The organism is Marinobacter guineae (genome assembly GCF_002744735.1).
Lineage (GTDB): Bacteria > Pseudomonadota > Gammaproteobacteria > Pseudomonadales > Oleiphilaceae > Marinobacter > Marinobacter guineae.
Window position 1 is genome coordinate 57,672 of record NZ_KZ319345.1, and the last position, 43,625, is coordinate 101,296.

At 50.1% G+C, this 43,625-nt stretch carries 41 protein-coding genes (1 of these 41 only partly in view); 22 read left to right on the forward strand and 19 right to left on the reverse strand.

Translation table 11 applies throughout. The annotated features are described in order from the left end of the window. On the reverse strand, window positions 1-192 hold the beginning of the coding sequence (locus tag CLH62_RS20395; RefSeq protein WP_099620009.1) for a hypothetical protein. Its footprint begins 447 nt before the window's first position; only the first 192 of its 639 coding nucleotides appear in the window; its start codon is at window positions 190-192; its stop codon lies beyond the left edge, outside the window. 529 nt (window positions 193-721) lie between these two features. Between CLH62_RS20395 and CLH62_RS20400 the strand changes: the two genes are divergently transcribed. The 4 genes from CLH62_RS20400 to CLH62_RS20415 all read left to right on the forward strand — a co-directional run bounded on the left by CLH62_RS20400 (window position 722) and on the right by CLH62_RS20415 (window position 2,496). Further along, window positions 722-1,285: a hypothetical protein gene (locus CLH62_RS20400; RefSeq protein ID WP_143752395.1), complete on the forward strand. Its 564-nt coding sequence runs from the start codon at window positions 722-724 to the stop codon at window positions 1,283-1,285. Continuing rightward, window positions 1,285-1,653: a hypothetical protein gene (locus CLH62_RS20405; RefSeq protein WP_099620011.1), complete on the forward strand. Its 369-nt coding sequence runs from the start codon at window positions 1,285-1,287 to the stop codon at window positions 1,651-1,653. The genes CLH62_RS20400 and CLH62_RS20405 overlap by 1 nt, the downstream gene beginning before the upstream one ends. Before the next feature lie 20 nt (window positions 1,654-1,673). Continuing rightward, window positions 1,674-1,922: a hypothetical protein gene (locus tag CLH62_RS20410; RefSeq protein ID WP_143752396.1), complete on the forward strand. Its 249-nt coding sequence runs from the start codon at window positions 1,674-1,676 to the stop codon at window positions 1,920-1,922. Between the two features lie 112 nt (window positions 1,923-2,034). Beyond that, window positions 2,035-2,496, forward strand: a complete 462-nt coding sequence (locus CLH62_RS20415; protein ID WP_099620013.1) for a hypothetical protein — start codon at window positions 2,035-2,037, stop codon at window positions 2,494-2,496. A gap of 130 nt (window positions 2,497-2,626) precedes the next feature. Here the strand turns inward: CLH62_RS20415 and CLH62_RS20420 are convergent, their stop codons facing one another. The 6 genes from CLH62_RS20420 to CLH62_RS20440 form a co-directional block, all read right to left on the reverse strand. Beyond that, the gene (locus CLH62_RS20420) at window positions 2,627-3,037 is read right to left on the reverse strand and encodes a PilZ domain-containing protein (protein ID WP_099620014.1); all 411 of its coding nucleotides are present in this window, start codon (window positions 3,035-3,037) and stop codon (window positions 2,627-2,629) included. Window positions 3,038-3,084: 47 nt separating this feature from the next. Further along, window positions 3,085-4,284, reverse strand: a complete 1,200-nt coding sequence (locus tag CLH62_RS20425) for a sensor domain-containing phosphodiesterase (RefSeq protein WP_170005837.1) — start codon at window positions 4,282-4,284, stop codon at window positions 3,085-3,087. A gap of 142 nt (window positions 4,285-4,426) precedes the next feature. Beyond that, complete coding sequence (locus CLH62_RS20430) at window positions 4,427-5,803, reverse strand: diguanylate cyclase domain-containing protein (protein ID WP_170005838.1); 1,377 nt, start codon at window positions 5,801-5,803, stop codon at window positions 4,427-4,429. A gap of 255 nt (window positions 5,804-6,058) precedes the next feature. Next, window positions 6,059-8,353, reverse strand: a complete 2,295-nt coding sequence (locus tag CLH62_RS20435; RefSeq protein WP_170005839.1) for a putative bifunctional diguanylate cyclase/phosphodiesterase — start codon at window positions 8,351-8,353, stop codon at window positions 6,059-6,061. A gap of 455 nt (window positions 8,354-8,808) precedes the next feature. Then, a complete protein-coding gene (locus CLH62_RS21605) occupies window positions 8,809-9,255 on the reverse strand; it encodes an ABC transporter substrate-binding protein (protein ID WP_322868742.1) in 447 nt (148 codons plus the stop codon). Continuing rightward, window positions 9,216-10,058 carry an ABC transporter substrate-binding protein gene (locus CLH62_RS20440; RefSeq protein WP_322868743.1) on the reverse strand — a complete coding sequence of 281 codons (843 nt, stop codon included), beginning with the start codon at window positions 10,056-10,058 and terminating at the stop codon, window positions 9,216-9,218. The genes CLH62_RS21605 and CLH62_RS20440 overlap by 40 nt, the downstream gene beginning before the upstream one ends. Window positions 10,059-10,814: 756 nt before the next feature. On the opposite strand from CLH62_RS20440, the gene CLH62_RS20445 reads away from it, so the two are divergent. From CLH62_RS20445 to CLH62_RS20485, 9 genes are all read left to right on the forward strand, one after another. Continuing rightward, window positions 10,815-11,360, forward strand: coding sequence for a DUF4145 domain-containing protein (locus CLH62_RS20445; protein ID WP_170005840.1), 546 nt, complete (start codon window positions 10,815-10,817; stop codon window positions 11,358-11,360). 99 nt (window positions 11,361-11,459) lie between these two features. Then, complete coding sequence (locus tag CLH62_RS20450; RefSeq protein ID WP_099620019.1) at window positions 11,460-11,663, forward strand: hypothetical protein; 204 nt, start codon at window positions 11,460-11,462, stop codon at window positions 11,661-11,663. Next, complete coding sequence (locus CLH62_RS20455) at window positions 11,660-12,601, forward strand: MvdC/MvdD family ATP grasp protein (RefSeq protein ID WP_099620020.1); 942 nt, start codon at window positions 11,660-11,662, stop codon at window positions 12,599-12,601. The genes CLH62_RS20450 and CLH62_RS20455 overlap by 4 nt, the downstream gene beginning before the upstream one ends. Then, window positions 12,598-13,239, forward strand: a complete 642-nt coding sequence (locus tag CLH62_RS20460; protein ID WP_099620021.1) for a hypothetical protein — start codon at window positions 12,598-12,600, stop codon at window positions 13,237-13,239. The genes CLH62_RS20455 and CLH62_RS20460 overlap by 4 nt, the downstream gene beginning before the upstream one ends. A gap of 148 nt (window positions 13,240-13,387) precedes the next feature. Next, window positions 13,388-13,915, forward strand: a complete 528-nt coding sequence (locus CLH62_RS20465) for a toll/interleukin-1 receptor domain-containing protein (RefSeq protein WP_099620022.1) — start codon at window positions 13,388-13,390, stop codon at window positions 13,913-13,915. Further along, window positions 13,827-14,627, forward strand: coding sequence for a TIR domain-containing protein (locus tag CLH62_RS20470; RefSeq protein WP_228152914.1), 801 nt, complete (start codon window positions 13,827-13,829; stop codon window positions 14,625-14,627). The genes CLH62_RS20465 and CLH62_RS20470 overlap by 89 nt, the downstream gene beginning before the upstream one ends. 2 nt (window positions 14,628-14,629) lie before the next feature. Beyond that, the gene (locus tag CLH62_RS20475) at window positions 14,630-15,073 is read left to right on the forward strand and encodes a hypothetical protein (protein ID WP_099620023.1); all 444 of its coding nucleotides are present in this window, start codon (window positions 14,630-14,632) and stop codon (window positions 15,071-15,073) included. Window positions 15,074-15,142: 69 nt separating this feature from the next. After that, window positions 15,143-15,817: a hypothetical protein gene (locus CLH62_RS20480; RefSeq protein WP_099620024.1), complete on the forward strand. Its 675-nt coding sequence runs from the start codon at window positions 15,143-15,145 to the stop codon at window positions 15,815-15,817. Between the two features lie 440 nt (window positions 15,818-16,257). After that, window positions 16,258-18,975, forward strand: a complete 2,718-nt coding sequence (locus tag CLH62_RS20485; protein WP_099620025.1) for an Hsp70 family protein — start codon at window positions 16,258-16,260, stop codon at window positions 18,973-18,975. Window positions 18,976-19,514: 539 nt separating this feature from the next. Here CLH62_RS20485 and CLH62_RS20490 read toward each other — a convergent pair. From CLH62_RS20490 to CLH62_RS21180, 5 genes are all read right to left on the reverse strand, one after another. Next, window positions 19,515-22,490 (reverse strand): TrlF family AAA-like ATPase, encoded by a 2,976-nt coding sequence (locus CLH62_RS20490; RefSeq protein ID WP_099620026.1) that lies wholly within the window; start codon window positions 22,488-22,490, stop codon window positions 19,515-19,517. Between the two features lie 26 nt (window positions 22,491-22,516). Further along, a complete protein-coding gene (locus CLH62_RS20495; protein WP_099620027.1) occupies window positions 22,517-25,990 on the reverse strand; it encodes a class I SAM-dependent DNA methyltransferase in 3,474 nt (1,157 codons plus the stop codon). Window positions 25,991-26,172: 182 nt separating this feature from the next. Then, complete coding sequence (locus CLH62_RS20500; RefSeq protein WP_099620028.1) at window positions 26,173-26,457, reverse strand: hypothetical protein; 285 nt, start codon at window positions 26,455-26,457, stop codon at window positions 26,173-26,175. Window positions 26,458-26,547: 90 nt separating this feature from the next. Further along, the gene (locus CLH62_RS20505) at window positions 26,548-27,861 is read right to left on the reverse strand and encodes a replication initiation protein (RefSeq protein WP_228152915.1); all 1,314 of its coding nucleotides are present in this window, start codon (window positions 27,859-27,861) and stop codon (window positions 26,548-26,550) included. Between the two features lie 83 nt (window positions 27,862-27,944). Further along, a complete protein-coding gene (locus tag CLH62_RS21180; RefSeq protein WP_170005841.1) occupies window positions 27,945-28,115 on the reverse strand; it encodes a hypothetical protein in 171 nt (56 codons plus the stop codon). A gap of 959 nt (window positions 28,116-29,074) precedes the next feature. Between CLH62_RS21180 and CLH62_RS20510 the strand changes: the two genes are divergently transcribed. Further along, window positions 29,075-30,040: a DNA-binding protein gene (locus tag CLH62_RS20510; RefSeq protein WP_099620029.1), complete on the forward strand. Its 966-nt coding sequence runs from the start codon at window positions 29,075-29,077 to the stop codon at window positions 30,038-30,040. A 167-nt stretch (window positions 30,041-30,207) separates the two neighbouring features. Continuing rightward, entirely contained in the window at window positions 30,208-30,672 is a 465-nt protein-coding gene (locus CLH62_RS20515) for an HNH endonuclease family protein (RefSeq protein ID WP_228152916.1), read from the forward strand. A gap of 120 nt (window positions 30,673-30,792) precedes the next feature. Here CLH62_RS20515 and CLH62_RS20520 read toward each other — a convergent pair whose 3' ends face one another. The 5 genes from CLH62_RS20520 to CLH62_RS20540 are packed head-to-tail and all read right to left on the reverse strand — an operon-like array spanning window position 30,793 to window position 33,859. After that, entirely contained in the window at window positions 30,793-31,188 is a 396-nt protein-coding gene (locus CLH62_RS20520; RefSeq protein WP_143752397.1) for a hypothetical protein, read from the reverse strand. After that, on the reverse strand, window positions 31,181-31,786 hold the full coding sequence (locus tag CLH62_RS20525) for a hypothetical protein (RefSeq protein ID WP_099620031.1): 606 nt from the start codon (window positions 31,784-31,786) through the stop codon (window positions 31,181-31,183). Before CLH62_RS20525 ends, CLH62_RS20520 begins: the two co-directional genes overlap by 8 nt. Further along, a complete protein-coding gene (locus CLH62_RS20530) occupies window positions 31,783-32,196 on the reverse strand; it encodes a hypothetical protein (protein WP_091643549.1) in 414 nt (137 codons plus the stop codon). The genes CLH62_RS20525 and CLH62_RS20530 overlap by 4 nt, the downstream gene beginning before the upstream one ends. After that, the gene (locus CLH62_RS20535) at window positions 32,193-33,146 is read right to left on the reverse strand and encodes a ParB/RepB/Spo0J family partition protein (protein WP_099620032.1); all 954 of its coding nucleotides are present in this window, start codon (window positions 33,144-33,146) and stop codon (window positions 32,193-32,195) included. Before CLH62_RS20535 ends, CLH62_RS20530 begins: the two co-directional genes overlap by 4 nt. Continuing rightward, window positions 33,143-33,859 (reverse strand): nucleotide-binding protein, encoded by a 717-nt coding sequence (locus tag CLH62_RS20540; protein WP_099620033.1) that lies wholly within the window; start codon window positions 33,857-33,859, stop codon window positions 33,143-33,145. The genes CLH62_RS20535 and CLH62_RS20540 overlap by 4 nt, the downstream gene beginning before the upstream one ends. A gap of 494 nt (window positions 33,860-34,353) precedes the next feature. On the opposite strand from CLH62_RS20540, the gene CLH62_RS21185 reads away from it, so the two are divergent. The 7 genes from CLH62_RS21185 to CLH62_RS20585 all read left to right on the forward strand — a co-directional run bounded on the left by CLH62_RS21185 (window position 34,354) and on the right by CLH62_RS20585 (window position 41,713). After that, the gene (locus tag CLH62_RS21185; protein WP_153634927.1) at window positions 34,354-34,503 is read left to right on the forward strand and encodes a hypothetical protein; all 150 of its coding nucleotides are present in this window, start codon (window positions 34,354-34,356) and stop codon (window positions 34,501-34,503) included. Window positions 34,504-34,508: 5 nt separating this feature from the next. Continuing rightward, window positions 34,509-34,868: a hypothetical protein gene (locus CLH62_RS20550; RefSeq protein WP_143752398.1), complete on the forward strand. Its 360-nt coding sequence runs from the start codon at window positions 34,509-34,511 to the stop codon at window positions 34,866-34,868. A gap of 26 nt (window positions 34,869-34,894) precedes the next feature. After that, window positions 34,895-35,305, forward strand: coding sequence for a hypothetical protein (locus CLH62_RS20555; protein ID WP_099620036.1), 411 nt, complete (start codon window positions 34,895-34,897; stop codon window positions 35,303-35,305). Window positions 35,306-35,404: 99 nt separating this feature from the next. Further along, complete coding sequence (locus tag CLH62_RS20560; RefSeq protein ID WP_091643533.1) at window positions 35,405-35,767, forward strand: hypothetical protein; 363 nt, start codon at window positions 35,405-35,407, stop codon at window positions 35,765-35,767. Between the two features lie 169 nt (window positions 35,768-35,936). Beyond that, window positions 35,937-37,100: a hypothetical protein gene (locus tag CLH62_RS20565; protein WP_099620037.1), complete on the forward strand. Its 1,164-nt coding sequence runs from the start codon at window positions 35,937-35,939 to the stop codon at window positions 37,098-37,100. A gap of 1,218 nt (window positions 37,101-38,318) precedes the next feature. Further along, window positions 38,319-39,998, forward strand: a complete 1,680-nt coding sequence (locus tag CLH62_RS20580; protein WP_099620039.1) for a DUF4942 domain-containing protein — start codon at window positions 38,319-38,321, stop codon at window positions 39,996-39,998. Window positions 39,999-40,150: 152 nt separating this feature from the next. After that, a complete protein-coding gene (locus CLH62_RS20585) occupies window positions 40,151-41,713 on the forward strand; it encodes a hypothetical protein (protein ID WP_099620040.1) in 1,563 nt (520 codons plus the stop codon). 568 nt (window positions 41,714-42,281) lie between these two features. Here CLH62_RS20585 and CLH62_RS20590 read toward each other — a convergent pair. After that, window positions 42,282-42,941: a hypothetical protein gene (locus CLH62_RS20590; RefSeq protein ID WP_143752399.1), complete on the reverse strand. Its 660-nt coding sequence runs from the start codon at window positions 42,939-42,941 to the stop codon at window positions 42,282-42,284. Further along, a complete protein-coding gene (locus tag CLH62_RS20595) occupies window positions 42,917-43,399 on the reverse strand; it encodes a hypothetical protein (protein ID WP_099620042.1) in 483 nt (160 codons plus the stop codon). Before CLH62_RS20595 ends, CLH62_RS20590 begins: the two co-directional genes overlap by 25 nt. Between the last annotated feature and the right edge of the window lie 226 nt (window positions 43,400-43,625).

Here is a 43,625-nt window from a genome sequence, read left to right on the forward strand (position 1 = left end):
ATCCGGCCCTTCAAAAAAATATTCTCCCCGGCTAGCAAGAAGGATCAGGTCTCCATGAGTTTCCGAAGAAAGGAGAATATTCTGTTTATTTGCGACTGCTCGTCGCAGGCTCGTGATCAGGTAATGATTGGGATCAAAAAAAACTGCGGTGCCGGCGATGGTCGTATTGTTGGAGAGTGTTCTGGTGTCCATTAAATCTCACAGGAAAACATAAGTTTTTTCAGTCGATGACTAGTTCAAGTATCCAGTTTGCCTGATGGACAGTTACGACTGTGTCTCGCCCTGTTTGCGGAGTATGTGTCGTCGAGGGACGGTGATCATGCTTCTGAATCCTTGTATATTATCTTTGGTTATATACATGACTAAGAGAATAGTAGATGTAGGGGGCGTGTTAAACAAGGGGAAAATGTGTGATTCCTGTACATATAGGGCTTGCTTGTGTAAAAGCTGCGTAACGGGATGTTGTTCGTCGGTGCAGTATTGTTGTTTTGGACTTGCCCCGGTGCAGTAGACACTCCTGGCCTATGAGCGAGGCGCGAAGGTGCCCATCCCATCACTTACGATTCATGCCCACACTGCCCCATCACTAGGTTTGTTAGCATTCGTGCGTTTGTATTTCTTTCGTTGGAATTCTGTAACACTTCACATCAGGCGGAGGCCTGCCAAGCCACTCTGATCTAAGCTTGCAGGAATACGCATTCCACGCCAGAAGCACCGAAAATTGAAAAAGACTCTCCTCGCAGTACGCTCCTTTGCTTGTCTTGCGGTGCTGGCGCTTTTGCTGACCGGTTGCGCCTTTTCCGGTGGCGGCAGGAGCATGGATGACCCAACCAATTCACTTGTTTTCGGATTTATTGATATGGACGACGCGCCAACGGATGTCAGTTACGCGAAGCTGCAGCAAGCTGCTCCCAAAACTGAATCCGGTTTCTGGACCATGTCTGCCGAGGACGGCATTCTTTACAATCAGTACCTGCCTTCCGGTAGTTTTCAAATGTCGCGATTTGGTGGCCACTCGTTTTGGTGGGGCGAACATGTCTATGATTTCCCCACTTACGGGCGTAACGAGACTGCGATCCAAATCGAGCAGCCCGGCATTTACTTTGTGGGAGCCTATGCCTACCGGGATGCAGAAAGTGGCTTTTTTGAGTTCGGAAAATTCTCGATTGAATTGTTGGACGACCCCACAGAAAAAGCGCTTCTGCTAAAGATACAGGAAATGGACTGGGTGCGCGCAACCCAATGGCAGGAGCGAATACGTGATCGTCTGCAGGAGCTCAACTGATGCCCGACAATCGTCGATTCGAGGCGCGTTTCGCTCTGCTGAATGTATTAATCGCTGTTTTGACCGGATGCGTTGTACCCTCGTCGTCGATCCAGCAAGTCACAAGCCTCGCCCAATTGAACGGCAACACCATCCTCGTGATCGGAGAAGTTCAGCTAGTGCCCGCTCTTGCATCGGATGAGCAGCTCTTGGACGACAATTATGAGGAATTTCGCAATACGGCCATCCTCATTGTCGATGAGGACTTACGCCAGCCAGAAGACGATCTGACACTCGGCGGATTGCGCCGGAGCATCAGGACCCCTTGGGCGAAACATTCTTCGTGGCTTACGAAAACAGGCCGTTCGTTAACACCAAATCTTGGCTAGTAATGGATGCCAGAATTCGAATGGTCGCCCCGGACGCCGTTATCCGGCCTGCAAATGCGCCGTTGCATGGCGTATTCGGCGTCAATGTGCAGCCAGAGGAGCGGGCCGTATATATCGGCACCATACGCTATCACCGCGACGCGTTCTTCAGTACGGTAAAGGTCGAAGTGATGGATCAGTTTGCCCAGGCTCAAGAAGCCTTTCAGCACAAGTTTGGCGGTCGATTGAGTTTGCGAAAAGAACTCGCGGTTCTCTTGCACCCCGAGTGAGTCTCTACCCTCCAGTCTCAGGCATCGAATGCTTCGTTGGTCCCGAGACTTTCCAGGCATACCGTTGCCGACCATAGCTAGGCAGCGAACGTGAAGCGTTGCATGCATCTGTATGAGAGAACTAATTGAGTTCGTCGTTAAAGTGTTTTCGGTCTATCTGATCTTTCGCACTCTAGGAACCTATATTCCCCATGCGTTGACGCCCGAGGTCTTTAACGCGTCGAATTCGTTGCACTTCGGTTACTTCGCGGCGAGTCTGAGCGTGCCCATCGTCGTCGGAATCGTTTTGTGGGTTAAAGCGCCACACATTTCCGAAACCGCTTTTCCCATCAAACGCTCGGGGACTCCAGCGGGTGAGTGCGCAATGATGGCCACCGGTTTGATGTTGCTAGGCGTGGATGTGGCGGTGCGCTCAGTCAGCGTTGTGCTTAACCAGCTCGGCTCTGGTACGCCGATAAACTATGGCTGGGTTTGCATCCTGTTTCTGTCCGTCGCGGTCGTTTTAGGCCACAAGGTTATCGTAGAGGGATTACGCAAGGTTTGCACCGAGAGCAACGGTACAAGACTCACGTGAGTATCCCGCAGTACCCTCCAACTCCCAGGCCTCATCTGATACGGAGGATCCTAAACTCGCTCTAGAGTACTGGTGACCACCACGATACTGCGGGCGGGCCTCCCCGGCTCCTCGAAGGGGGCTGACCAGCTCACGTTGAGTTATGGGTGTCGGCAAGCAGCTCGGAGATATACCGGTCGAGGTCATCAAAACCATTGCCTTCAAACCCCGTGAACTGAATGCCGATCTGAAATTCATCCCGGGCGATGCGGCGAACATACACCATCGTACCGTGTGCAACGATAGAAACCGGCTGTGCGGCACCATCCGGCACGGCAAACCGCATCGTCACGGTATTGCAGTTGCCCGTAGCAGGCGCCTTTTTATCCGGCATGAGTTGTTCAGCGCTCTGCTGGTTACAAGAGATCATCGCGCCGGTGCGTGAGAGGTTGGAGAGGGAACAGGTCAGGTCGCAGCCGCGCGGCATCTCAATGACCGTGTCCGCGCGAACTTCCACCCGTTGCTGGTTGCGCAGATTTCGTTTGGCGGCCACTGATTTCATGTTTAACACTCTTACGTCCTTGATAGCATTTAAGGCGTCGTTCCGTATCAAGCCAACTCTGCAGGTTTGCCGATGTAGTAGCCCTGTACCTTGTCCACTCCCAGCTCCTTAAGCACATCAAACTCTTCTTGTGTTTCGACGCCCTCGGCAACGACTTGCGCCCTTACGCGCTGAGCGTAGGAAACAAGCGCCGCTGCCAGCGCCTGTTTCTTCCGATCGCAGTGTATGTTCCGGATCAGATTAAGATCCAGCTTGATAATATCCGCGTCCAGTTCCAGAACATGCTGCAACGATGCGTATCCGGACCCCGCATCGTCGATGGCAAGTCGGGCCCCCATTTTACGAATGGACTGAACGGAATCTCGAAATTCCGGATAGTCCAGTATCTGAGAGTGCTCGGTAACCTCCAGTACGATCCTGTGAGCATCCTTGCGATTCAGAAGATTGCCGACCGCACCCGATAAAATGGCGGCGGGAGAGGCATTGATACTCAAAAAACAGGACTCAGGAATCTTGGGCAATTGCGTGAGCGCCAGGTCAATCGCCAACGTCTCCAAAAAATCACCCAAACCCACCTGTTCGGCCTCGCTGAACCAAATGTCGGGTGAGCGATAGGGCTCGGTGTTGAATCGGGCCAGCGCCTCATACCCACAAATCGCAGCGCCCGTGATCGACCAGATCGGCTGAAAATGCATGGTTAACTCCTGGCTTGAGCTCAGGCCCTCGATTCGCGACCGTATCTGGTTGTCATGCCGTTGCCGATGTCGATGAAACTCGATCCGATCTGCAATGACGTCGGCCACAAACGCCAATAATGAAGGGTCTCGGGTCTCTAACGACGGATCGCTGGAATGCTTCAGGCAACACAGTGTGCCGTAAATTTCGCCATCGGAAAGATAAATGGGCACGCCCAGATACGCACCAATGGACAGCTCGTTCGTGACGTCCATCGCACGTGTTATTGCATTCGATCGGGCATCGGGAATGATTGAGGGGAGCTCGCCGTCTGCAATCTTTCGGCAGTAGGTTTGGCTCTGAGGGTGGGAAAAACAGAAGCCTTCGGACGACAAGTCTGCGTTGTTATCCGACTCCACGAACACCATGGTTCGGGTGCCATGCTCAAACTTTCCAATGAATGCCATGTCCATTGAAAAACTACGTCTCAACATGCCTAAGAGCTTGGCTATTGAAACGCCGAACGCTTCGTCGAAATAATCGGGCCCTGATCGTACCGTGCCAACCGCCATCGTAAGAACTCCCTTTGTACCTGTCTTAAAGCTATTGCTCATCTGCGGCCGTAACCCAGTCGATTGCCGGTTTCTGGCGTTTGATGGCCCCTGGCCCCCATCCATCCGGTGTTCTGGGCTGTGCTTTGATTGAACGGGAAAGCTATCTAGACTTTATACGTTCCTTTTTGGCATACATCGCTTCGTCCGCTCGCTGCAAAAGCTCGTCCGCCTCCAGACCCTCGTCAGGAAACAACGCAACGCCAATGCTCGCTTTCACCGATAAACAGAGAGTCCCATTGTTCAAGCGGAAAGGATCTTTCAGCGATTCCAACAGTTTGACAACAACCGCATCGGCGTCCTTCCCACTCTCAAGCCCCGGCAGGAGGACGGTGAATTCGTCACCGCCGTAACGGGCGAGGGTATCCCCCTCGCGCAAACACCCCTTCAAGCGCACGGCGACACTCTTTAACAACTGATCGCCCATGTTGTGCCCGAACGTGTCATTGACGGCCTTGAAGTCATTCAGATCAATAAACAGCGAGGCCAGTTTCTGCTCCGTTCGGCTGGCTTGGCTGATGGCCAGCGCCAGTCGATCCAGGAACAGGGTCCGGTTCGGCAAACCCGTTAACGCATCGTGCGATGCCTGAAACTCCACCAGCGCCTGTTTTTTCTTTCGTTCAGTGATGTCTCTTGCCACCGCTAAAAGCTCTGCGTGTATTGACAGGTGCCCCTCGTTGTCCGGGAGCCAAAGCTCCTGATCCCGCGTAGGGACCACCGTGAGCTCAAAAAACGGGCTCGACGCCTGGTCCCGTTTGCGAAGCCTTATTTCGAGGGTTGCGGGATCCCCAAGCGAATGCTTATCCAGGAGTGACGACACTTTGGCCACATCGCCCTCGTCAATCAATAAGCTGAACGGCTTGCCTAACAATTCCTGCTGTTCGAAGCCGAGGAGGGGTTCTACCCGACGATTAACAAAGTTGATACGGCCACGATCATCGAGCGAAAAAACGATGTCCGGAAGCTGGTTGAGCATTTTCGGAAAAAAGTGGGCCGTGGGGTTCCGCGACTGCTCGGCTTTGTTCCCGGTGCTCTCCCTTGTTCGGACACGTACCCCCTCACGAACGACCCGGATAAGTTCGTCGACGTCGTAGGGCTTGCGCAAATAATCGAACGCGCCATATTGTAGGGCGCGCCGAAGGGTCCGGAAGTCGGCGATGCCGCTGATCATCACGACGGGGATATCCATTTTGTTGGCGTTGAGCCACGAGAGAACATCAAGCCCTCCCATTCCGGGCATGCAAATGTTCAATAGAATCAGGTCGTAATGATTTAACCCGACCTGCCTGCACAGGGCATCTCCGTTGCTAACGCCGTCCACGTCGAAACCTTGTTCACGCAATATTGAGCAAAGGCTTGCAAGCAATCGGGGTTCATCGTCGCCCACCAGCAACCGTCCCGGTTTCTCACCAGCCTGGGTCGTGTGTGCGGCGGGTTGTGTCACCTTTGACCGGGGCGGATTGTCACTGCGTTGAGGCACGGCTGACCCCCTATCCTTCGGCAAACCACGGTACCTGACTGATTTTGGGGTCGTGATCTCGTCGAGAACCAGCGATGCCAGCCAGATGCATCTTGCCTTCACACTCAAGTGCTAAGTATAGAACTCATAGAACACACGTGCCGAATACATTTTCAAAAAACACCATGGGTTTCCTGGGTGACACCGACGCCGGTTCAGACTCAGTGGCCGTGAGCTCGACAGGAAAAGGACTGGTTTGGCGGACGTGTTCCTGTTTCAACGACGGTTCGAGAACTCGTCAGCCCAGGCCAGAGCCTCGTCAAGTGGTAGGGGGACACTGAAATAGTACCCCTGGCCAAAATCGCACTTCAGTTTGCGCAACGCCTGGGCCAGGGCTTTCGTCTCAACACCTTCGGCCACGACGCGACGATTAAAACGCTTCGATAAGCTGACGATGGATTCAACAATAGCCCGGTCACTGGGATTACCCAGCATCCCCATCACAAACGATTTATCAATTTTTATCTCATCGACGGGCAGGTCCCGAAAATACGTGAGCGACGAAAAGCCTGTGCCAAAATCATCCAGGGAGACCGTTACCCCCAGTGCCTGGCAGGCTTCGACCGTGTGTGTGGCAGTACTCACATCTTCTATCGCCGTACTCTCCAGGACTTCGAGCACAAGACGCCGGCGCAACTGGGTACTAACGCCTCTGAGGTGAGCTTGCAAAGCAGGAATGAAATCGTCGGCCAGGAAATGATGAGGGCTGATGTTGATACTGATGGTGTAGCGTTGATCATCGGCTTCGAATTGACGAAGGGTCGTTAGTGCCGTTCGGATGACGAAGTTTCCCAAAACAGACTCGTACTTCGTCGACTCTGTCGCCCCAAGAAAATCGTAGGGCAACAGCAGCCCGCGCTCGGGATGATTCCAGCGTATGAGCCCTTCGAATCCATCAACAGCCCCGGTCCGGAAATTGATTCTCGGTTGATAGAAAAGCTGAAACTCCGAGCGCTTGAAGCCTGTCTCGATGCTTTCGAGAATCCGCCGCTGCTCCCTTCGCGCCTCATGATCGTCAATGTCAAACGTCACAAACTGACCCGCCCCCGACTCTTTCGCCCGATACAAGGCCAGACTGGCGTGACGAAGGAGAATGTCGGGATCACTCTGGTCAAGTGGGTAGACGGTCACCCCCATGCTGGCTGAGAGCGCAAACGTAGTGCTGGGACCCGCAATCGGTTCCGCGATCGCGCTCAGGAGTCTGCGATACGCCGATGGGCCTGCGTTCGCATCTCGCAGGGTTACGAGAAACTCATCGCCCCGGAGTTTCGCGACCAAGTCCCGTGGTCGAATGGCATTTTTCAGCCGCAGGGCGATTGTTTTGAGGACCTCGTCACCACAAGCCTGACCGAATCGATCATTGATGCGTTTAAAGCCGTCCACGTCAATAATGCACACTGAGAGGCTGGAGCCCGCCCTATCGGCTTCGTGAACCTCGCGCATTAACCGTTTGGTGAGCATCGGCCCACTCGGCAAGCAGGTCAAGGCATCGTAGTTCCGGGCCCTTTCCACTCTGCGCTCATTCCGGGCTGTCTCAATTTTCAGACGATGCCGGTCAATCAGCATGCCAACCGTTTGACTCAGTGGCTTGAGCTCATCTGCAAGTTCCTGTGTGTAGCCTTCAGGGCGATCGGCCAGGCCAATGAGGCCGATCACGGATTCACCAGAAAAGACGGGAATGCCCATGTAGGTCGACAGTGAGGGATGTCCCTTCGGAAAGCCTCGGATTCGGGTGTCGTTGGCGAGATCCTGGGAGATAACGACCCGGCCTTCTGAAATCGCAGCCCCGAGCAAATTGTCCAGTCGCCGAAACACCATGCCTTCGCGTTGAATACGCTTGAGTAAGGCTGCACCCTGGGGGCACTGAGGCTCGTCTGATAAAGCCAACAGTTTGATAAACGACCCGTCCATGGCATCGTGAGAGACGCTCCCAATGAACCCCATCGGACTGTGGGTCAACGACAGAATGCTCTTGAGGAGCGTGTCGTACGCGGATTGACAATCGGTGGGGTTCAGGAGGAGTTCCTGAGCCCGGCAAATGGACTGGACAAGCGTGGTGGGATCAATGGATGGTTGATCGGGTATAAGGCGGCCTTCCATGGCTTGTCTGATTAGAAGACTGAGTCGACGGAACATCGTTCGCTGGGTTACACCAAATTGCCGAGGTTGGGCGTCCATGATTCGCACCAGAGCAATCTGGTCGTTTCGCGCCCCTTGTACCGCGAGTTCTGCGTAAAAGCGGATGTCGGAATACCCGAGCGTCAGCAGGTACTCCGACGACTCTGCATTCGATGAAACATCTTCTTCGACGAACACGGGATCCGGCCGTCCATCGGGCGTCTCACTGCCCATAGTTGGATCGGCGAAGGACCCGATGGGAGCGTCACTGTCCGATACAACCGACGACAGCCCGTTAGCACCTGGTATTGACAGCAGTACCGAATCAACCTCCAACGAACGTTGAATGGACTCGCAAATCAGCGTGAGCTTTTCAGCGAGCTGCTGATCCATTGTCCCCTTGATCTCATGGTGCGGGCGTTCGGCCTCATGAGATCGCCATACGAAAATTCCGTTTTCCATCGTAGTTTAGCTAGCTGCATAAGAAGATGAATGAAGTGAATACGCTGGCTCGAACAGGAGCGTCAAGAGCCTCTTCCTTGGCGCTCGGTGCGCCTACGAGCGGCTGGTTATGAAACGAGCCCATGACGAACCGTTAATCGTTTATTAAAAAAAGAATATTGATTCACAGTTTGGAGAACGTCCAATTCACGAGCGTTAAAAAATGTAACCGCTTGAGCCCATCAAGCTGAGAAACGGTGCCGGCTACCCCAGTGATCGATGTCCAGCATCGGAAACAGAGAAGCGCCATGGATGCTTAACCCTCGAAAACGAGTCGATCCCGCGTCGGATTGAAAGACAGGAGCACCCCGCCAACCTCTGTTAGTTTGCGGGGGCTACCTCAATCATCACAAGTGGGGTGGCTTGTTGGCCGCTTCGCGTTCCGCGCGCCATTGTGCGAAGGTCTGGGCAGCCTCCTCACCACTGAGCGAGCCGATGACTTCAAAGAAATCGCTACGCAGCCGGTCACTGACCACCTCCTCTCGCTTTTTGCTCCGAACGACGTAGATGGTTTGCAGGTTCTGGTGATCAAAGGCGCGCCATTGTTGCCGGTCTTTCAGGAGCGTGTACTCATGGCCTTCCAGCGCTTTGATCAGCGCCTGCGTGTCGGTCGTCCCGGCGCGCTCGACCGCTTCTTTGTACGCATAGACAATGCCATAAGCCGTCGCCGCCGTGGAGGTCGGTCTTATGTCATAGGCTTCGGTAAATGCTTCCGAAAACTGCTGGCCGCGGAGGAACCCCAGTTGGTAGGGAATCATCCACTCCCAAGGCGTTGTGGAAATAACGTCCTCCATGATCGTTGCCCCCACATCTGGGCAATGCCGAGCGTGATGTTGGGCAGTACAATGCGCATCTTGTCTTTCAGGCCCATTTCATAGGCAACCTTGAGCGCTCTTACCAGGTCGTCGCCGTACAAGACCAGGATCAGGACATCGGCTTCACTGGCTTCTGCGGCTTCGAGTGCTTTTTTGAAATCCTTGATGAAGGCTCTTGGAAAAGGTGTTAACGCGTTCGGATGGGCGTTCTTGTCAGATGTGTTCGTGAACTCACGGATGGATTCTTCCGACGACCAACCCCATGTGTAGTCGGCTGTCACGTAGAAGTACTTTGCATCGCCAAACGTTGTCGTCAAATACCGGCCAAGCGCGTTGGCCGTCATCCAGGCATTCGGGTATTCGCGAAACATGTGGTCATGTCCCTCGCTGCCGGTCGTCGCATTGGCCGAGGTTGTCGTACCAAAGTAGAGTCGCCCGAGATCTCTCGCGACCTTGCCGGAAGTGATGGCCACGGCGCTGGACGCACCGCCAAAGACCATGTCGACCTTTTCCTGAGTGATCAGCTCCCTGGTGTTGGCGGCTCCACGCTCCGGAGATCCTGAGGTGTTGCGGATGACAAGCTCAACGTCTCGACCCAGAATTCCACCCGACTTATTGATTTCGTCCACGGCCAGGAAGGCGGCCAGTCTTTGCTGCAGGCCCAGGTCCTTATATCGTCCGGATTGCGGATAATTGAAGCCCAGTTTTATGGTGTCAGCCATAACTGAAACACTGCACAGCAGTAATAGAAATCCTGCAAACAGAGATGTTTTTTTATTCATTGCTGAAAGCCTCCGATGCTTTTTTAATCTTATTGTTGATCGAGTACTGTATCTCTGTTTCCTGATAAAAGTCAGGAATCGCAGAGTAAGGAAAAGCACGGTTATCGTTACGAAATGTAGCGTTTTAATTCCGTATCTTGCTCGCATTATGACAGGCCGCATTGCCGATGTAGTCCTTAACGTTCTATTGTAAACATCCCTGTTTTAGTTGCACTGCTGACTAGAGTTTTCCGCCCGTTGGTGTTTCGCCAAGTAAGTGTGGCGTCAGGTCTTCAAATGCATCCGAGCAGGCGTGACCCCACCCAAGCAGGCATCGGGTTAGCTGAGGGGGGCGGGTCATGGCGAAAAAGGTCCGCTTTGTGGTCAATCTGGACGTTCGCTTTGCGACCGCAGCCCTTACCAGGTTTAAACAAAAGCGAACATTCGATTGAGGGCTTGCCTCCACAGCCTCCAGGCTAATCACAGTAATTTCATCCAGTATGATTGACGGTGCAAATTGCAGACGCTGAATGATCACATGGCTGAGATGGTCATGCTAGGCTAAGCTATTGTTTTATCAATTTATGTGTAGCGCGATTGACGGTTCAAAGTCTGTGATAACGACGCAGTCAAATTTTTGCAATGATGAATCGCGCTGCCTAGCTGCTGGGCATTGAAGGTATGGCGATAGGAAGCACGATAAGGGTCTACTGCGGGGAGTGTAAGCGTCCCACAAATCACGCTGTGATAGCGGAACGGTCCGTGGATCCGCACCCAATGGAAGTCGAGAAGTGGGGTGAGAACCACTATTTTTGCCAATGTGCAGGCTGTGACAGTTACGCGTACGCGATTTCTGAATGGGATGAGGGCGACTGGAATCCTCACATCGGCGAGATGGACTTGAGGTGGCGAACTTACCCTAAGTCAAAAACTCAACGTCAGACCTTCAATGAAGATTATTTGCTGCCACCGAAGATTCGATCGATTTATCGTGAAATTGTTGGAGCAATGAATGCTCAGTTGCCTTTGTTAACTGCTATTGGGCTGCGCGCATTAATCGAAGCAATCTGCAAAGATCGGGGAGTCAAGGGGAGTAACCTTGAAAAGCTAATAGATGGCTTGGCCAGCAACGGGATACTTTCAAATAACCAAGCGGCTATACTGCATGGTCATCGCTTTCTCGGGAATGTCGCGGCTCATGAGATAGAGGTCGCGCGTCCGCCGGAGCTGGTAGCTGCCTTAGAAATTGCTGAGGCAATGCTAAGGACGATCTATGTATTGCCGGAGCTCTCGAACCAGATCACTACTGGGCGAAAGCCTTAACAATTCCAGGCACGGCGACGCATACTGCATTGCGGCTTTGCCTCCACTACAAAGCTGCTCGTACCGGCGGCGTTATCGAAACAAAGGAGGAGCCTATCAATGAATGATCATTTATTGCTTAAGCATGCGAAGAGAAAGCCATATTCGAAACATCCAGAAATGCCTGAAGATGCTGTGTTTAACGATCAGAGAGGCTACTGGGTGTCGGGATCTGCTCCCCTTGTATCCCCTGGGTCGAAATATGGCGCATTGGTATCCAAGAAATGTGATCAGGAAACGGGCGAGGACCAAAAAGGAGAATGATTGTTGATTGTCTAGTGGTTTCTAGTCTCTATGACTTCTCAGCGGACCTTGTCGTTCAGGAACTTGAGAGGCGAAAAGCCAAATACGTTCGTTTGAACCGAGAAAACTTTGAGAGCTACCGCTTAACTATGGATGTTCAAGAAGAGTCCCTAGAAGTGAGGATGAACGGAGCCAACTATCGAATAACAACTGATCTCAGGGCTGTGTATTATCGACAGCCAGTTTTCTTAAGGAATACACCGGGTGAGTCATTAAGTATCGATGAACAGTTGTCCCGGAGCCAGTGGATGGGGTTTCTAAGAAGTCTAGCTATCTTTGACCAAGCTAGGTGGATGAACCCGTTGAACGCTACGTATTTAGCAGAAACAAAAGCATATCAATTGTCAGTCGCCAGGAGAATAGGGTTCAAAGTACCCAAGACATTGATAGGAAATGATTATGCCAGGCTTCGAGAGATAGATAATAGGGCAATTATCAAGTCGTTGGACACCGTCTTGCTTCGGGATAATAACGAGACTCTATTTACCTACTCAACCATAGAATGCTCGTCAGAGTTCACTGATGAAAATATCTCTGCCGCTCCTCTGACCGTACAGGAGTACGTGTCACCCAAAATTGACCTCAGAGTGACGGTGATTGGAGGAGAAGTGACCGCAGTGAAAATAACTTCGGCCGGACGAGGGATAGACGGAGACTGGCGAGTTGTTGATCGTGACGCTATTGAATATACGGAAGTTGATCTGCCTCATGGTATAGAGAGGAAGTGCTTGAAGTTGCTCGAAGTGCTCGGCCTTAACTTTGGGGCCATCGACTTGATAGAAAGTAATGGCAGCTACTATTTTATCGAAATCAACCCGACAGGCGAGTGGGGCTGGCTTGTTAGCGATGAGCGTAGGTTCGACGTAGACATTGCCAACTGGTTGGTGGGTGACAAATGAAGCAGTACGCGTATAGGGCCTTTGAAGAAGCTCTTCCTTTATTTGCGTTCTTGAGGAACAAAAGAAAAATAATGAGGGATGTGAGTAATAAAGCGCTGGTCGCGGAAAAATCCACACCGTATGCAGAGCTTGACGAAGGAGTTTTAAAGGACCGAATCAAAGAAGAGCATGAGCGGGCAACGAAAATAGATGAAAAGACATCAAAGTTCACTTTAGGGCTAAGTGTAAGCTTGACCGTTTTGGCAGCGGCTAGCGGTGCTTTGGCGAAGTTTGTGCCCGAAAACCCATATGCAGGGCTCGTTTCGATAGCATGTGGATTCGCATCGATATATATGCTGCTTGCTGGAGTAACGGCTTTAGGTGCTCTAAAGACGTTGGCCGTTTACGGGTACGGGACTCAACATGCGCTCAGGCAGAAAAGTGGCGGCGTATTGTACTTGAGCCAAGCTCTATATGCACAAGAAAGGATGAATGTCGTTAGGCATCTTAGGAACGAAGCCGCATATCAGTCACTTCGGAACGGCTTCCTTGTTCTGCTTGTCGTGCTAATTGGTTCTGTGGTGGGATTAACCATCCAGCAATCTGATTCGGATACAATTCGAAATAATACAGCGCTAGAGAAAGCAGACGAGAGTTAAGATGCACTTGGCTGTGTGTCAGCCGATATAGGCGATACAAGGCCGGTCACGGCAACGGCTACTACATTGCGGCTTCGCCTACATTCCGTACCAGCGCATGCTGGCTGGCGTTCAGTGCTTGGCTTGAAAATTGGAACTGGAGTAAAAATTGGCGATTAAAACAAAACATCTAAGGTCCGCAGCGGGAAGATCAGGAAGTGTTGTCGTTGCTAAGTCTTTGAATGAAGCACTGTCTAAGAATAAACAAACAGCATTTCTTTGTCATAGCCATAAGGATCAAGAGCTGGCGAAAGGGCTTCAAGTCCTGCTGAAAGAGAACGGGTGGGATGTATACATAGACTGGGAAGACAATGAAATGCCGAGTTCGCCCAACAAGGAGACCGCAAGTAAGATTAAGTCAAAAATAACGACAACAGATTGGTTTCTGTTTTTGGCCACGAGCAACTCCACTCAATCACGTTGGTGTCCGTGGGAGATTGGGTATGCCGATTCCCAAAAGGGGTATGGAAAAATGCTAATTATTCCTACCGAAGATGACTCTGGGAATTGGTACGGGAACGAATATCTTCAGTTGTACAAGAAGATTGATGAAGGAACTGATAGACAAACCGGAAGGTCTGGCTACGCAGCTTTTGATGCTGGATCAAACTCAGGAGCTTGGATTAGCAATCTCTAGTGGCAATATCTGGATTTCCAATAGGTTTTTGATGGCACATAGCAGGAGCCCACGCCCAATAACATTGAAGGCGCCAAAAAAACGAGTTAGCCAATTCAGAGTGGAGCAAGTTTTCTGGCCGGCAGCCGGCGCACTTCTGGGCAATGTGTTGGTGCCCGGCATAGGTGGTTTACTGGCCGGTGGTGTAATTGGCGGTGCATTGACGCTGAATAGTAAGGAGAAAAAAGTGGCGAAAATTCCCGTTTTCTACAGCTTTCATTTCGCTAATGATGTTATGCGTGTTCAGCAAATACGAAACATTGGAGCAATTGAAGGGAACTCTGCAGTAAATGCAAATGAGTGGGAGCGGCTCAAAAGGAGTGGTAAGGCAGCTGTACAAAACTGGATCGATCAAAATATGAAGTATAAAAGGTGTGTGATTGTTCTTATTGGTTCAGAGACTGCCTCACGTCCTTGGGTGAGATACGAGATAGAGAGGGCTTGGAACCAAGGTAAAGCCATTATCGGAATCCACATACATAATATTAGATGCGCAAGAAATGGCACGTGCCGAAAGGGCGCCAACCCCTTTGATGAATTCACTTTTAATGACGGCCGAAAGCTGTCATCTGTGGTGCCGTGTTACGATCCTGATCCATCACAAGCCTATCGGGATATCGCTGCAAATATTTCTGGCTGGATTGACCACGCTATCAAGAACAAACGGAACTAAATATGAGTGAAGATCCGCTCCAAATCGACCCCGAAGCAGCCTCGATTCAGACGCACCTTGGAATAATCCAAAATGTCATTCAGCGAATGTCAGCAAATAGCACCAATTGCAAAGCATGGTGCGTGACCTTAGTAGCTGCTGTCCTTGTGATAATAGCTGATAAAGGTAAACCAGATTATGCTTGGATTGCACTTTTACCAACAGTGGTATTTTTGGCTCTTGACGCCTATTACTTAGCCCTAGAAAAGGGCTTTCGCAATTCGTATAACCAGTTTGTTTCCAAGCTACGAGCTGGAAGCCTTACCGAGCAAGACCTTTATTCCGTCATGCCCGTTGGTAATATGTCGAAACTACAGTTTGAAGCCGCCAAATCCTTTTCAGTTTGGGGGTTTTACATTTCTCTTGGTGTCTTAATTGGCGTCACTAAATGGATAGCATTGGAGTGAAATCACTTAACAAGCGCTGCTGTCGAAAAAATTTTCCGCAGAGCGCGCCGTTAATTGTACAGGGCGTTTATGAGTCAGACGCAGACAAGCTATGTAATAGCCTTTGATGGCAAGATTCCGCTGGAGCTAGCCGAATCTCCAAGTTCTTGGTGGGATATCCTGCTTCAAAACCTGCCATTTTTAATAACTATTCTCATAGTCGTTGCTGCAGCGACTGTAACGTATTTTTCGAATAGATCGGCCGTGGCGTCTCAGAATTCGTTAGCTGAAAAATCAAGGAAGGATGAACACGAGAACAAAGTTTCTGAATTTCGGCATCAATGGCTTCAAGAGGTTCGAGAAACCGGTTCTCAACTTTGCCAAGTGGTACATGAGCTCCATTTCCTATCGGTAAGGCGCAACATAGCTGTTGAGAACAAGAGTGACGCAGCCAATCACGGTGATGATCCGGCCTTTGAAAGGTTTGAGCAGGAAATTGAAAATGTCTTCGGGCCTCTGACCGAGAAGCGCTCTCAGTATTATCGGTTGGCATCAAAGCTGAAAATGCTCTTCAAGCAGAATGAGCCTGAAACGAAGCGACTCTTTGAAGTCCTTGATGGCGTGAAAAAGGACGTATACGACTTCAATACGATGACCCTTAAAGATGAAAAAATTGAGGTCATTGTCGAGGAGCTGCAGAAAATTCTGAAAACAGAGTGGGAGGTCACCAAGTCAAGGACTTGGAGTAAAGCACTTAACAAATAGTTGTAATACGTTCCAGGCCTCCGGCCTTCCAACGGACGCCCATTTCGCTGCTCGCATGGGCGCCGATAAACAAGCGCGTTACCCCCAAGTCTGAATTTTCGCTTTGCGACCTTGCCACGCTGGACCGCTTTGATCAGTCAAAGAGCGTAACTAGCAATTTAAGAAGCTGGCCTGTAGTTTCAGCTCTGATGCTCTGGAAAACGCTTCAAATGGTCGCAGTTCGCTGATCGGCCAAGTAATGAATATCTGGTGGCTTCATCAGGTATATCGAATCTTTCTCAGAGCCTGTATTGCAACAGGATCAGGTCGAAGATGTGGCGGCCAGAATTCGATCAGGCAGATTGGAGAGAGGCCTCAAAACCAACCGTGAACATGTCAGACATCTTAGCCCGGATTTCTCATGAGGGGCTAAAAATGGGGGATTACCGAAGGAATAAATAATGGCAAAAACAATAGAAAAAACTCTCTGGGTTGAAGCGGTTCAACCTGAAACAATAGATGGCCAAAAATACATTCCTACTGCTCTGTGTTATACAGAAAACAGCGGGCTAGTATTCGGTTCCAAAGCGATAGCTAGGCGTGACGGTGGCCATGTCGTAAATTCTGAATTCAAGGTCGCATTGGGAGAGGTTGTTTCTGGTGGATCAAGAGCAAACCGCCGAGAGTTTGAGGTTGATGTGGGTGAACCGAAGAATGCTTATAACCTCACGAAGGACTATTTTGATAATGTGCTAAAAAATGTAGAGGATAGATTTCCTAGATCTGAGAGCACCAATTTTAAACATCCTGCCAAGGTTATTGTTGCTGAACCTTTAAGCTTTCAGATAGAGGGTTATAGTTCAAAGTGGATTTTAAATTATAGAGATAATATCCGGCGTATACTGGACCGGTATGAAGAGGTGGAGTTCTTACCAGAACCTTTTGCAGTATTCCAATATTATCGTTACGGTTGCCGCATTCCAATCCTACAAGATGCAACAAAGCACGTAGCATTTATCGTTGATTTTGGTGGTGGAACTTTTGATGCCTGTGTTATCGAATCGACAAATAAAGGTGATATAAGCCTATCTGGAAAGAGCTCAAGGCCACTGGCCGCTGACTCAGTACCCATAGGTGGCTTCTTTATTAACCGAGAAATAGCAAGCTTCCTCATTAAGCTAAACCTAGAAGATGGAAAGAAAAAGGAGGCCGATCGATATATTTCACAATACAAACGGGTTTTAAACGGTGAGCTAAAGCTTGAAGACCTAGGAAAAAGAAATCAATGCTTCATTGAAAATTATAAAAAACTAGAAGCGGCGGCTGAGGACTTTAAAATCGATCTATCTTCAAAAGTCGGTAATTGGAGATTAGATTCTGATGCCTATGAAAAAGTAATTGTTGACGTACCTTCTGACCCTTTTTCTAACGCTGAGTTTGTGAAAGATGAATTCTATGCACATCAGCTGAGAACTGTTTTTGTCCATGAGGTATGGAACAAGAAGTTAAAGAAGACGGTTTCTAATGTCCTGGATCGCTCACACGAGGCTTTAAACGACCGAATAATTTCCGTTACGCTCATTTCTGGCGGTTCCTCTAATCTGAAGTGGTTGCAAGAGTTGCTTGTTAGAGATTTCGCGGACCAATTAGAGAGTGCAGAGCCAGTCCCTATAAGTCATTCTTTTCAGGAGGTAGTAGCTAACGGGTTGGCCATTGAATGTGCACGACGATATTATGATACGGATAGTGAATTTGTTGCCGTCACTTACAATCCAATTAAGTTATTTTTAAACCCAGATAATAGCGGTCTTGTTAAAGACAAGAGGTTCAAGTCTATTGGAGAGAAGATAGATATGGCGCAAGCTAAGCCAGCTGACCTCGTGCCCTCTGCGCAGTCTCTAAAACACTTTTTCGACTCAGAGCTTCAATGGAAGATTAAACTAAATAAGCCCCCCAAAAACCATTTGGACTATTATTTCAGTCGTCCAGATTCTGATGACGAATTTGATTCATATAATGTGGAAGAAACGAGAGTAATTACAAGGGATAGTAAGCATTTCGACAGTGCTGTGACGGTTCAAATTGTTATCAGGGAAGATGGTACGGTAACACCTAAGTTTATTTATAAAGTTGGTAATCCAGAGTTTGATACGGAAGAAAACTCAGTTACAGGTCGCGCTTTTCATATTGATATGACTGCGGATGCACATGAGATTACAGCAGGTGATCACTTTATAGGTTTCGATTTCGGCACGAGTAATTCCTCTTTGTGCGTGCTTGATAGTAATAAAATCAAGGTCACGACCCGTCGCCAACAATCACCTTCATGGTCGGGCCTTTCCGCGTGTATATCTAAATTACCTTTTCCTGTTGCTTTCTCTATTAGAAAGTTTCTTGGTACAACACACGAACGTGATATTCCTAGCACAGCGCGAGAGGCTTTTGAAAGCTGCTTGGCATTCATGGCTTATACGGCTGCTTCGGAGGCTTCCCTGAACAGTCCGATTGATAAATTGATGCGTGGATTTCAACACAGATCTATGGGCCCGTTGAAAGCATTGCTAGAATCTTCCTTAAAAATAATTGGTAATAATGCAAATTTTTCAAGCGGTTTTAGTGATTTATTTAATTCTGAAAATAAGATCAAGTTGAACAGAGCTATTGAGGATTTTACTGACCATAAGCATGAAAAACTCGGAGAGCAATGTGCTGATTGGCAAGGGCATGTGGAACTTGTGGTCAAAGTTCTTTCAAAATCTATAGAAAATAAATTATTCGGCTATAGTGCTGAATGTTGCGCCGCGCCATTTAGTCCCGATAGCTATGAAGGATTATTTAAGGTTGCCAATGATAACGCGCCCTTCATTAACTCATATACCTACACTTCAGAACAGAATATTAGCGATTCCTTTGCGCTGCTTTACGATATAGCTCGCGGTGAAGCTCTCTGTTTATCTCCGTTTATATTCTGGTTTGACAGGAGGCACACATCTGCACCTCACGGGTGTTTCTGGCTGGACAAGAGAGAAGGTGATCTTGCGATAGTAAAACCTTGCGATGAGAAGACTAGTATGGAGTCACGAGCGCTTCATAGTTCGCTTTCTCAAGTATTCGATACGCTCTACGAAGATGGTAAGTTGCTGAGCGGGCCGCTTGCTATTGATATGAGGTTGAAATGAGAATGCTAAACGCGAAGACTTAAAGTTGCCTGATATGTGATGGTGACTCCGAATGGAAGAAACCGGTATGGAAAGCATATCATTCCTTGCAGGAAATGGTGGAGGAAGAAGGAAGAACTGGATACAGACATGCCTAACAATCGGCAACACAGCGCCCCGATTTCCCCGCAGCTTCGTAGCCCCAAACTGGCGCGTAAGCCGGGCGTTATCCCAAAATCCGAATGTTCGCTTTGCGACCAAACCCAACTTCGCTCTTCAGTCACCAAAGCATCTCCAATTGCCAGGCAACCCACTTTGGGGATGCGAGAGTCGCGACCAGACTGCACTCTAAAGATCAAGTTTGCGCGTTGTTCGAAGTGCCCTGAATTAATTTATGGACTGCGCGTAAGAGCAGTAGACGTGTCTCGGTGATATTTACAGGAAACTTCACAGCCACTGGGCTACAGGCCAATCCAGCAAAAACTCATGAACTAAAAGATACAGTGCGTGACGTTTAACATAATGTTTATTATACGCATAAGTATTTGATTTATAAGGATTTATCTATTGATTTTCACCCTTAGGCGCCGAGCACGCTCTCTAAAAGCTTCTTCGCCGCCCTCCAAAATATCACAAACAGCTTTCCTGATTTCTTTGTTTTCCAATCCGCCTGCTTTATACGTAATTTGTGGGAGCCCGCTGCCATTTTGAGGGCCGGCTTCGGCAAGGATGATTTGATCTGCGTCTGTATTGATAACTAAGTTGGCGTTGTGGGTCACCATTATTACTTGACGCTTTTCTTTTGCTGCAATAAAAAGTTGGACTAGCTCTTCGAAAACAGACTTAGGGTCCAAGTTTTCTTCCGGCTGATCAATAATTAAGGGTCTATCATCGAAATCATCAAGCGCAAGATAAAGTAGTAAAAGAACTATTCCCCTGGTTCCAGGTGAAAGCCTTCGGATATCGACACCATCATATATGATTTCATATTTTACAGAGATGTGCTCACTACCATAAAGCCAGTGCGCAAATTGCTTCGACCATGATCGAAATTCGGCTTGCTGCGCCGGCGCATAAGGAGCATGCCTTAATAGATCACTCAAATAAGAAGAAATAAAACCCTTCATTGCAGCCTGAATATCAGATGCGCTTCCTGTCTCCCAAGCGGGTTTCAGCAGCTGTTCAGCCAGTGCGATTAAAGAGCCTCGGCCGTTAAATGGCCCTGCTTTGCGGCGATCAAGCAGTTTTTCTTCCGCGTAAGCTCCCCAATTCTCAACGTCTGCAATCCTTCTAACGCGGAATCCAAGCTTTTTTAGTGTTCCAGACGAAGCGGAAAGACGCTCCATAAGTGGAGAATAAAGTTCCGCTAAAGCCTCTTGCTGATTTATGACTGCCTCAAATAAATTCTTATACTCCTCGTCCCGTTCAGACTGCAGCTTCTTTCTTCGGTGGAATGCTCCTTTTGCATCTGCAAGCTTAGTCTCTAATACTTTTAACGCAGCATTCTCTTTTTCAATCCTTTTACTTAAGGCAGCATATTGATCTCGAATTACTTTATCGGCACTCAATAAATCCTCAAGTCTTTTCATTTCAGCATTTATTAACGATAGGCTGAGGCTTTCCAAATCCACACCCTGTGGAATCAGAGGTGTTTTGGCTTCTGGTGTTGGAATAGGTGAGCCAGTTAGCTTAGCGATCTGCTGGTCGGCCCATTGCTGGTAGGCCGTGAGATTTTCGTCAACGTTGCCTTTGTAAATAAGAAGGAAATTATCCCATTGTTCGTCAGTCAGCCCACTTTGGCGATGGCGCTCACGAACTTGGCGTAGCATTTCAGGTGCTTTCGCAGAGCGGGTACTTCGAACCTCGTCTTGCAATTCGATAAAGGAGCGCTTTTGGCTCGTGAAAGACTGGATCTTTTCCCGAATATTTTGTGCGGCCGCGCTAAGCTCCGAATGCCTGCGGGCCTGATCTTCTGATCCTTTGATAGTCAATTTAGAAAGGTCTTTCCGGTACCCGCCTATTAATTGTTGTTTTTGAGAAACTTGGTGGGTGAGCGTCTCCACCCAACTTTCCTTCTCTAACTCTCCGGCAATTCGCTCAGATAAATCGGCAATTGATCCGGAATCTCGAGATTGAGACAGCTTATAACGATTAGTTTTCTGTTCGCGGAGTTCAGAAAAATCGATTGCCCCTTCCCGGTCATCAACGGGAAAAGACTCAAAGATAACTCGCTCTATTTCGTCAATAAGGCCATCCGAGATTCCGGTAGAGGAACACAGTTCTTCGACAAATTGCTGGGACAAGTACCTCGCCCTGGGAAAAGAGAAATGGCCATTGGCGTCACTACCATCAAGAAATTTGGTGCCGCTGCTTCCTCCGGCCCACTTGACTTCAATCTTAGAATCGTTGAGATGTGGCCTGGCCCGGGAGAGGAATGATGGACTGATATGTTCATTGCTATTCCACGCGCTAGATGAAATCGCTTCACAGCCTGCGGCTATCATATCGACAAGTGCCGTTTTACCTGACCCGCGAGCACCAATTACGGCCACCAACCCAGGATTGAGAGGCAAATCTGGAGTATCTATCCAGCTCGCATCTTTTATCGAAATATCAGAAATAACCTGTGAAGGCATCGCCGTTTTGGGGGGTTCAGAGCCAACAAAGGCTCTCCCCTCTGGATCGATACAGGCTTGACGGAGAGAATCGAACTCCAGGCTTCCTTTTACCCAGGTAAACCGATCGTCAACGGGCTGACCAACAGAATTTTGATCGTGTGAATCACTGCCATGAAGACAAGGCTTACAACCGTTGTACCGTTCTTGCAACTGCTCTACCGAGACAGCTTTTCGCCCAAGCCAAAACTCTCTTTGGGCTGGATTGCTCGAAAATATTATGTGAGCGAATTTTTCGATTTCTTGGCGGACTGTTCTGTCGGCAGCTTCACGGACACCTGAAGTTCCATCGCCTGAAGCCCCAGCAACTGCTATGAGGATGTTTTCTTTGGCCCAAGAACTCTCATTAAAAACATCACGCAGGTCAGAGAAATCAACCTTGTATTGAGTTGCGCCAAGCTTAAGTGCGGAGAAATCGTCTGAGATGCTTGGATCCGCCCGTTTACCAAGGGCGATGAGGTCTTCTCGGGTACAGCCGAACCGGTCTTCATAAGCCTTGAAGTGCAGCCGAGCCAGGATTCGGCGCAATTGATTCAAGTGATCAGGGTCTTCAGGGCTGACTAACAAATGTATGTTGACGAACCCTGACTTTGCAGCAACTCCTAGTCGAAGCTCAACATTAGGGAAAATCAACTTAACGTCTGGCAGTCGACCCGATTCCTTAAACTTCAATACGGCTTCGTAAGTCTCAGTAGTGTAGTAATCGGTAACGGCAATAGCCTCGATCTTCGGAGATAAATTCTCAAGCGTCGAAAGATAATTCTCCCAAGCGTCCTCCCCGCCAAACTGGTTATTCAGTATCGTACCTGGTGCATGAATATGTGGTTCCCAGCGCCTCCATTCTGATCCTCGATTTATCATTGTGTCTCCATGCGCGATGATAACTTCTACATTGAATACCAAGTATGAGTATGGGCGTCGAATCCTGCCACACCAACAGCCACCAGGGATTGTAGGCCCTCCTCAACAGACTTCACGGGTTTTCTTTTGAACAAGTCCGCCAAGCTTTCGATAGTATGAGAGCGCTCGGTTAAAGCTTCTCGGAGGACCCGAAGCTGATCTGGAATGGCTTTCGGGAACGCAGCCTTGCCTTTGTTGGTGGTAGCTTCCGCTTTCGCAACAGTCGCCTTCGGCGCGATATCTACTTCTGTCTGCACAGCATCGGGTGCCTGGTACTCTGGGCGGAGCCAACGAACGATGCCCCGTGATTCCTCCTCGGCACGCTGCTTGTTGAGCTCGACCAGGCGCATTAACAGTTCTTCTTCTGCTTCCGCTTGGCCAGCCGGCTTATCTGGAAGCGGCGCTGTGGCGCCTGGGCGACCTACCAACTTTTCGGCCAGGTCCGACCAACCGTAGGCCCGAAAAACAGCATGGTCTAACTCGTCATGCAGTTCTTGGAGTACGGAAACTAAGCCCTGTTGGTGAATGGTTTTTTCTTTATCGGTGAGTTTTTCGCTCGCGCGCAGTTTTTCCAGCACGTTGTACATGCCTGTTAGTGTCAGTGAAGGATGCTCAGTTAGTTGCTCTTTTCGGTGCGCATCAACACGAGTTGCAAGCTTGCCAATTTGAGCCACTGCTGCTTCGTCCAGAGCAGGAAAGGAAAAAGCTTCGAAGCTTTTTGTTTTTACATACGTTGGATCATTGCCGACCCCAAGCGCACTTCCTGCAGCAGTGGCCCAGCAGGTATGAACCCGGGAGGAGAGAACCCCCAATATTTCTGGCTGATCTAAAGTGCAGGCAATTAGTTTGCTGTCGGGTAGCGTGTCAGAGCTCACATACTGAAAAGTTCGGTGTTTTGCAGTCTTCACCGTTGCAATGTATCTGCTCAGCGGCGGAAGAGCGGCCCTAAATTTTGGGCAGGGTTCGCCAAATATCCACCATTTGTCACGGCGGCTAGGCCGAGGGTTGTGATCGCGTTCCGGTTTTATTCTTTCCTTTACCCATTGATAGACTTCTGGAAATCGCAACTTCACGTCATCGATTTCTAAACCAAATAAGTCGATCACTAGAGCATTTCGAGGCTTACCAGTTAGATCTCTACCATTCAGATAGGGGCGAATATGGCTTTCCAGTCCAGAACGTTTTCCAAGGCCTAACTCTCGAGCTTCATCGGGGGAAACGACAAAAGCTTTCCCGTGTGGCTCAATTCCGGGGAATGTTAATCCTAAATTTGCAGTTAGTGGTAGCGCTGAAGCCACATCAGCGCCAATTGTGAGATCTGAGAAGATCTTTCCGGTAACTGACGCTATATCTACTTTTCGTGTTTCACTCTCAGATTTCATCTCACTAACAATTCGATTCAAGGAACCTGGTTGTGTTCCTTGAACGCCAACCGTCATTGCAATCCGAACGGCAGCACCATCATTCCCATCTACCCATGGATGATCCGGTACCGCAAAAGCCAGCGATAATGGCATCTTTGAATCATTTAAGTGCGGCTCTAATACGCGTCGGTTAAAGGTCTGCTTCAAACTGTTGGTGGTAATGAACCCAAATCGTTGAGCGTTACCCTTTCTTACGTTTTCGGCCGCTGTATGCCACCAATACATCACGAAGTCGGCAGAATCCGGAACCACGCCTTTGAAGACCTGGCGCACAGCGTCAACGTATCCATCACCCAAAGAGCGTCGCATCGTTGAAGCGCCAATGAACGGCGGGTTTCCGATGATATAGTCAGCTTTTGGCCACTCGGCTCGGCGTGGATTGTGATACCGGTACACAGTGGCGCGGCCTGTTTCATCGGGGATTAGCTCACCCGTAGTTGGGCTGGCCTTCATACTGATGCCATCCCAGATGGTTACTGGTTGTCCATTATCATCAAGCTCGGGTTCCCGGCTGTCGTACTCGATCAGAGCATCCCGACACTCAATGTTTTTAAAGTCCTTCAGAATTGGTTCGGGCAGATCCAGGCGGTCATTCAGCCGGTAGTGCCATTGCAGGTAGCCAATCCAAAGCACGAGTTCAGCGATCTGGGCCGCCCGGGGATTTAGCTCCAATCCGAGGAATTGGTGGGGATCAACGGTCAGCCCCTCGCTCTCCAAGACACCCTGGCCTCGTGTCAGCTCGGAAATAAAGCCCAGGACCTCCCCTTCGAGTCTCTTCATGTGTTCCAGGGCAACGTAGAGAAAGTTGGCACTGCCGCAGGCCGGATCCAGCACATGAGTTTGGCAAAGTTGATAATGGAAGGCCTGGACCTGCTGAAGCGCCTTAGCGTCTTTCCCCTGACGCAAAAGTGTTTCCGCAGCTCCTCGGATGTCGCCCCACTGCTCGCGAAGCGGCTCAATCAGGGTCGGCATTACCAGACGCTCAACATAGGCTCTGGGCGTGTAATGGGCGCCGAGTTTGTGGCGTTCTCGGGGATCCAGGGCTCGTTCCAGGAGCGTCCCAAAAATGGCTGGTTCCACAAAGCGCCAGTCCGCTCTCGATGCGTCAATGAGTAGCTGGATCTGGCTGGCGTTCAGCGGAATGGGATCGATGTTTTTGAACAAACCACCGTTGAAGCGTTTTACGGTCTGCATTAGACGTTCGCTGTAACCGCCGGCATTCATGGTATCCCACAAGGCTTTGACCGCCTGGGGGAATGCCTCGGGATTCCGGTCTTTAATGTCTACAAGCAAGTTCTGAAACGATTCTCTCGGCAGTAGCTCAACATCCTCTGCGAACATCGTGAACAGACATCGTTTAAGGAAGCTGGCCACCCTTTCAACGTCATACCCGCTGCGCTCCAGGGATCTTGCCAACTCTGCCAGTTTGGTACTGACCTCCCGAGTGACCTTGGCTGCGTGTTTGCTTGGATCAAGCTTGTCGGGATCGAGCCAAAGCTGGCGAAGACGATGTTGGATCTCTGGCTTGTGCAGGTCGTCCAGACGGATCTCAAAATGTCTGGGGTCTGGAAATGGCACATAGTTTCCGCCCGTCCGGGTGAATTCCGAATAGGTGTAGATGGCATTTCCGACGTCGACAATAACGATGAATGGAGGACGGCCGTGCTCCACTTCCTCGAAGGGCAGCCCCCTGATGTACCGTTCCGCCTGGGCTACCGCAGCGTTGATGGCATTCTGGTGGCTGCGAGAGGCTAGTTGTTTGCCCGTCTGCTTCCCTTCCAAAACGAAGCAGTCTCGACGGTATAAATCGATGTATCGGCTTTCAGTGTTGCCATCGACTCGCGGAGAGGCGATAAACCGCTCAAAAACGTAGGAGTTCTGACTGGTGTCCCCCTCCCCCGGGTCTGGCAGTGGAAGATCCAGGAGCGTGCAAAGATCGCGCATGAACGATTGGAAGTTTGAGCGTTCACTCCCCGAGTTGCCTTTCCAGCGTTCGAGAAAACTGCTTACAGCGGAAGAGGTTGCGATCGCATCCAAGCTTACTACTCCTTAAGACACAGGTTCAGAAAATATTACCCTTTCTGGGGAGGGTTACGCGAAGCGCTAGAGTCATTCCCACTCTCCAGCGTGTCAAACTTAATTTGGAATCGGGAACATTGATGAGAAACAGTTGGATTTCAAGATGGGTCGGCTCACACCAATGTCATGAACCACTTCGGTCAGTCACGAGCGAACCAGCTGGGTAGGGTGTCCCCTTGCTCGCGTAAGTTCTCGCAAACGAATCCAACGAATTCGCTCGCCGCCTCATGAGCAGTCATGTTATGTGGGATTCGCTCGGCAGCGTAAAAGGCGTCATCCATATTAATGAGCGTGCCCGTCGCAGAGAATATGTGTCGGCGCTCTTTCGCACTACTTTCCAGACTGAGGTTAATTGCATTGTTAATCAGCGCCGTTTGCACTTCGGTAATGAACTGGAATTTTTTCCAGTTGAACTCGTCAGTCATTTCTATCAATCCTTAGTCTTCGCGGCACGGCCCTGGAACTGCGCTGATTAAGTCAGCCCTAATCATCCCTCTGGCCTTATTTCCCGATGTTCACTCGGTGCTGGAGCCTTGGTATCTCTCGACTTGTTGATTGACCGAGTAGTTCAAAAATTCAGAGTAGCTGGAAAACTTCTCTCCCCTCTCCTTTTCTGCGGCAACCAAATTACGGAATTCTGCTGGAGTTGCGCAATCGTGAAACAGCGGATGCTCAGGCTTCGATTTTGTAGACTCGGTCTTTGGATCCTGGTCCTGAGCAATGGCGTCCAGAGGCAATTCCGGATCCGCGTAATTTTCTTTTACTGCAGTGACGAACCACCCTGCAGGATTGCTCAAGGTTTGAGACCGATGGTGAGCTTTGGCCAGGGCCAGGTTTCTCACAATGCGATCCTCATCGAACTTAGAGAAGATTTCTCTGCAGGTTGCGTCGGTGACGCCGAGTGCTCTCAGATCCGAATAAAGAGGGTGATTAGGCAGATCTTCCAGAGTGTCGATGGTCTTCCACTCGAACTCTAGGGCAACCGTTTTACGGCCGTGCTTGATTTTCTTTACGTAGACCTTTTTGAACTCAGTGAACTGCTCGATTTGGGCGATCGCCGGTTGAAGTACTTTCTGATTGAGATTGGCGAACCGCTCGTATGTCTCGTGGTTATAACCCATCAGCTTGGAAAAATTGTCCCAGCCGTTACGTGTCGCCAATTTGGGATCGAGTCCAACCACGCGGTTGCCGAACTTGCGATATTGCTGGAAGAGCTCGTAGAGTCGAATCGCGTAATTCGATTTCATCTTAAGAATTCGACCAAGTTCATAGAGAGTGAAGCGACCCACCAGGCCAATAAGGAAGGGTTTGAGCTCTTCGCTGAACTTGATGCCGAATGTCCCTCGCTCGCAGTAGGCTTTGGAAACCCACTGGTACATGCGCCACTCGCCGGTATCGTCGTTCCGAATGGTGACTTGCTTACTCATAATTCCTTTGGAAATCCGGCGAAGATCCCGGTAAGCATTTTTCGGATTCAGCTCCAGATGCTCGACCAGGTCCTGAACCTGAAAAACCTGTTCATGGAACTGGGTCTGATCCTTACGGATCTGCGCCATGGCAACCAAAAGAAGTTTGTGCTCTTGGCTGGTCAGCTCGAATTGCGCCTCAACGAGGGCGTTAGCCTTCGCAACCCGAAGTTTTGGGGTGTTCTCGTTCAGCGGAATTAAATCCAGCTGGTGACTGGCTTCAGCTGCTTGACCCACGATGAACCCCATATAGATAAAATGATGGTTTGAACAAATATCACCCAACTGGTTTAGCTTCAAGGGCTCAAGGCCAGAAGCAACCAAAGGAGGGTCAAAGGCAACCTGATGACGGTTTGAAGGCAACCAAATGAGGCTCTGAATAGTCGATGAAGCAAAAGCTGGCTGATTTTTGCGCGAACTGAGCTATGCCCAGGTGTCCATCGCACCTATTTTCCACTTTTGACCGTCATCAGGTTGCCTTTTAAGACATCAAAGTGCTTATCCGCGTTGAATGACTCAGGAATTTTTATTGTGAAGCCTGAAATCACCGTCTTTGGGTTGCCCCAGCGCGTGATTTGACCGTCATCGAGTTGCCGCTCGCGGCTGAAGTCTTCCACATACCGTCATCAGGTTGCCTTTAGAGCACTTATTCACTGGAGCAGTACGTTCGACCATCATTTGGTTGCCTTTAAAACGACCGGTGGTGGGGATTTTCACCGTCATCAGGTTGCTTTAATGAATCCAGACCGTCATCAGGTTGCCGAATATTCCTCCGAAAGTCGCCGGCGCCGTCATTTGGCGACCCCGGATGAGGCTCTTTGAAGTTGCCTCTGAATGCGCCCTACACTCCAAGCCGTCATTGAGTTGCCTTTTGCAGTCCGAGACTTCCGGAAGCGCGCTGCCGGCGAGATTCCAGGCCTGACATCATTTGGTTGTGGATCTCCGTCATTGAGTTGCCTCCAAACGTCAGGCAACGGAAAACTCCCCGTCATTGGGTTGCCTCAGACCGTCTCCAAGATGCCGAGTCTTCATTCTGGTTGCCTTTTTCTTTCTAGGGCCATGTTTTTTGGTGATTTTTTTGTCATGAAACAAACATAACTTCATAAATTAGAAATAATACAAACATGGCCTTTACAGTTGCCCCTGGAAAGGAGGTTAACCCCAATCGGCAACCTGAATGAAATCGCCAGCTACCCTTCCCTCGTGTGGCTTCCACAACACTGCAAACTAAGAAATCTCTCTACCGACATACGGCCTACAGCTATCAGTTCCTTTGACAGCCGCTTCAGCCCCCTCCTTATGTGAATTTGTATCCGCCTTTTGAGCGCTAAAGCCCAGATCTTTGTCTTACCAACGATCTGCGTGGCATTGCCTGCCAGATCGCCTTGACGGGGCTTTCAAAGACAGTCTCTGCGCCCTCTCCCATGCCTGGACCCTTGGGGAGCGTGAGTTAACCACCAATCATGATCTGCCCATTTCATTTATTAGTTAGTTTATTAGTTTGTTTGTTTATTGCTTTCTTTCTTCTGAGTTTGACGCTATACTTCCCCCTATATTCCACTGTCCCGAGGTGTCTATGCGCCCTGCTGAATTTGAAGACGAACAAATCATCGAGGCGGCCAAGCGGCTTTTGAGTGCCGGTCGGCGCGTTACAGGCTTTGCATTGAGAAAAGAAATTGGGGGTGGCAACCCGACGAGGCTGGTGAGGGTCTGGGAGGATTACCGTCAGAGTCAGGAAGTTGTTGAGAGCGAACCGGTGCAGGATCTGCCTGTTGAGGTTGAGGAAGCCTTATCCGAAATGACCAGCACCTTTCTGGAGCAAGTCAGAACGCTGGCGCTCAATCTGAACAACCGTGCTGTTAAGACGGCTGAGCGGCGAGTGGCTGACGTAATGAAATCGGCCAAAGAGCAACAACAAAGCGCAGAGGCGGAACTGATCGATGCAACAACCGCCTTTGATGAGATGGAAGAGCAGTTGCGGAGCCTTCAGGAATCACTAGAAGCCACCAGAAAAGAGCTTCAATCAACCAACGATGACCGAAAGGAACTCAGCAACAAACTGGTAAAGTTTGAGAAGGACCTGGCCATCGCGGAACAAAAACTGAACAAAGAACAAGAAAAGAATAGCGACCTGAAGGACGAAGTTGCAGGGCTCAAAAAATCCAATGAGAGCTTAGAGAGCGACAAATCAGACCTTCGGAAGCAGCGGGATGGATGGGCAACGCTTGTGGAAACCCGGGAGGCTGAAGTCTCGACGTTAAGCCAGAAGTTGTCAGAGGCGCAGGGATTGTTGCGAGAGCTTGAGACAGAAAAGAAGTCAATCACGGCGCAATCGGAAGAGCGAAAGAAAGAGCGTGATGAGGCTCGCTCCGCCCAGAGGAGTGCTGAAACAAAAGTCACGCAACTTGAAACCCAGTTGGAAGCGAGCCAACGACGGAATGACGAATTAAAGGCCGAAATCCGGGAACCTGAAACACCAAGGAAGGACTCTCAAGCCCAAGAAAAGAGCTCAGATTCAAGGAAAAGAGGAGGAAATTCGTGATTGGGCGCCGGCCGCTATGGTTACTGATCTTAGTTTTATCGGCTTTGCCCTTGATCGGGGCAGCCGATGTAATCAAAAGGTCCGGCTCTGGCATCTGTCATGGCCCGGAAAGTCCATGGTACGACGCGGTGAAAAACTACGTGGGGTTTACGGATCTCCAGTCGTGTATGCAGTCGGGAGGTCGACTGCCCAAGGGAACCAGAGCAAGTCAGGAGCAAATCAATGCTCGGGTTTACAGTCGTGGCCACTATGGAAGCGGATGGGCAGATGATGATGGGGATTGTCAAAATACACGGCACGAGGTGCTGGCAGAGCGATCCACAACTCCGGTTCGATACAAAGATGAATCTGAATGCATCGTCGTCTTCGGGCGCTGGATTAGCCCGTTCACGAACGAAGTCATCCAAGATGCCCGGCAACTGGACGCAGATCATATTGTGCCGCTTTCCTGGAGTTGGCAAAGGGGCGCTGATAAGTGGAGTGATCAGAAGCGAGAAAAATTCGCCAATGACCCCTCGAATGTCCTAATCGTAGAGTCGAGTCTGAATAGAAATCTGACAAAGGGCCTGACCAATGGCTGCCGCCAAAGGGTCGGTGTGGCTATACGGCGAGATTTACGAGGATCGTATTGAATTATCAGCTGCAGCCGAATCCCGCAGAATATGAGAAGATCAAAAATATACTTGAGAGGTGTAAGGGTTGACGATTTGAAGAGGGCGTATTGCACACTCTACTTCGCCTGTGCGTAATAATCAGAGTTTTGAGCAGGGCCCTTTTTCAACCATTACAATCGTCTGAAGGGTATCGGGGTTATACAGCGCGAAAACGTACTGAAACCATCCCGCTCCAGTGCGCTCAAAGATTCCGAAAGCAAGGTCGTTACCGCATCGACCTTTCGATTCACACTCAAGATACACGTCATCCTCGCCCAGAATTTTGACTACCCAAGTCCCGCTTTCATTGGTATGCACGTATTTATCATCAGTGACCAGGGCTTCAGATCCTTTGAACTCCCTTGGTCCCTGATTAGAGACGGTGGCTGCGGCCTCAGGAATACAGACGAAGGTATCGGCCGGTGCTAGAGATGGAACAGCTATCAGTGGCATGATCCAGGCAAGATAACTCCAGCATCTCGAATTCTTAGGCACTGGCTTTTACTCCCGTTAAATCGGCGATGAATCGCTCAACCTTTTCAGCATCCTCATTGTTGAGAATCGCGAAAACAGGACGCTTTTGGGCCCCCTCTTTCACGGTGGCGCTTGCAAATTCGTGCTCGTAATCTCTCACCTGCTTTGCGACAGTTTTCGGGATTTGCACCGTGATCGTCTCCAGATCCGGCGCGTCATCCAGGAGGCCAAGAAACAAAGCCTTTTCCTTGGCTTTGGTCACCCCGATGTTCACTTGTTGCCGTGACATTCCAAGCAAACGGCCGACTTGGGACATGCCATAGCCGTCAACCAGGACAAGCGACAACGCCATGAAAACCCAATACTTGATGTATCGAAACTCTGTGGTGATCGACACAAGCTGCAGTTGAGTGAACATCGGTTGTTCGGTCGGTGCCACAGCGTGCTTGAACAGATCTACAAGGACCTGATAATCCCTCTCTGCATTTGGAGCGTCTCGCTCAAACACTTCCAGAGTTGGTACGCCTTCAACTAGAACGCGGTAGGCGCGATCTTTCAGTTCCGGAGAAGGCTTTACAGTCCTTACTGCCTTGGCGAAGGATTGAGGATGAATATTCATTGACCTAACCCCGCGTATGTCTGAACAGCTGCCCGTTGTGTGTCGGATAAGGGGATAGAGCTCAGAAACTCCGTGAAGGCTTGCTCATCGGATAATTCCTGCCGTTCGGAACGCCAGGTCTTCCAGGTTGCGATGGCCTGGTCGTCATCGGTTGGCTCAAATCCGTTATCCAGGGCCAAATCGAGTGCGGCGGCGTATGCCCATTTCGGAACGATCCGGGTGCCGTCAGCCCAGGATCGGAGGTGTTTACCTCTCAAACTGTCCCTCTCAGCACCGTAACGGACTCTGCCGATATCGAGAATGCGTTGAGCGGTGACATCGTGGCTTTCCTGTGGCCCGAAGACCGCCAAAACGTGCGCAAAGAACACGCGGCCATCCCCTACCCTCTGTTTTTTGGTTTCATCGCTCATAATTTACCGCCAAACAGCGCTTCGCCGATTTTCTCCCAGTCTTTCTTCCAGCTCCTTGGGACTTTGAAGCGCATGGCGTTGCCTTTCCCATCTTCAATTTCCAACACGCCCTTTTCGGCCACATTCACTTTCTTGGCCGAGAACGTCATGGGTTTCGGCGTCTGGGGTTCTTGCTCTTTCTTTGCAGGTTTGGATCCTGGTACTTCCCTGCCCTCTTTAAGCGCTTTTACCCTGGCGGCGTACTTCTGTTCAGCCCCGGATGAAATTTGGCCAGCTTCAAGGATTTTCTGGGCTTCGGCCGCGGCGTATTCCTGATCGAGTTTCCATAACTCAACCAGGCTGCCAAGGGTGTTCAGGTTGGTCAGCGCTTCAGCGCGAACAAGCATCTGGATCTCTTCGGGACCGTTGAAAATCTTCAGGCGTTTGCTGAGATCGGTTTTCGAGAGATCCAAGTCTTCTGCGGCCTCGCCCTGCTTTTTCCCGGACAGTTCCACATACCGTGCACAGGCTTTGATGTCTTCCCAGGGTGTCAGGGGGCGTCGATCATCGTTGTCAGACTTCTGCTTCCGAAGAATTTCTGCCTGCTCTGGGGCGGTAAGTTCCGCCGGCTCATACTCATAAACAATGGCGTCGATATATTCCCAACCGGCTTTTTGGGCAGCTTTCCAGCGGTTTTCGCCATTGCGGATCTTGTATTGATTAGGTCCAGTCATCACTACGGTAATGGGTTGATGCTGACCGTCCTTTTGGAGCTTGCGCGCCAGAGAATCAATGAAATTAGGATCGAACGTTTCGCGCGGTTGGTTAGGATCCGGGGTGATCGATGAGATCAATAAACGGCAAAGTTCCCCAGTCGCGGCAATAACGACGGGTTTGCTAGTTTCCCTGGTCTCAGTGGATTCTTTTCTGCCGCCACCCAAAGCGGCTTTGAGGCCTGCCTTTTTGCTCATGCCTTGCCCTCATCCAGGTCCTTCAGAATTTCGTCGGCCAAGTCTCGGATGTCGTTTGCAGACTCCGATCGCTTGGCATAGTCAACGATGCCCTGGCCGTAGGCGTGGGCTTTCTTGAACTCTTCAGAGCGACGAATGGTTGTCTTGAAAACTGGGTAGGGGTAGTCCTCCCCGAATAATTCCAAGGCCATCCTGGTTAAATCTTCATTGGCGCGGGTACTGGTCAACAAAACCCGGAAAAACGGAGCTCCATCGCGAAACTCTTGAATCTTGCTGAGTGATTCCACGCAGATCTCTGTTGCGCGGAAGTCTGCGGGTGCGGGCTGCAGAGGAACAATGACGTAGTCTGCCATAGCCATGACAGCGCTATTGATCTTGCTGGCTTTTCCGTCTTCTTCATCGTCCATATCGACAATGATGCCTGCGGTGTCAATCAAGATGATGTCGTTGGAACCTTCATAGGCTTTGATGTTGACCTTGATCATCGGGTCATACATTCCAACCACCGGTACTTTGGCGTTATCACCCGCCAAACTTTGCCAGTGGACACAACCACCTTCCTTCTCGGTGTCAGCGATCACCGTTGAGTACCCGCGATTCACGAATTCACAGGCCAGGTTAATAGTGGTGTTGGTCTTGCCGACGCCACCTTTTCGGTTGATTACTGCAATTTTGATGGGGCGTTTGAGCTTAGGGGCAAAGGGCTTCGCCATTGGGTAGGTCCTTCTGTTAGGTCGCCACGAGTACCGGCGAACGTGAGTAATGGCTCATCCTACCGGTTTTTTTGTCAAACTTTCAACAAAAATACTTTGACTCGAATTAAATAGTGCCATCTAATATAGAACTATATGAAAATGGAGAGTTTCGAGATGGATCTGGTCACGCGAAACGGATTGTGGTGTGTTGTATTCGAAGGCGATTTGGGCGAACAGTTTCAGAAGGCTTTTGGCTCTAACGTGGTTCCCCTGCCCATTGAGTCGTCAGTTCCAAGGAGTCAGGCGCTTGAGCATCTGGAAAGACATAAAGATTCTTTGAGCATGGATCATCTGTTTCCGGCCGGAAACTCCAGGTGACGGCTATTGTTGTTCGGAAAGATAATCTACGCTTTTTAGACTTGAAATAGATACAAAAAGATTGACAAAAAAAGGCGATAAAGTTACGCTTAAATAGCATTCAAATTGGTTTACCGCAAAGCGAGGTAAGTTAGATGGAAAAGGTAAAAAGGGGGCAGACGGTCCGGTTGGGTCGAGTGCTGGCCAAGGTTAAGCGGGTCTATAAAAACACCCTGGTTATTGAGACACGAGGCGGTCGTCTGAGAGTGGCCAGGGAAGATGTCGATATGGCATGGGGGGCGTGAAAGTGATGGCCGAAAAATTCGTAAATCTACACCAGCGTCGGCTCGTGCTTATAGAGACGATGGGCAACCTCGATGAAGAAAAGCGGCGTCTGAAAGCGCGGATGGCGAGCGCAACAGACGAAGCAAAGCGGCGAATTGGGAATGAGATTGAAGAGCTTCAGCAACAACGAGAAGCGGCACGGCTAGAGCTGGCAGAGATAAATCAGGCCATAAAAGCCAGTAAAGCGGTGAAGCACCGTGGAGGCGCCGATGTCTCCGTTTCGCAAGTGTTTGTTGAGCTCGCTCGAAGACATCTTGAGAAAGAAGACTTCGACTATTTGTATCAGCAGTCCCTGCAAGCCGCCAACTGCGCGAACGATCTCTAATACCCTTCTGATTCGAAGAAAACCCTATGCCACAAGTAAATGCTATCGACCGCCCCACCCTGAAAAACGTCATTCGTCCAGCACTGGAAGCGAAATTGGCCGAGCGTTCAAAAGAGCTTGGGCTGCAAATTACTTCTGGAAGTGCCACCTATGGTGACACCACGGGCAGTTTTAAGCTGAATCTTGCGACCATCTGTGAAGACGGCGTCGTAATGACGCAAGAGCGACAGGCTTTCCTGGACCGCCATGAGCTTTATGGTCTGCCCGAGAGTGCACTGGACGCCGAGATCACTTTGTCAGGGCTTCGGCTCCGTATAGCCGGCATTTGGACTAAAGCGCCCAAAAATAACATCCTGTTGGCCAGTCTCGATGGCCGCGGGAATCGTGTTGCTCCACTGAGTCTTGTAAAGGCAGCGTTGAAGCGCTCACAGGGCTGAAAAGGAAGTTAGTAATGCGGGTCCGTGTTGACCCGCATTTTTGCACACCTGTTCCCCATGGGATCAGGGCGCCAGAAACCAAAGGAATGGGATTACACAATGCACACGATGAAGCGACTCGCCCGAGACCGATTTTTAAGGTTCGCTGCGCTAACTCTATCCAATCATGAAGAGGGCGCTATTTCGCTGAGTGATGCTGCGCGGTTGATTGAATCCCATGGGGACGGGATGGCCGAGGCGTTTGGCGCAGTGGAACAGTTCGAACTCGTGAAAGTGGTTGAGGAGACCAGAGCAGACGTAAAGCTTTTCCTCGAAACCCAACATGGCGTCTTCGACTATCAGTGGCTGATCATGAGCGAGCGGACGGTTGGCCGATTTCAGCAGCTCGTGAATGAGCTGCCAAAGTTTAGAAGCCTGCGGTACCGAAGGCTCCAGGAGCGCGTTGGAAGATCCCTGATCTGATCTTCGGGCTTCGTCTTCAGAGCACCTACCCTCCCCGCTTCCTTGCTGTTACTGGGCAAAGTTATTCGCCATTTTCGTGGATAAATCGGTGGAAATGGGACCTAAAGAGCTGTTTTTATTGCTGATAAAACGGCAGTCAAAAATTGATCAAGTCTAAGGATGGAATTGAATGAAGAACTTCAAACCTATCATTATTGCCCTTGTGGCTTTGGCAGTCTTCGGATGTACTAGTGAATCTGAGCCAGATCAGGTTTCTCAGGCTGCGTCTGACCGAGCCCCCGACGAAAAGAAAACCCAGGCATCCACGCGCACTGAGGATCCCGTATCTGGGAAAATTCGGGATGTTCAATTCTCCGTGGAACAGGCCATTCTGAAATCAGGTACGTTGGAGTTGCGGCAGGGCTCAGACTTTTTTGCTGATCTTTCTGCAGAAATCGTATTGTTTGACGATAATCCGGCGGGCAACGGGTTCAAAGTCCCATCGGACGGGCCAGGCCTAGTGCCGCACTTGCGCTTGAAGCAAAAGCTTGAAGATCAAGGCGTGCCTGACACCCAATCGCTTATGGGAAACTATCAGCTGGACCTGGTGTTCGGAGATTCTCAGCCACTCGGAGTGCCCTTCTCCATCGTGTTGACCGCCGAACAACATGGGACAGAGCTGCGAGGAAGTGGTTTTGCCACATATGGCGATATCAAGGTCATCCAGGGGAAGTTAGATACTACCTACCAAAGTCTGGACACGTTGAAGCTGCTGGCAAAACGATACACCCGCCGGAATTATGAACGTCTCACAGCATTGAATGACTTCGGTACGACACTCTATACCAACGGTTCCGCTAACCCGGCGACCGCATTTGTTGGTTTAGAGGCCCTGGACGGTAATGACGAGCGAAGGTTGGTCAAGCTTCAGTTCATCATGGGCCAGAATGGCTGGGAAGTGGCGAACGAGCTGGAAATCGACCAGATCCATGAGGCTCATCCTGTGTTGTCGGAGCTGAAAGGCAACCTCAGGACGGTTGAGGGTGCAAAGGTGCGGGGTGTTGCTGGGGATAGATTCGAGAAAGAGCTACAGGCGAAGGCTTTGGTGGGCAGAATTCGGGGTACTTCAGTAAATTGTTACTTATCTGAGGCTGCGAATAAAGCCAGTTGCAGGGCTGCCGGGAGCCTGGTGAACGAGGGTGGATATGACTGTTTCAGGAGCTTTTATCTAATGACGAACGACGGTCCCGGGTGGCGTTACGAAACTGACTTGGAAGAGACGCAGAAGGTGGATTACAAGACGGGACAAGTCGTGGAAGGTCGACCCCCTTCTCAGTATTCTTGCTCCGCCTGATCCAGTTCCCGCATCCCAGGACAGCGAGTTAAGTTATAGTAAGCACTTACTACGATTCTTGGCTCCCCGTTTCGTCCAGCTTTTTCATCTCGAAAGCCCTCCTGATAAACTGTATATTTATACAGTTTATCAGCGAGTGACATTGTGGAATTCCGCCGACGACATAACACCTATTTTGCCACCCTCAATGCTTACGCCTCTCACCAGCCAATTGGTGTGGTCACAGCCCACGAGATTGAAGTGAGATCATGGCTCGGCATTGCCGATCGGGATGTCATCCGCAGACTCCCATCGTTTTCAGCTGTGCTCCTGGATATAACATCGTGGCGGCGGATGATTCTGGAGCCTTATCAAAGGCTGGGACCAGGAATATATATGGTGGGTGCGGCGATCGATACAGGCGTGATCGGCGTAATGGACAAGGGGCGGCCAATGGTTCGGATGGTTCGGAACAAAAATGACCGGCTGGACAGATCAGGGTAGCCGCCCTGCCCTGCCCCTCCGAAAAAAGGAGGTTGGTGCCGGGTGCCCCCGGCCAGGCTCACCACTGAGCAGGTGACGCACCCGAGAGACCATACTGCGGTGAACGGGCATCCTTGCCTCATCTCGAACCAACGAGATAGCCAGAGTGTACCTGGAGTCGAGTTTATTGCCAGTAGCAGGTTTTGATCATGCCAAACGGTTCATGTTTCCGGGCGGAAACGGATCCCCCGAAAACTAGAAAGGGTTCGGGTTGCTTCTTTTTCTCTGCAAGAGCGATTGTTTGTTTTCTTCAAAAAACCGATTGATCGCCTGCTGGACATATTGGATCTGGGAGCTCAATCGATGATCAAGCGCCGAATACCGGTCATCGATCTGCACTTTTGGGTTATCGTCCGTAAACCAGAGCTTCGTTCGACAGGGCCCTACCCCTGCCGGCATGCTATAGAGGTTTATGTAGTAGCGAGGTTCTGAATTTAAAGAAGCAGACCATGCGTTGATCTTCACCCTGTAAGGCCTACAACTCCGCTCAATCTGCCCCATCTCTTCCCTGGAAATCATATCGCCGCTCTCTATGCGTTCACCCTTCTGACTCAGGATAGCAGCAGACGTTATGGGCGATACTAAAGATATACCCAAAGATTGACACAATGCGGTAGAAATGTGAGTATTTGAGGGTGCCAGTAGTTAGCTGGCAGCGCGTTCGCCGGCGTCGAGGCGAGTTAGGAGAATCCCATCATGAGTACACTTGCGCTTGTTTCCGCACTGAAAGACCATTCCGAAGATTTCGAGTTTTATCCCACTACCGATGAGATGTTGAGTGCTGTCCGAAAGGACATACAGGCAATTCTTTCGGATCCGTTCAGCGACAAATACCCTATCTTTTCGGCGCTTGATGTCGGTGCTGGGGACGGGCGCGCCCTAATGCGTCTGACTGACGGCGATCGATATGCCATTGAAAAGAGTCTGATGTTGGTTGAGCGCCAGGACCGAAGCATTGTCACTGTTGGAACTGACCTATTCGCCCAGGTGCTTTTAGATCTGCGATGCGATGTGATCTTTTCGAACCCGCCCTACTCTCACTTTGGAGCCTGGTCAGAAAAGATCGTTCGCGAAGCTAACGCAAAGCTTATCTACCTGATCATTCCGGTACGTTGGCAGAACGATAAATCTCTGCAGTCTGCCATTGAAAGTCGAAAGGCCGAAACCGAAGTTTTGGCCCAGTTTTCTTTTGATACCCCCGATGCCGACCGTCGCGCGCGCACTGTCGTTGATGTGGTCCGAATCCGCTTAGATAAACACAGCCACAATCGTGGCCGGAGCTATCGGTCTAACGAGTTGCGGGTGGATCCGTTTGATCTTTGGTTTGAGCAACACTTTGCTCCTCAATCTACGGTCGCGGATTGTTCCAATCTTGATCCAAAGGCAACCATTGAGGCCAGAGCCAAGAAGCGTATCAGTACCGGCCGGGAGTTAATCACTAGTCTCGGTCTGGTGCAGGCGTTGTCTGATTTTTACCAAAACGATCTATCGGATTTGGTCGGGGATTATGAGCGGATCTGCGGCCTCGATCCGGTGTTGCTTGGGGAGCTCGGGGTAAGCACCGAAGCCTTGGCCAAAGGGCTGAAGCTCAAGATTGAGGGCCTGAAGCACGTTTATTGGCATGAGCTGTTCGAGAATTTCCGGCCGGTTACCTCCCGGCTGGCTACGAAGACAAGGCAAAGGGTTATGGACAAATTACAGGCCTCGATGAGCATCGATTTCACGCCGGATAATGTGCATGCGCTCTGTGCCTGGCTCATTAAAAACTGCAATCAATACTTTGATGACCAGCTGATTGAGCTCGTGGAGCGAATGACCAAGAAAGCCAACGTCATAAATTACAAATCCAACGTCAAGACGTTTGCCGAGGAAGGCTGGCGTTACGGGCGCACGCCCGAGATCGAAAGGTACAAACTCGATCATCGGATTATCCTGGAGTGTTGGAAAGCGCTGGATTATGGGTATTTTGGAGATCAGTCCCCTACCCTCGATTCTACCGTGGCAGACCTTTTGAACGATCTAATGACCGTTGCTAATAATCTGGGATTTGAGACCAGGCATGAGGCGCCAGCGGGCCGGCGGGCATGGGAGGCTGGCCAGAAAGTGCTTTTTCATTTTACCGACCGAAAGACCGGGCAAAGAGCTGTCGCTTTCGAGGCAAAGGCTCACAAGAAGGGAACGCTACATCTGAAGGTAAATCAGCGTTTGATGTGCCGGTTGAACGTGGAATTCGGGCGCTTGAAAGGATGGGTGCGAAATGCCCAGGAGGCCGCTGACGAAATGGATATTTCTGTGACGCAAGCGCAAGCGGCCTTTCATTCGAACTTGCGGCTGGGTAATGATGCATTGTTGGCTTTGGCAGCACCGCTTCCGTAAAAAGTTTCCGCCCGGAAACAAATTGGATGCAGCAGGGATTGGTCCTGCTAGGCTAAAGGTGACTAAAGACGAAGGCTCGCGCGATCGCGGGCCTTTTAGTTTCCGGCCGGAAACTCACCTTAAAATACACGCCACTTGAACAAGGACAGTAAATGGAAAGTATCAGCGGCGACAGGCTTCAAACCCTCCTGCAGACGATTTTGCAGTGTCGAACCCCTGATGAAGCAAGCCAATTTCTTAAGCGTGAAGCGAAAGATGGCGCTGAGATTTGCTTCGATGCGGTTGATTGGGAGCAGTTGCGGAGCGACATTGGCCAAAGAGATTTGAAATTTCCTTTTATTGGCTGGGGCACCAGGACTCTGCATTTCGGTAAGTGTGACTTCGGCGATGGTGATGTTACGTTTGCAGGGACGTTCCAAGGCGCTGTCGTGTTCCAGGACGCTCATTTTGGAAGCGGAACCTTATCCTTTGCTGGATCCTCGTTTGATGTATTTAAGTTCAAGGGAGGCTCCTTTAGTGGCCAAGGCAAGGTTCTGTTTAACGGTGCGAGGTTTTACAACAATGCCGAGATTCAGATTCAAGACTTAGGCGAGAAGCGTTTGAGCTTTGCGCCATCTAAGAAACCTGGGCAAGCTGACTCCTGCTGTGTGATGCAGGGTCCAAAATTCCACTTCCAAATCAAAGCGTCGACGGGCACCAGTATTTCATTCCGTGAAGCCATTCTGAATGTAGGCGATCTGCTGCTGGACTTCGCGGGCGCTTCAAATCTGTCTCAGGTTGACTTCACAAAGACGGAGTGGCGAAGCGGAAACGTATGCGTGAATGGCCTGCGACTCGGATTCCCGGATCATGAAGGGACGAAGAACTATTTACGCTTCACCGATGCCAATTTCGAAGAAGTCAGGCGGCTGCGCTTCGATGGGCTCGGCATGGTAAGCGGGCATATGATCTTTGCGTTTACCAGATTTCCTGAGCGCGCAATAACAGAATTAAACTTCAGTGATCTTGGCCCTGGTGAGGTGGTATTCAAACAGGCCCACTTTCCTGGAATACTGGAATTTAGTCAAAAAGACGGAGAGGTGTTTACAAGCGAGCTCTCTTTTCGAGGATCCACCTTTAAGGGCCCATTATTCATTAATGGACTGAAGTTTGGACCTGTTCCAAATCTAGTGGGTACTGAATTTCAAAAACACCTCAGTCTTACAGATGTGGAGTTTGGCTCCCAGATGACCAGCAAGCAAAAGCGGCAGGAGCCCAACAGGGGCGCCAAACTGCAGCGAATCAAAGAGCTGGCAGAGGCTAACAAGGATCATGGCCTGGCGTTGACGTGTCACGCCGAGGAAATGCGATTTAACCGTTTTCGCAGGAAAGGAGTTGGCAGGTTTCTCGCGGATACGCTCGACCTAATTTATGAGTGCACTTCCAACTATGGGCAATCGATAGCTCTACCGATGCTTTGGCTCATTTTTACTTGGGCGGGTTTTGGCCTTATCTATCGTTATGTGTTCGATAGCATCGAGTCACCGTTGTTGTTCTCGTTTGCATGGACCTTCCCGTTTCTTCCTGCTGCGGGTGTTTTGCGCCTCATCGGGTTTCGGAACATTTTCGAGGATGCAGAACCCGCACTGTATGCCTTAATGGCAGCCCAGGGATTGATTGCAATCGCGCTTATCTTTCTTATAGGTCTCGGATTTCGGAATCGATTCCGGATCTAATAGATATAAGTTTCCGGCCGGAAACTCAGCGGCGTCACGTCGTAGAAGGCCTTCCCTCCAGGTTCTACTTTCTCCGATGAATATATAATATCATATAGGGATGTTAAGCGACCTTTGAGGGAAGAAAAGCATGATTAATCGAGAGGCCCATTGCCAGGGCTATGGTTTTCGAGAGGGTCAATCGTGAAAGTGGAATGCCCCGAATTCTACGGCGCCGTAATCGCCCAGGTCGCTGATGAAATAGGAGGCACCGCTGCTACCAGTTACTTGCCACCCAATTACTCGGGACGTTGTGCCGTCCTCTCTCAATCGTCGTTTGAAACGATTGCAATTCTCCCAAACGGACTGGAGGCCTTTCGAGTGGCGGCATATGCGATTACACCTGATGGGGGCTTTGGCTCGGTGGAGATTCAGCCTTCGCTTGAGTGTGAGACCCATAAATCCTTTATGGACTGGTTTGGCTGAGAGCATTTCCGGGGGTGAACTGTGGTTCGGCTGTGTTTCCGGGCGGAAACAAATGAGGAACGTGAGCTGCTTTCCTTGAATGGCCTCGACTGGAAGGCAGAGGCTACTGGCATACCGATTCCCTCAAGCAAGTGAGTTCGTAGGCCTCTTCAAGTTCAGTGTTTTTGTCAGGGCTGCGGGTTGGGCAGTTTGGAAGAACATCCGGATCACTAATGCGAACTTCTTGCTTCGCAACGAAGTCTTTTCCATCTAAGTCAGGATTTACGATTTCTATTTCCACTGATACCAAAGGATTGAGGCTGTATGATTTGACGGGCGCTGCTTTGTTCATGCTTGTTGGCGTCATAGTTGAAGCCGAGAATGCGGCACTCGGTTCAGAACGCGATTTAGAGACTTTAGGAATCGGGTTACGGCAGAGCTTGATGTCAAAATGGCCAGTTGAATAGGGCGCGATGTGAAAAGGGCCGTTGGAGGCATTGGCGTTAATTTTAAGCATGTTTCCAGGTTCGACCCAGATTTCACCGAATGACAAGCGCGCGCCCGTTGTGGTTGTTCCGGTCGAAAAGGTGATGCCGCCTGCATCGAAGGATTCGCCCGTTGGGTGAGAGCCAAATACGTCTATATCAACCCAACGAATATCCATTTGGTATGGATTTCGATTGGTGATTTCTGCAACGAGAAGGGCGGTTGAATCGGTAACCCTTTTCCGAAAGGTTACTTTTGGCTCAACCCAACCGCTCATTTCTTTGGGTTTGCGATCCAAGCCTTTCGGGCTTCGATGGTACTCAGCAAGGATTTTACAAACTCTTCTCGTTGTTCTTCGCTTAGTTCAACGTTATCCAGGACATCGCGAGTTACGCAAATCGAGTCTTGGTATGCGCTTCTCACTTCGGCTTCATCTGCACTTATCAGGGATTTGTAGGTAGCAGATCCTGTGATGCTGTTATCGGTACTCGAACCAGCCTTACCTCCGATTTCAACACTGCCGTCGATCGTCTCAACTGTCTTGGTACGAGCTTTTAAGGCAGCAGTAACTTCGGCATTCTTCTTCAGAATCTCATTGAAGGTTAGCTTCACTGTTTGGTCCCGATACCTCGCGAAGGGAACACCTGGACATTCGCTGTGAAAAGCGATTTCGCCTTTTGGTAGCTCTGGTTCTCGTGGTTGCGAGGAACAGGCAGAAAGCATCAGGGCTGGAAGGAGGCAAAGTAAATATTTCATAACCAAGTTCCCTTTGTTGTTAATTACAAAAAGGTCGGTAACCAACAAACTTCTACCTTGAAGATAATTTAATCCTATATGGTTTCGTAGAATTGGCAAGCTGGCAGAAAGTCGGCGTAAGTTTCCGGGCGGAAACTATCTAATCCATAACTGAGGCGGAGAGGGCACGCCCTACAGGCCGGGCTTCTCCGGGTTCGCTATTCGCTCATCCCGCGTTGCGGGACTG

Coding starts and splice junctions, on each gene's coding strand:
- CLH62_RS20405 (WP_099620011.1), top strand. CDS start 1,285: ATGCCCGACAATCGTCGATTCGAGGCGCGTTTCGCTCTGCTGAATGTA.
- CLH62_RS20410 (WP_143752396.1), top strand. CDS start 1,674: ATGGTCGCCCCGGACGCCGTTATCCGGCCTGCAAATGCGCCGTTGCAT.
- CLH62_RS20415 (WP_099620013.1), top strand. CDS start 2,035: ATGAGAGAACTAATTGAGTTCGTCGTTAAAGTGTTTTCGGTCTATCTG.
- CLH62_RS20420 (WP_099620014.1), bottom strand. CDS start 3,037: ATGAAATCAGTGGCCGCCAAACGAAATCTGCGCAACCAGCAACGGGTG.
- CLH62_RS20425 (WP_170005837.1), bottom strand. CDS start 4,284: ATGGCGGTTGGCACGGTACGATCAGGGCCCGATTATTTCGACGAAGCG.
- CLH62_RS20435 (WP_170005839.1), bottom strand. CDS start 8,353: ATGGATCAGCAGCTCGCTGAAAAGCTCACGCTGATTTGCGAGTCCATT.
- CLH62_RS21605 (WP_322868742.1), bottom strand. CDS start 9,255: ATGGAGGACGTTATTTCCACAACGCCTTGGGAGTGGATGATTCCCTAC.
- CLH62_RS20440 (WP_322868743.1), bottom strand. CDS start 10,058: ATGAATAAAAAAACATCTCTGTTTGCAGGATTTCTATTACTGCTGTGC.
- CLH62_RS20445 (WP_170005840.1), top strand. CDS start 10,815: ATGGAAGTCGAGAAGTGGGGTGAGAACCACTATTTTTGCCAATGTGCA.
- CLH62_RS20450 (WP_099620019.1), top strand. CDS start 11,460: ATGAATGATCATTTATTGCTTAAGCATGCGAAGAGAAAGCCATATTCG.
- CLH62_RS20455 (WP_099620020.1), top strand. CDS start 11,660: ATGATTGTTGATTGTCTAGTGGTTTCTAGTCTCTATGACTTCTCAGCG.
- CLH62_RS20460 (WP_099620021.1), top strand. CDS start 12,598: ATGAAGCAGTACGCGTATAGGGCCTTTGAAGAAGCTCTTCCTTTATTT.
- CLH62_RS20470 (WP_228152914.1), top strand. CDS start 13,827: ATGAAGGAACTGATAGACAAACCGGAAGGTCTGGCTACGCAGCTTTTG.
- CLH62_RS20475 (WP_099620023.1), top strand. CDS start 14,630: ATGAGTGAAGATCCGCTCCAAATCGACCCCGAAGCAGCCTCGATTCAG.
- CLH62_RS20480 (WP_099620024.1), top strand. CDS start 15,143: ATGAGTCAGACGCAGACAAGCTATGTAATAGCCTTTGATGGCAAGATT.
- CLH62_RS20485 (WP_099620025.1), top strand. CDS start 16,258: ATGGCAAAAACAATAGAAAAAACTCTCTGGGTTGAAGCGGTTCAACCT.
- CLH62_RS20490 (WP_099620026.1), bottom strand. CDS start 22,490: ATGATAAATCGAGGATCAGAATGGAGGCGCTGGGAACCACATATTCAT.
- CLH62_RS20500 (WP_099620028.1), bottom strand. CDS start 26,457: ATGACTGACGAGTTCAACTGGAAAAAATTCCAGTTCATTACCGAAGTG.
- CLH62_RS20510 (WP_099620029.1), top strand. CDS start 29,075: ATGCGCCCTGCTGAATTTGAAGACGAACAAATCATCGAGGCGGCCAAG.
- CLH62_RS20515 (WP_228152916.1), top strand. CDS start 30,208: ATGCAGTCGGGAGGTCGACTGCCCAAGGGAACCAGAGCAAGTCAGGAG.
- CLH62_RS20525 (WP_099620031.1), bottom strand. CDS start 31,786: ATGAATATTCATCCTCAATCCTTCGCCAAGGCAGTAAGGACTGTAAAG.
- CLH62_RS20530 (WP_091643549.1), bottom strand. CDS start 32,196: ATGAGCGATGAAACCAAAAAACAGAGGGTAGGGGATGGCCGCGTGTTC.
- CLH62_RS20535 (WP_099620032.1), bottom strand. CDS start 33,146: ATGAGCAAAAAGGCAGGCCTCAAAGCCGCTTTGGGTGGCGGCAGAAAA.
- CLH62_RS20540 (WP_099620033.1), bottom strand. CDS start 33,859: ATGGCGAAGCCCTTTGCCCCTAAGCTCAAACGCCCCATCAAAATTGCA.
- CLH62_RS21185 (WP_153634927.1), top strand. CDS start 34,354: ATGGAAAAGGTAAAAAGGGGGCAGACGGTCCGGTTGGGTCGAGTGCTG.
- CLH62_RS20550 (WP_143752398.1), top strand. CDS start 34,509: ATGGCCGAAAAATTCGTAAATCTACACCAGCGTCGGCTCGTGCTTATA.
- CLH62_RS20555 (WP_099620036.1), top strand. CDS start 34,895: ATGCCACAAGTAAATGCTATCGACCGCCCCACCCTGAAAAACGTCATT.
- CLH62_RS20560 (WP_091643533.1), top strand. CDS start 35,405: ATGCACACGATGAAGCGACTCGCCCGAGACCGATTTTTAAGGTTCGCT.
- CLH62_RS20565 (WP_099620037.1), top strand. CDS start 35,937: ATGAAGAACTTCAAACCTATCATTATTGCCCTTGTGGCTTTGGCAGTC.
- CLH62_RS20580 (WP_099620039.1), top strand. CDS start 38,319: ATGAGTACACTTGCGCTTGTTTCCGCACTGAAAGACCATTCCGAAGAT.
- CLH62_RS20585 (WP_099620040.1), top strand. CDS start 40,151: ATGGAAAGTATCAGCGGCGACAGGCTTCAAACCCTCCTGCAGACGATT.
- CLH62_RS20595 (WP_099620042.1), bottom strand. CDS start 43,399: ATGAAATATTTACTTTGCCTCCTTCCAGCCCTGATGCTTTCTGCCTGT.